The 55,837-nt window shown below is 65.8% G+C and carries 57 protein-coding genes, 1 pseudogene and 1 riboswitch (1 of these 59 cut by a window edge); of the genes and pseudogenes, 25 read left to right on the plus strand and 33 right to left on the minus strand.

Annotated elements, in window-relative coordinates:
- Nucleotides 1-24 precede the first annotated feature (24 nt).
- Both dnaN and SP6_RS12635 read right to left on the minus strand, forming a co-directional pair.
- Complete coding sequence (dnaN, locus tag SP6_RS12630) at nt 25-1,140, minus strand: DNA polymerase III subunit beta (protein ID WP_037568989.1); 1,116 nt, start codon at nt 1,138-1,140, stop codon at nt 25-27.
- Between the two features lie 150 nt (nt 1,141-1,290).
- Nucleotides 1,291-1,905 carry an outer membrane protein gene (locus SP6_RS12635; RefSeq protein ID WP_037568966.1) on the minus strand — a complete coding sequence of 205 codons (615 nt, stop codon included), beginning with the start codon at nt 1,903-1,905 and terminating at the stop codon, nt 1,291-1,293.
- A gap of 140 nt (nt 1,906-2,045) precedes the next feature.
- Here SP6_RS12635 and SP6_RS12640 point away from each other — a divergent pair, with 140 nt between their 5' ends.
- From SP6_RS12640 to SP6_RS12655, 4 genes are all read left to right on the plus strand, one after another.
- Nucleotides 2,046-2,705, plus strand: coding sequence for a histidine phosphatase family protein (locus tag SP6_RS12640; RefSeq protein ID WP_007405578.1), 660 nt, complete (start codon nt 2,046-2,048; stop codon nt 2,703-2,705).
- Complete coding sequence (locus tag SP6_RS12645; protein WP_037568967.1) at nt 2,702-3,184, plus strand: hypothetical protein; 483 nt, start codon at nt 2,702-2,704, stop codon at nt 3,182-3,184. Before SP6_RS12640 ends, SP6_RS12645 begins: the two co-directional genes overlap by 4 nt.
- Nucleotides 3,185-3,240: 56 nt before the next feature.
- On the plus strand, nt 3,241-4,449 hold the full coding sequence (rlmN, locus tag SP6_RS12650) for a dual-specificity RNA methyltransferase RlmN (RefSeq protein ID WP_037568990.1): 1,209 nt from the start codon (nt 3,241-3,243) through the stop codon (nt 4,447-4,449).
- A 203-nt stretch (nt 4,450-4,652) separates the two neighbouring features.
- The gene (locus tag SP6_RS12655; RefSeq protein ID WP_007405592.1) at nt 4,653-5,414 is read left to right on the plus strand and encodes a sulfite exporter TauE/SafE family protein; all 762 of its coding nucleotides are present in this window, start codon (nt 4,653-4,655) and stop codon (nt 5,412-5,414) included.
- A 6-nt stretch (nt 5,415-5,420) separates the two neighbouring features.
- Here the strand turns inward: SP6_RS12655 and SP6_RS12660 are convergent, their stop codons facing one another.
- From SP6_RS12660 to SP6_RS12670, 3 genes are all read right to left on the minus strand, one after another.
- On the minus strand, nt 5,421-6,254 hold the full coding sequence (locus SP6_RS12660) for a hypothetical protein (RefSeq protein ID WP_007405573.1): 834 nt from the start codon (nt 6,252-6,254) through the stop codon (nt 5,421-5,423).
- Between the two features lie 19 nt (nt 6,255-6,273).
- A complete protein-coding gene (locus tag SP6_RS12665; RefSeq protein WP_007405617.1) occupies nt 6,274-6,867 on the minus strand; it encodes a PH domain-containing protein in 594 nt (197 codons plus the stop codon).
- A gap of 84 nt (nt 6,868-6,951) precedes the next feature.
- Nucleotides 6,952-7,572, minus strand: a complete 621-nt coding sequence (locus SP6_RS12670; protein ID WP_007405613.1) for a flavin reductase family protein — start codon at nt 7,570-7,572, stop codon at nt 6,952-6,954.
- 24 nt (nt 7,573-7,596) lie between these two features.
- Here SP6_RS12670 and SP6_RS12675 point away from each other — a divergent pair, with 24 nt between their 5' ends.
- From SP6_RS12675 to SP6_RS12685, 3 genes are read left to right on the plus strand one after another with little or no spacing between them, the layout of a single operon-like run.
- Complete coding sequence (locus tag SP6_RS12675) at nt 7,597-8,325, plus strand: cytochrome b/b6 domain-containing protein (protein ID WP_042469151.1); 729 nt, start codon at nt 7,597-7,599, stop codon at nt 8,323-8,325.
- Nucleotides 8,322-9,065, plus strand: a complete 744-nt coding sequence (locus SP6_RS12680; protein WP_007405514.1) for a molybdopterin-dependent oxidoreductase — start codon at nt 8,322-8,324, stop codon at nt 9,063-9,065. Before SP6_RS12675 ends, SP6_RS12680 begins: the two co-directional genes overlap by 4 nt.
- Before the next feature lie 18 nt (nt 9,066-9,083).
- The gene (locus SP6_RS12685) at nt 9,084-10,313 is read left to right on the plus strand and encodes an SAM-dependent methyltransferase (RefSeq protein ID WP_007405499.1); all 1,230 of its coding nucleotides are present in this window, start codon (nt 9,084-9,086) and stop codon (nt 10,311-10,313) included.
- Nucleotides 10,314-10,350: 37 nt separating this feature from the next.
- Here SP6_RS12685 and SP6_RS12690 read toward each other — a convergent pair whose 3' ends face one another.
- A complete protein-coding gene (locus tag SP6_RS12690; RefSeq protein WP_113667857.1) occupies nt 10,351-10,752 on the minus strand; it encodes an LPXTG cell wall anchor domain-containing protein in 402 nt (133 codons plus the stop codon).
- On the minus strand, nt 10,749-11,180 hold the full coding sequence (locus SP6_RS12695) for a protein tyrosine phosphatase family protein (protein ID WP_007405549.1): 432 nt from the start codon (nt 11,178-11,180) through the stop codon (nt 10,749-10,751). Before SP6_RS12695 ends, SP6_RS12690 begins: the two co-directional genes overlap by 4 nt.
- 387 nt (nt 11,181-11,567) lie before the next feature.
- On the opposite strand from SP6_RS12695, the gene SP6_RS12700 reads away from it, so the two are divergent.
- Genes SP6_RS12700 through SP6_RS12710 form a run of 3 tightly spaced genes read left to right on the plus strand, consistent with a single transcriptional unit; the run spans nt 11,568 to nt 15,285 of the window.
- Nucleotides 11,568-12,590, plus strand: a complete 1,023-nt coding sequence (locus SP6_RS12700) for a YncE family protein (protein ID WP_007405500.1) — start codon at nt 11,568-11,570, stop codon at nt 12,588-12,590.
- 50 nt (nt 12,591-12,640) lie between these two features.
- A complete protein-coding gene (gene crtY / locus SP6_RS12705) occupies nt 12,641-13,813 on the plus strand; it encodes a lycopene beta-cyclase CrtY (protein WP_007405555.1) in 1,173 nt (390 codons plus the stop codon).
- Nucleotides 13,810-15,285 (plus strand): phytoene desaturase, encoded by a 1,476-nt coding sequence (locus SP6_RS12710; RefSeq protein ID WP_007405540.1) that lies wholly within the window; start codon nt 13,810-13,812, stop codon nt 15,283-15,285. Before crtY ends, SP6_RS12710 begins: the two co-directional genes overlap by 4 nt.
- A gap of 35 nt (nt 15,286-15,320) precedes the next feature.
- On the opposite strand, the gene SP6_RS12715 is transcribed toward SP6_RS12710, so the two are convergent.
- Together SP6_RS12715 and SP6_RS12720 are read right to left on the minus strand one after the other, a co-directional pair.
- Nucleotides 15,321-17,147 (minus strand): ABCB family ABC transporter ATP-binding protein/permease, encoded by a 1,827-nt coding sequence (locus SP6_RS12715; RefSeq protein WP_007405505.1) that lies wholly within the window; start codon nt 17,145-17,147, stop codon nt 15,321-15,323.
- Nucleotides 17,148-17,360: 213 nt separating this feature from the next.
- The gene (locus SP6_RS12720; protein ID WP_042469153.1) at nt 17,361-19,331 is read right to left on the minus strand and encodes a S9 family peptidase; all 1,971 of its coding nucleotides are present in this window, start codon (nt 19,329-19,331) and stop codon (nt 17,361-17,363) included.
- A 120-nt stretch (nt 19,332-19,451) separates the two neighbouring features.
- On the opposite strand from SP6_RS12720, the gene SP6_RS12725 reads away from it, so the two are divergent.
- Complete coding sequence (locus SP6_RS12725; protein ID WP_007405561.1) at nt 19,452-19,682, plus strand: hypothetical protein; 231 nt, start codon at nt 19,452-19,454, stop codon at nt 19,680-19,682.
- Nucleotides 19,683-19,794: 112 nt separating this feature from the next.
- Here SP6_RS12725 and SP6_RS12730 read toward each other — a convergent pair whose 3' ends face one another.
- From SP6_RS12730 to SP6_RS20980, 5 genes are all read right to left on the minus strand, one after another.
- Nucleotides 19,795-20,745, minus strand: coding sequence for a phytoene/squalene synthase family protein (locus SP6_RS12730; protein WP_007405554.1), 951 nt, complete (start codon nt 20,743-20,745; stop codon nt 19,795-19,797).
- On the minus strand, nt 20,742-21,323 hold the full coding sequence (locus SP6_RS12735) for an LOG family protein (RefSeq protein WP_007405526.1): 582 nt from the start codon (nt 21,321-21,323) through the stop codon (nt 20,742-20,744). The genes SP6_RS12730 and SP6_RS12735 overlap by 4 nt, the downstream gene beginning before the upstream one ends.
- Before the next feature lie 77 nt (nt 21,324-21,400).
- Nucleotides 21,401-21,634, minus strand: a complete 234-nt coding sequence (locus SP6_RS12740; RefSeq protein WP_007405609.1) for a hypothetical protein — start codon at nt 21,632-21,634, stop codon at nt 21,401-21,403.
- 23 nt (nt 21,635-21,657) lie between these two features.
- The gene (locus SP6_RS20975; protein ID WP_152680151.1) at nt 21,658-21,993 is read right to left on the minus strand and encodes a hypothetical protein; all 336 of its coding nucleotides are present in this window, start codon (nt 21,991-21,993) and stop codon (nt 21,658-21,660) included.
- The gene (locus SP6_RS20980) at nt 21,993-22,691 is read right to left on the minus strand and encodes a hypothetical protein (protein WP_126053205.1); all 699 of its coding nucleotides are present in this window, start codon (nt 22,689-22,691) and stop codon (nt 21,993-21,995) included. Before SP6_RS20980 ends, SP6_RS20975 begins: the two co-directional genes overlap by 1 nt.
- Nucleotides 22,692-22,800: 109 nt before the next feature.
- On the opposite strand from SP6_RS20980, the gene recQ reads away from it, so the two are divergent.
- The 5 genes from recQ (at nt 22,801) to SP6_RS12765 (ending at nt 27,576) form a co-directional block, all read left to right on the plus strand.
- The gene (gene recQ / locus SP6_RS12745; RefSeq protein ID WP_007405604.1) at nt 22,801-24,570 is read left to right on the plus strand and encodes a DNA helicase RecQ; all 1,770 of its coding nucleotides are present in this window, start codon (nt 22,801-22,803) and stop codon (nt 24,568-24,570) included.
- A gap of 13 nt (nt 24,571-24,583) precedes the next feature.
- Nucleotides 24,584-25,108, plus strand: a complete 525-nt coding sequence (locus tag SP6_RS12750; RefSeq protein ID WP_007405497.1) for a GNAT family N-acetyltransferase — start codon at nt 24,584-24,586, stop codon at nt 25,106-25,108.
- 385 nt (nt 25,109-25,493) lie between these two features.
- A complete protein-coding gene (locus SP6_RS12755; RefSeq protein WP_042469157.1) occupies nt 25,494-26,276 on the plus strand; it encodes a sterol desaturase family protein in 783 nt (260 codons plus the stop codon).
- A complete protein-coding gene (locus SP6_RS12760) occupies nt 26,206-26,619 on the plus strand; it encodes a DUF2141 domain-containing protein (protein WP_390901601.1) in 414 nt (137 codons plus the stop codon). Before SP6_RS12755 ends, SP6_RS12760 begins: the two co-directional genes overlap by 71 nt.
- 72 nt (nt 26,620-26,691) lie before the next feature.
- Nucleotides 26,692-27,576, plus strand: a complete 885-nt coding sequence (locus SP6_RS12765; RefSeq protein WP_007405509.1) for a MipA/OmpV family protein — start codon at nt 26,692-26,694, stop codon at nt 27,574-27,576.
- Between the two features lie 43 nt (nt 27,577-27,619).
- On the opposite strand, the gene SP6_RS12770 is transcribed toward SP6_RS12765, so the two are convergent.
- Entirely contained in the window at nt 27,620-28,132 is a 513-nt protein-coding gene (locus tag SP6_RS12770) for an Ivy family c-type lysozyme inhibitor (protein ID WP_113667860.1), read from the minus strand.
- 55 nt (nt 28,133-28,187) lie between these two features.
- On the opposite strand from SP6_RS12770, the gene SP6_RS12775 reads away from it, so the two are divergent.
- On the plus strand, nt 28,188-28,652 hold the full coding sequence (locus SP6_RS12775; RefSeq protein ID WP_007405614.1) for a DUF1810 domain-containing protein: 465 nt from the start codon (nt 28,188-28,190) through the stop codon (nt 28,650-28,652).
- A 50-nt stretch (nt 28,653-28,702) separates the two neighbouring features.
- Here the strand turns inward: SP6_RS12775 and SP6_RS12780 are convergent, their stop codons facing one another.
- Complete coding sequence (locus SP6_RS12780) at nt 28,703-29,083, minus strand: hypothetical protein (protein WP_037569000.1); 381 nt, start codon at nt 29,081-29,083, stop codon at nt 28,703-28,705.
- Between the two features lie 115 nt (nt 29,084-29,198).
- On the opposite strand from SP6_RS12780, the gene ung reads away from it, so the two are divergent.
- A complete protein-coding gene (ung, locus tag SP6_RS12785) occupies nt 29,199-29,894 on the plus strand; it encodes a uracil-DNA glycosylase (protein WP_007405537.1) in 696 nt (231 codons plus the stop codon).
- Nucleotides 29,895-29,970: 76 nt separating this feature from the next.
- Nucleotides 29,971-30,282, plus strand: a complete 312-nt coding sequence (locus SP6_RS12790) for an alkylphosphonate utilization protein (protein ID WP_007405572.1) — start codon at nt 29,971-29,973, stop codon at nt 30,280-30,282.
- A gap of 8 nt (nt 30,283-30,290) precedes the next feature.
- Here SP6_RS12790 and socB read toward each other — a convergent pair whose 3' ends face one another.
- The 10 genes from socB to gluQRS all read right to left on the minus strand — a co-directional run bounded on the left by socB (nt 30,291) and on the right by gluQRS (nt 39,988).
- The gene (socB, locus tag SP6_RS20985) at nt 30,291-30,998 is read right to left on the minus strand and encodes a type VI toxin-antitoxin system SocB family DNA replication inhibitor toxin (RefSeq protein WP_126053206.1); all 708 of its coding nucleotides are present in this window, start codon (nt 30,996-30,998) and stop codon (nt 30,291-30,293) included.
- Nucleotides 30,970-31,539 carry a type VI toxin-antitoxin system SocA family antitoxin gene (socA, locus tag SP6_RS20465; protein ID WP_165384335.1) on the minus strand — a complete coding sequence of 190 codons (570 nt, stop codon included), beginning with the start codon at nt 31,537-31,539 and terminating at the stop codon, nt 30,970-30,972. The genes socB and socA overlap by 29 nt, the downstream gene beginning before the upstream one ends.
- Before the next feature lie 83 nt (nt 31,540-31,622).
- On the minus strand, nt 31,623-33,470 hold the full coding sequence (gene thiC / locus SP6_RS12795; protein ID WP_037568972.1) for a phosphomethylpyrimidine synthase ThiC: 1,848 nt from the start codon (nt 33,468-33,470) through the stop codon (nt 31,623-31,625).
- A gap of 48 nt (nt 33,471-33,518) precedes the next feature.
- Nucleotides 33,519-33,609, minus strand: a riboswitch (TPP riboswitch).
- A gap of 166 nt (nt 33,610-33,775) precedes the next feature.
- Nucleotides 33,776-34,807, minus strand: coding sequence for a ferritin-like domain-containing protein (locus tag SP6_RS12800; protein WP_007405547.1), 1,032 nt, complete (start codon nt 34,805-34,807; stop codon nt 33,776-33,778).
- Between the two features lie 36 nt (nt 34,808-34,843).
- Nucleotides 34,844-35,815, minus strand: a complete 972-nt coding sequence (locus SP6_RS12805; protein ID WP_007405607.1) for a ferritin-like domain-containing protein — start codon at nt 35,813-35,815, stop codon at nt 34,844-34,846.
- Between the two features lie 200 nt (nt 35,816-36,015).
- The gene (gene egtD / locus SP6_RS12810) at nt 36,016-36,993 is read right to left on the minus strand and encodes an L-histidine N(alpha)-methyltransferase (protein WP_007405530.1); all 978 of its coding nucleotides are present in this window, start codon (nt 36,991-36,993) and stop codon (nt 36,016-36,018) included.
- Between the two features lie 2 nt (nt 36,994-36,995).
- Entirely contained in the window at nt 36,996-38,279 is a 1,284-nt protein-coding gene (egtB, locus tag SP6_RS12815) for an ergothioneine biosynthesis protein EgtB (protein WP_042469154.1), read from the minus strand.
- 39 nt (nt 38,280-38,318) lie between these two features.
- Entirely contained in the window at nt 38,319-38,882 is a 564-nt protein-coding gene (locus tag SP6_RS12820) for a cob(I)yrinic acid a,c-diamide adenosyltransferase (protein ID WP_007405524.1), read from the minus strand.
- A 4-nt stretch (nt 38,883-38,886) separates the two neighbouring features.
- Complete coding sequence (locus tag SP6_RS12825; RefSeq protein ID WP_007405546.1) at nt 38,887-39,114, minus strand: twin transmembrane helix small protein; 228 nt, start codon at nt 39,112-39,114, stop codon at nt 38,887-38,889.
- A gap of 10 nt (nt 39,115-39,124) precedes the next feature.
- The gene (gene gluQRS, locus SP6_RS12830; protein WP_007405562.1) at nt 39,125-39,988 is read right to left on the minus strand and encodes a tRNA glutamyl-Q(34) synthetase GluQRS; all 864 of its coding nucleotides are present in this window, start codon (nt 39,986-39,988) and stop codon (nt 39,125-39,127) included.
- Between the two features lie 110 nt (nt 39,989-40,098).
- On the opposite strand from gluQRS, the gene SP6_RS12835 reads away from it, so the two are divergent.
- The 4 genes from SP6_RS12835 (at nt 40,099) to SP6_RS12850 (ending at nt 44,339) form a co-directional block, all read left to right on the plus strand.
- Entirely contained in the window at nt 40,099-40,665 is a 567-nt protein-coding gene (locus SP6_RS12835; RefSeq protein ID WP_007405588.1) for an HNH endonuclease, read from the plus strand.
- Between the two features lie 18 nt (nt 40,666-40,683).
- The gene (locus tag SP6_RS12840; protein ID WP_007405622.1) at nt 40,684-41,130 is read left to right on the plus strand and encodes an EF-hand domain-containing protein; all 447 of its coding nucleotides are present in this window, start codon (nt 40,684-40,686) and stop codon (nt 41,128-41,130) included.
- Nucleotides 41,131-41,241: 111 nt separating this feature from the next.
- Nucleotides 41,242-43,917, plus strand: coding sequence for a phosphoenolpyruvate carboxylase (ppc, locus tag SP6_RS12845; RefSeq protein ID WP_007405596.1), 2,676 nt, complete (start codon nt 41,242-41,244; stop codon nt 43,915-43,917).
- 5 nt (nt 43,918-43,922) lie between these two features.
- Nucleotides 43,923-44,339 (plus strand): OsmC family protein, encoded by a 417-nt coding sequence (locus tag SP6_RS12850; protein ID WP_007405583.1) that lies wholly within the window; start codon nt 43,923-43,925, stop codon nt 44,337-44,339.
- Between the two features lie 39 nt (nt 44,340-44,378).
- On the opposite strand, the gene SP6_RS12855 is transcribed toward SP6_RS12850, so the two are convergent.
- The 6 genes and pseudogenes from SP6_RS12855 to SP6_RS12880 form a co-directional block, all read right to left on the minus strand.
- Nucleotides 44,379-44,744 carry a chorismate mutase gene (locus tag SP6_RS12855; protein WP_082052509.1) on the minus strand — a complete coding sequence of 122 codons (366 nt, stop codon included), beginning with the start codon at nt 44,742-44,744 and terminating at the stop codon, nt 44,379-44,381.
- A 77-nt stretch (nt 44,745-44,821) separates the two neighbouring features.
- A pseudogene (locus tag SP6_RS21625) lies at nt 44,822-45,469 on the minus strand (FMN-binding negative transcriptional regulator).
- Entirely contained in the window at nt 45,466-45,963 is a 498-nt protein-coding gene (locus SP6_RS12865; protein WP_037568974.1) for a methylated-DNA--[protein]-cysteine S-methyltransferase, read from the minus strand. The pseudogene SP6_RS21625 and the gene SP6_RS12865 overlap by 4 nt, the downstream one beginning before the upstream one ends.
- Before the next feature lie 50 nt (nt 45,964-46,013).
- Nucleotides 46,014-46,406: an acyl-CoA thioesterase gene (locus SP6_RS12870; protein WP_007405577.1), complete on the minus strand. Its 393-nt coding sequence runs from the start codon at nt 46,404-46,406 to the stop codon at nt 46,014-46,016.
- Nucleotides 46,403-47,008 carry a DedA family protein gene (locus tag SP6_RS12875; protein ID WP_007405624.1) on the minus strand — a complete coding sequence of 202 codons (606 nt, stop codon included), beginning with the start codon at nt 47,006-47,008 and terminating at the stop codon, nt 46,403-46,405. The genes SP6_RS12870 and SP6_RS12875 overlap by 4 nt, the downstream gene beginning before the upstream one ends.
- Nucleotides 46,984-49,053 carry a S9 family peptidase gene (locus SP6_RS12880; RefSeq protein WP_007405552.1) on the minus strand — a complete coding sequence of 690 codons (2,070 nt, stop codon included), beginning with the start codon at nt 49,051-49,053 and terminating at the stop codon, nt 46,984-46,986. Before SP6_RS12880 ends, SP6_RS12875 begins: the two co-directional genes overlap by 25 nt.
- Nucleotides 49,054-49,323: 270 nt before the next feature.
- Between SP6_RS12880 and SP6_RS12885 the strand changes: the two genes are divergently transcribed.
- Entirely contained in the window at nt 49,324-51,114 is a 1,791-nt protein-coding gene (locus tag SP6_RS12885; protein WP_007405625.1) for an aminopeptidase P family protein, read from the plus strand.
- A gap of 438 nt (nt 51,115-51,552) precedes the next feature.
- On the plus strand, nt 51,553-51,828 hold the full coding sequence (locus SP6_RS20990) for a hypothetical protein (RefSeq protein WP_126053207.1): 276 nt from the start codon (nt 51,553-51,555) through the stop codon (nt 51,826-51,828).
- Nucleotides 51,829-51,902: 74 nt separating this feature from the next.
- Here SP6_RS20990 and SP6_RS12890 read toward each other — a convergent pair whose 3' ends face one another.
- Nucleotides 51,903-55,837, minus strand: partial view of an NAD-glutamate dehydrogenase gene (locus tag SP6_RS12890; protein WP_007405542.1) — the 3' portion only. 670 nt of this gene lie beyond the right edge of the window; the window shows 3,935 of its 4,605 coding nt (coding positions 671-4,605); its start codon lies off the right edge, out of view; its stop codon occupies nt 51,903-51,905.

Raw genomic sequence — 55,837 nt, forward strand, 5'->3', positions numbered from 1 at the left:
CCCTTGCAGGGGAGGAAAGATTGGTCACACCCGCATCGGCATGAGCACGTAGAGCGCCGGCGCCTTGTCATTCTCGCGGATCAGCGTCGGTGCGGCGGCGTCGGCCAGATGCACTTCAACCAGGTCACTGTCGATCTGGCCGAGAATGTCGAGCAGATAGCGGCTGTTGAAGCCGATCTCGAAGGGCAGCGAGGTGTATTCGCCCGGCACCTCTTCCGACGCGGTGCCGTTTTCGGGGCTGGTGACCGACAGGGTGATCCGGTCACGGTCCAGCGCCATCTTCACCGCACGCGTCTTCTCCGTCGCGATGGTCGAGACGCGGTCGACGCCCTGCATGAACGCCTTGGGATCCAGCTTCAGGATCTTATCGTTCGCGGTCGGGATGACGCGGCTATAGTCCGGGAAGGTACCGTCGATCAGCTTGGAGGTCAGGATCGCCTGGCCCAGGTCAAAGCGGATCTTGGTCCCCGACAGCGACACGCCGACCGAGCCGTCCACCTCGTCGAGCAGCTTGCGCAGTTCGGCGACGCACTTCCGCGGCACGATCACGTCGGGCATCCCCTCGGCGCCGTTGGGACGCTCGATGGTGACGCGGGCCAGACGGTGGCCGTCGGTCGCGGCGGCCTTCAGCACCGGTGCGCCATTATCCTCGGCGACGTGCAGGAAGATGCCGTTCAGATAATAGCGCGTCTCTTCGGTCGAGATGGCGAAGCGCGTCTTGTCGATGATCTGCTTGAGCAGTTCCACCGGCAGCTCGAACTGGGTCGGCAGTTCGCCCTCGGCGATGACCGGGAAGTCGTCGCGCGGCAGCGTGCCGAGCGAGAAGCGCGCGCGGCCCGCCACGATGGTCATGCGCCCCTCGGCAGCGGTCAGCTGCACCTGCGCGCCCTCGGGCAGCTTGCGCGCGATGTCGAACAGCGTGTGCGCCGACACGGTGGTCGAACCCGGCTGGTCGACCGCCGCCGCCACGCTGTCGTTGATCTGGAGGTCCAGGTCGGTCGCCATCATGCGAAGCTGGCCCTCGGCCGTCGCCTCCAGCAGCACGTTGGAGAGGATCGGAATCGTGTTCCGCCGTTCCACCACCGACTGGACATGGCTCAAACCCTTGAGCAGCGTTGCGCGTTCGATCGTCGCCTTCATTTCCTGATCCCCCGCCGACGACCGCATGGTCCCCGAGTCCGAAAGTGATAAATGGCCTTGGTTCCTACCCGCGAAAAAGGGGCCGGAGCAAGGCTCCGACCCCTGCAACATTGGGGTAAAACCACCGTTAATGTGGAAAACCCGTACCGATCAGAAGCGCAGACCCAGTCCGGCCAGCAACTGGTGGCGATTCGGGTTGATGCCGACGCCGTCCAGCTCGTCATAATGCGAGTAGCGATATTCGCCCTTCACGAAGGTGTTGGGGCTGATCGCATATTCGAGGCCAGCGCCCAGGCGATAGCCACCGACTTCCTGCGAATTGACGTTGGTGACGCCCGCATTGGTATAGCGCGCATCGAACTTGGCGTTGGTGTAACCGGCCTTCACATAGCCCAGCGCGACCGGCGAGATCATATAGCCGACGCGCGCACCGGCATAGAGATCACGGCCCGCACCCAGACGGAACTGATCGCCGGGGACGGTAACGTTGTTGCTGCGCGTGTCCGAGCTGGAGCCGGTGATTTCACCTTCCGCACCGAGGATCACCGGGCCGGCGGGGATGTCATAACCGATGCCGGCGCCGTAAAGCACGCCGTCGCTCGAGCTGTTGTCCTTGCCCTGACGGTCGTTGAGGCTGTCATAGCCGATCAGGCCTTCGACGCGGAAACCCGTAAAGGGCTGGCCTGTGGTCGTCTGGGCGGCGGCGGGGGCCGCGGCGGCCAGAGCGGCCGAGGTCGCCAGGGCGGCGAGCATGAGCTTACGCATAAACTACTCCGTTACTGTACAGGCCGCCATTACAGTGGCGGTCCCGGCTTAAATGGCGCGGAACTCCGTGCGTTGCATGAACCTCAGCTAAACAGGAAAAAGCGTTGCATCTGCGCAACAGCCGCGACAGGGATGGACCCATGCCGCCAGCCGCCAAAGCTTTGCCTCCGCGAAAGGGGCGCGATTTTATCGCCCGGCATGGCGAGACGGTGTTCAACCGGATCGGACGAATCCAGGGCGATCAGGCCGATCTTCATACGCCGCTGACCCGGCGTGGCTTTGCCCAGGCGGAGGCGATCGGCACGGCGTTGCGCGATCGGCTGGGCGAGTCGCCCGTGCTGACACTCTGGTCCTCCCCCACCGGCCGCGCGCTTCAGACCCTGGCGGTGATCGCCGAGCATCTGAGCCTGGACTGGCATGGGACGCGGCAGGACCGGCGGCTGATCGAGCTGGGCTTTGGCAGTTGGGGCGGGGAGACGCTCGCCGATCTCGCCACACGCCATGGGCCGGTGGTGCACCCGCATGGCATGGCGGTGGGCGCGCCCGATGGTGAGACCTATCCGGCGATGGCGGCGCGCCTGAAGGCCTGGCTGGCGGAGACGCACGACCACGAAGGCGACCGGCTGATCCTGATGCATGGCCTGTCCAGCCGGGTGCTGCGCGGGCTGATGCTGGGCCTGTCGGACGATCCCCATTGCGGCGTGCCGGTGGCCGAGCGCCTGCCGCAAGGGTCGATCGTGATGATCGCGGACGGCATCGAGTCGCTCCTCCATCGCGGCATGGGCGCGGCGGCGGCGTGAGCGGGCGAGCGCTGGTGCTGGCGGTCGCGCTGCTGGCGGTGCCCGCCGCCGCGCGGCAGACGATCGGCGTCTACAAGAGCTGGGGCGCGTTTCGCGATCCCGACCGCTGCTATGCCATCGCCCAGCCCGTGCTCGCCAATGGCCGACCGGGCGGTTTCGCGACCGTGGGCACCTGGCCCGCCAAGCGGCTGCGCGCCTCCTTTCACCTGCATCTAAGCGCGCCGCGCGACCGCGCCGCGCCGGTGACGCTGGCGATCGGCGAGCGCCGCTTCCCGCTGATCGGGACCGACCGCGACATCTGGGCGCCCGATGGGGCTACCGACCATGCGCTGGTCATGGCGATGCGATCGGGGCGCAGCATGAGCGTGTCGGCGGTCGACACCCGCCACCGCCCCTTTGCCGACACCTATGCGCTGGCCGGTGCGGCTGCGGCGATCGACGCGGCGACGCTGGCCTGTGTGGCAGGGAATCCCGGCTGACCGCCATCCCCAGCGTGCCAGTGGAAATGGACACGATTTTGCGCTATGGCCGCGCGATGCAGACAGTTTCGGCCGCCCCCATGCCCATCCCCGGGCACATCGATCCCGTGCCCGTGCCGCGCGGCGTGCAACCGCGCCCGGATGGTCGCGTCGACCTGATCGGCCTGACCAAGGACCAGTTGCGCGAGGCGCTGCTGTCGGCGGGCATGGAATTGAAGCAGGCCAAGCTGCGCTCCAAGCAGATCTGGCACTGGCTCTACAATCGCGGCGCGGTGCGCTTTGCCGACATGACCGATATCGCCAAGGCGCAGCATCCCTGGCTGGAGGAACGCTTCGTCATCGGCCGTCCCGAGGTGGTCGAGGCGCAGGTGTCGAGCGACGGCACCCGCAAATGGCTGCTCCGCTCGCCCGACGGGCAGGATTACGAGATGGTGTTCATCCCCGACGCCGATCGGGGCACCCTGTGCGTGTCGAGCCAGGTCGGCTGCACGCTCAACTGCCGCTTCTGCCACACCGGCACGATGCGCCTGGTCCGTAACCTGACCGCGGGCGAGATCGTGGGACAGGTCATGCTGGCGCGCGACTCGCTCGGCGAATGGCCCAGCCAGCCCGAGGGCCGCATGCTGACCAACATCGTCATGATGGGCATGGGCGAGCCGCTCTATAATTTCGACGCGGTGCGCGATGCCTTGAAGCTGGTGATGGACGGCGACGGGCTGGCCCTGTCCAAGCGTCGCATCACGCTGTCGACCAGCGGCGTGGTGCCGATGATGGCGCGTGCGGGAGAGGAGATTGGCGTCAACTTGGCCGTCTCGCTCCACGCGGTGACCAAGGACGTGCGCGACGAGATCGTGCCGCTCAACAAGAAATACGGCATCGAGGAACTGCTTCAGGCCTGTGCCGATTATCCGGGGGCGAACAACGCGCGGCGTATCACCTTCGAATATGTGATGCTCAAGGACAAGAACGACTCGGACGCCGATGCGCACGAACTCGTCCGCCTGCTGCGCCACTATAAGCTGCCCGCCAAGGTGAACCTGATCCCGTTCAATCCCTGGCCGGGCGCGGCCTATGAATGTTCGGATCCAGAGCGCATCCGCCGGTTCTCCGACATCGTGTTCGAGGGCGGCATCTCCGCCCCCGTCCGCACTCCGCGCGGGCGCGACATCGACGCCGCCTGTGGCCAGCTCAAGACCGCCGCCGAGAAGAAGAGCCGCGCGCAGCTCGACCGCGAGGCGGAAGAAAAGTTCGCGGCGCTGGGGTGACCTGATCCTCCCCGGGACGGGGAGGTGGCAGGCCCAAGGCCTGACGGAGGGGGGCTTCCCCAAGAGACGTCCTTTAGCGGCGATCCCCCTCCACCATGCTGCGCATGGTCCCCCTCCCCGTGCCGGGGAGGAATGTGGCATCCCGCTTGAACCACGGCCGCCGGTGAGGCACTTGTGCCCCGCACCATGCGTTACCCCGCCCGATGATCGACTGGACCTTTCTCGCACTGGCGGCCGCCGGAGGTTTTGTCGGGGGTGCGATGAATGCGCTGGCGGGCGGGGGCAGTTTCTCGACCATGCCGACGCTGATCGCGCTGGGGCTGCCTTCCACCATCGCCAATGCGACCTCCAATGTCGCGCTTCAGCCCGCCGCGATGGCCAGCGTCTGGGCCTATCGCCATGGCCTGGAGCCGGTGATGGGCGTGTCGATGCGGCGCATGGCGGCGCTGACCTTCGTCTTCGCGCTGCTGGGCAGCATCCTGTTGTTCCTGACGCCGCCGCGCGCTTTCGACCTGATCGTGCCATGGCTGTTGCTGACCGCGACGCTGGCGATTGCGGGGGGACGCCATGCCTCGGACTGGCTGGCGCGGATTGCCCGACCGGGCCCGCGCGCATTGATGGGCGCGCAGGCGGTGCTGGGCATCTATGGCGGCTATTTCGGCGGCGGCATCGGCATGATGCTGACCGCCGCCTGGGGATTGCTGTCGGGACGCAATCCGGCGCAGCTCGCCGCCCCCCGTACGCTGATGCTGGCCACCGCCAATGCGGCGGCGACCTTGGTCTTCGTCGTCACCGGCATGGTCGCCTGGGCACAATGCGTGCCGATGCTGCTGGGCGGGATCGTCGGCGGATGGAGCGGGGCGATCATCGGCCGCAAGCTGCCCGCCGGCCTGATCCGGGTGTGGACCTTGTTGCTCACCAGCGTCACCACGCTGGTGTTCTTCTGGCGGGGCTATATCGTGTGAGGTGGTTCAGGATGGCGGAGGTATAGCCCGGACAAAGCGGATCGTGACGATCTGGTCGCCATCGAACACGATCCCGGCATGCCATTCGCCACCGGTTCCGACCATGACCGCATCAAACTCGCGCCCTGCCGCATCCTGAAGGTCGGCCTTGTCCAGAAGATCGTTGGGCCAGCTCGCGTTATAGGGAGCGACGTAGCGGATGGACGAGATCGGAAACCGCGCCAGCGCGACCCGGCCATCCGTGATCGGGGTCAGGCGATCTTTCGATATGCCGGGAAAGTCCTGCGGATATGCCTTGACCATGTCCGCCAGGTTGCGGGTAAGGCGATCGTCGATGGTGATCCGCAGCTTGCGAAGCCGGGCGGGCCGGAGCGTTGCAAAACGGCGGACGACGCTGAAGCTGCGGTCGCCCAAGACGTCATCACGCCGGAAAAAGCTCCACGCCGGCGCTTCACATCCTGTGCCATCCTTCGCCGGCCGCGCCCAGCGGTACAGTTTCGTCGTGGTGACGGCATCGGCGGGAGCGGCGGGGACCGCATCGCCCCGACGCATGCGCGGCGCCAGCGATACATCGATCCGCGTCTTTTCGCAAAAGCCCGGATGATCCGCAGGGGTCGCGGCCGTGTACAGCCGAATCGCGTTGACGACGGGAACGCCTGGCGGCGCGGGCGGCATCATGCCCTCCGGGCCGACATCGGCCTCGACGATCGGCGGATGGCCGGATGCCAGCAGTACGTCGGCCAATGCCGCCGGCGTCATCCGTTCGGCCTCGCTGAGGGCGATGGCGGGGCCATCGGACCGAACCGCAATCTGTGGCGGCAAGGCCATCGGCACCAACATCCTCATTCCCCCCCTTGGACTATTGCGGATCGCGCGGTGCGGGCGAACCGGTCACGCGTCCGGCGATCGCCTGCTCCAGCCGCAACAGGCTATCGCGAATGTCGACCAGCACCTGTCGGTCCGATGACGGTACGGTGCCCGAACCGTCGGCCATCGCCAGTCGGTCGCGCTGTTCGAGGATGCGGTCCCGCACCGCGCGGGCATCGACCAGGCCGACCAGGTCGGCATCGGACTTTCCCGACGCCGACTGGCTTTGCCCGGCGGTTTCCACGCGCAGCTGCAAAAGACCGAACCTCTTGAGCAGTGGCCCCTCGCGGATCGAGATGTCCTGGATCTTGTCCAGCGGGATCGTCAACTCGCGACGGAAGATCAGCCCCTTGCCGATCACCACGCTGCGCTCCGTCAGGTCGCAGCGCAACGCCGCGTGGTAACGGCGGATCCAGGGCGGGCCGATCACCAGCCAGACGGGCAGAAGCATGATCCCGATCACGGACAGCATGACCACCGCCGTCCAATAGGCCAGGAAATAGAGGCGCAGCTGGCTGCTGAACCGCCCCTGCAACAACGTCACGGGCGCATCGCCCTGGTGCTCGACCACATCCGCCATCGCCATCCCCCCGATCGATCGCCGCCGAACGTACCGGATTTTGGTGATATGTCACGGGGATACGGCGCGCGGCCGGCGGCGCGCCCGCCCTCAGTCCGGCCGCCGCATCTCGAACCGCGCGCCTTCGGTCACTTCGAAATAATCGACCGGCCCGCCGCCGCGCAGGATCGGACGCGCGCGTGCCGTCTGATAGATGCCGTTCTCGATCATTGCGGTGGCGATATGGATGCCCACCGCCTCGCCGATCACCAGCCACTGGTCGAGCTCCCGCCCTTCCTTGGTTTCCAGCCGGATGAGCTGGGTCAGGCGGCATTCGAACGAGACCGGGCTGGCCGCCACGCGCGGTGCCGCGACCACCCGCCCTTCCTCCACCGCCAGCCCGGCGAGCGCGAATTCGTCCACCTCGGCGCCGACCATCGCGGCGCTGGCGTTCATCGGCTCGGCCAGCGCCATGGTCGCCAGATTCCAGGTGAAGACCTGCGTCTCGGCGATGTTGGCAACCGAGTCCTTCCACCCTTGCGACGAAAAGCCGATCAGCGGCGGGCGGTAGTTGAACAGGTTGAAAAAGCTGTATGGTGCCAGATTGTTGACGCCCGCGCTCGACCGGCTGCCGATCCAGCCGATCGGGCGCGGGGCGACGATCGCGTTCAGCGGATCATGTGCCAGGCCATGGCCGTTGACGGGTTCGTAGAAATGCCAGTCCTGAGTCATGATTGCCCCGTCGGAGAGATAGTGATGGAAGCCCAAACGCCGCCCGATCCGCAAAGAGCCGATGGGCCGCGCGTCATCCGCCGTCATGGCTTGGTGACGCGGCTGTGGCACTGGGTCAATGCGGTGGCGGTGCTGATCCTGCTGGGATCGGGGCTGGGCATCTCCAACGCACATCCCCGGCTTTATTGGGGGCGCTATGGGGCGAATTTCGATCCCGCCTGGGCGACTCTGCCGCGTTTTCCCAGTTGGCTGACCATTCCCGCCCATTACAATCTGGCGATCTCGCGCCGCTGGCATCTCTTCTTCGCGCTGGTGCTGGGCTTCGGGCTGCTGGCCTATATGGTCGGCGGGCTGCTCACGCGGCATTTCCAGCGTGACCTGCGCATCCGGGGGCATGAGCTGCGCCCGCATGCGCTATGGGTCGATTTCAAGCGGCATCTGGCGTTCCGCTTTCACGACGAAAGGGACCCGCGCGCCTACAACCTCTTCCAGAAGTTCAGCTATGCGCTGGTGCTGTTCGTCGCCCTGCCGCTTGCCATCCTGACCGGGATCGCGCTGTCGCCGGGGATGAATGCGGCCTGGCCCTGGGTGCTGGAGATATTGGGCGGACGGCAATCGGCGCGCTCGATCCATTTCATCACCGCGAGCCTGTTGGCGCTGTTTACCATCGTCCATCTCGCGCTCGTCATCCTGGCGGGCGCGGGCAATGAGGTGCGGTCGATGATTACCGGCCGCTGGAGGGTTCCCGAATGATCCGGCGTCGTACCATTCTGACCGGCGGTGCGGGGCTGCTCCTCGCAGGCTGCGACAAGGTCATCCAGCAGCCCACCGCACGGAAGATCCTCTTCGCGGGTGAGGATATGCAGAAGGGCTTGCAGCGTGCGCTGATGGATCGCGGGGCGCTGGCCCCCGAATATCGCCGTGACCAGATGTCGCCCTATTTCCGCACCAACGGCACCCGCGATCCGGGGACGCCGGAATATCGGGCGCTGGTGGAAAACCGCTTTGCCGATTGGCGGCTGAAGGTCGGCGGGCTGGTCGGCACGCCATTGTCGCTCTCACTACGCCAGATCGGCGAATTTCCGGCGCGTCGCCAGATCACCCGGCATGACTGTGTCGAGGGGTGGAGCGCGATCGGCGAGTGGATGGGGCCGATGCTGGGCAATGTGCTGAAGGCCGCGAACATCAGCGACCGCGCGCGCTATGTTGTCTTCACCTGCGCCGACCTATACGGGGGCCAGCCCTATTATGAATCGCTCGACCTGATCGACGCCTTCCATCCGCAGACGATCCTCGCCTGGGGCATGAACGGCCGGATGCTGGATGTCGGGCATGGCGCACCGTTGCGGCTGCGGGTCGAGCGGCAACTGGGATACAAGCACGCCAAATATGTGATGCGGATCGATGCGGTCGACAGTTTGTCCAACATAGGTTTGGGCAAGGGCGGATACTGGGAAGACCATGTCGATTATGACTGGTACGCCGGGATTTAAGGCACTAGGCGGTGCCATATGGCGCTGATCGATCTCTTTCTGTCGCGCGCGGTCCGCAAGGGCCGCCTGTCCCTCACCCATCATGACGGCACCGTCCGCGAGTTCGGCTCACCCGAACCTGGTTACCCGGATGTCGCAATCCGCTTCACGGACGCCCGCGTCGCCGGGCAGATCGTCCGCAACCCCGCGCTGGCGGCGGGCGAGTGCTTTATGGACGGCCGCCTGGTCGTCGAGAAGGGCGATGTCCGCGACCTGGTCGAACTGCTGACCGCCAATGACAAATGGGAAGCGGGAGCAGACCGGCTCAATCCGTCCTGGCTGGTCCGCGCGGGCGGCGCGGTGAAGCATCGCATCGACCGGATCAACATGGAGCGCCGCTCGAAAAAGAATGTCGCCCACCATTACGACCTGTCGGGCACGCTGTACGAACTCTTCCTCGACACCGACAAGCAGTATAGCTGCGCCTATTATACCGATCCCCAGAACGATCTGGAGCGGGCGCAACGCGATAAAAAGGCGCATATCGCCGCCAAGCTGGCGATCCAGCCGGGGATGAAGGTGCTCGACATCGGTTGCGGCTGGGGCGGGATGGCGCTCTATCTGCATCAGATGTGCGGCGCCGAGGTGCTGGGCGTCACCTTGTCCGAGGAACAGCTGAAGGTGGCGCGCCAGCGTGCCGAGGCGCTGGGCGTCGCGGACAAGGTGAAGTTCGAGCTGATCGACTATCGCCGGGTCGAGGGGAAGTTCGACCGCATCGTCTCGGTCGGGATGTTCGAGCATGTCGGCCCGCCGCAATATCGCACCTTCTTTCGCAAGTGCCGCGACCTGCTGACCGAGGATGGCGTGATGCTGCTCCACACGATCGGGCGGCTGGGCGGTCCGGGCGTGACCGACGACTGGACGACCAAGTACATCTTCCCCGGCGGCTACAATCCGGCCCTGTCGGAGATCGTCCGCGCGCAGGAGGGGCTGCGTATGTTCCTGACCGATGTCGAGGTGCTGCGCTGCCATTATGGCTGGACGCTCGACGAATGGTATGCGCGGACGGTGGCGGCGAAGGAGCGGATCGTCGAGCTGTATGACGAGCGCTTCTATCGCATGTGGCTATTCTATCTGGCGGGTGCGGGCGCGGCGTTCCGCAATGGCGGGCTTTGCAACTACCAGGTGCAGTTGACGCGCGGGCGCATGTCGGTGCCGGTGACGCGGGATTATATGTTCGAGGGGGAACGCGAACTGCGCGCGCGGTAGGGCATCTATCCTCCCCTTAAAGGGGAGGAACATGGGGTCAGGCCTTGAGCCGCCGGATATCCAGCACATCCACTCCGGCCAGCGTGACCGAACCGAAGCGCCCCTCGACCTCGGCAATGATACCCTCGGCGGTCGAGCGCACCCGGGTCCAGGGGATTTCACGCACCGCGAGCATGCGCCCTTGCCGTTTGATCGCCGCGACCCGGCCATCGGTCGCCACCGCCAGCGCGCCCTGCCCGTCCGCGCCGACCACCGCGCCCGATACGATGAAACCGCTCAGCGCTGCTTCGGCCGCCGCCGCCACCTCTTCAGGCGAGCCGACCCGGCGATCGCGCCGCCGCCGGAGCAGCAGGCCGATCCCGGCGCCGCTCAGCAGCGTTCCCGCCGCTCCGCCCGCCAGCGCCCAGCCCGACATGGTCCCGGCCAGGGGCAGAGTCATCCCTGCGCGCCCGCGAGCGCGTCCAGCGTCGGGCGCAGGCCGGACAGGTCATAGCCCGCACCCTCGGCCTGCATCACGATCAGCGTCGGGTTGCGCCCGGCCTTGGCCGCCGCCAGTGCCCATAAATTGCAGCTGCGCGTGCCCGAGCGGCAATAGGCCAGGACCGGCCCCTTGGCCTCGGTCAGCGCCTGGGTCATCTGATCGACCATCTCGTGGCTGAACCCGCCCGGCGTCACCGGGATCGCGGTATAGGCCAGCCCATGATCCTCGGCTGCGGCGCGAATCGAATCGCCCGTCGGCTGGTTCGGCTCCTCGCCATCGGGACGGTTGTTGACGATGGCGGTATAGCCCGCTGCCTTGATCGCCGCGACGTCCTCGGGACGGATCTGGGGGGCGACGGCGACGCTTTCGTTCAGGGGACGGATCATGCGGCTCACCTATTCAATGGGCCGTTTCACCGCAACATGCGGCAGGCCTCATTCGCCTCGAAAAGACGCATCGAGAGGCGCTTGGCTCCGCCGAAAGGGGGGCTTTCCTCCCCTGCAAGGGGAGGTGGCAGCGCAGAGCGCTGACGGAAGGGGGGCGCCGGCAATTAGGACAGCCCGTAATCGCGATCGCCCCCCTCCACCAGCTTCGTGCTCGAGCGAGATTGTGTCCCCGGCACAATCCTGGTCTGCCGGGGACAGACCAAAGCTCGAATACCCCCTCCCCTTGCAGGTAACGAACGCGAATCGTCATCACGGCGGCGGCGGAACCGATCCTCCCGGCCCGCGTCTGACCCTACGATCCCCCCATCGTTCGGAAAGAAGCCCCCCATGTCGCTGATCGATCGTCGCCAGGGTCTATGGGGTCTGGCCGCCCTGGGAATCGCGGCCACGCTGCCCATGGCTTGGCGCCGGGCGCAAGCCGCGCCATCGACCCGGGGTACGCTCGCGCTGGTCGAGAAGGGCGAAGGGCGCGTCGCCTTTTACGATGTCGGCGATGGTCGTCGGTTGGGCACCGTGCCGCTGGGCGTCCAGCCGCATGAGATGGTCGCCGACCCCACGGGGCGCTACGCCTATGTCGGGGGGTATGGCGTGAAGGGCTGGCAGGCCGCCGGTGAGGGCGGCCATCAGCTCTGGGTGATCGACCTCGCCGAGCGGCGGCTGGCGCGCACCATCGATCTGGCGCCACATCGCCGCTGGCACGGGATGCGGATGGATGCGCAAGGCCGCCTCTATGCGCTGTCTGAGACGGACAGCCTGCTCGCCCGCTTCGACCAGCCGGCCGCCGCCGAGACGCCGGACCGGATGATTCCCGTCGGCGGCGCGCGCAGCCATTATTTCGTCGTCCGCCGCGACGGGGCTCGCGCCTATATCGCCGACACGATGAGCGGCATGGTCATCATGGTGAACCCCGACGATGCGAGCTTCGCCCCCGTCAAGCAACATATCGGCCAAGCGCCCGAGGGACTCGCGCTCAGCCCCGACGAGCGGACGCTCTATGTGGTGGATCGCCCGGCCGGCATCCTTCACGCCCTCGACGCCACGACGCTTCAGCCCCGTGCCCGCACCCGCTTGCGCGGCGAGGCGGTGCGGGTGATCGTGCAGCCCGATGGCCGGCTGATCGTGTCGAACCAAGGGGACAAGAGCCTGACCCGCCACGCCGCCGCCACACTCGCCGAGGAAGCACGGCTCGCGCTGCCCGCCGCTGCGCCGGGGCTGAACCTGCCGGCGGGGGGCACGACGCTCTATGCCGCGCTCGACAACAATCGGCTGGCGATCGTCGATCTGGCGGCCTGGAAGATCGTCGGCGGCTTTGCGACCGGAGAGGCGCCCGATACGGCGGTGCTCGCATGACGCACCGCCGGGCCTTTGCGTGACAGTCGCTTTGCGGTAGCGATAGGGCGATGGCAGCCACGATTTCCTGCGATGTCGCGATTGTTGGTGCGGGGCTGGCCGGTGGCCTGATCGCCCTGGCGCTCAAGGCACGACACCCCTCGCTCGACCTGCGTCTGATCGACGCGGGCGAGACGATCGGGGGCAATCACGTCTGGTCCTTTTTCGGCAGCGACGTGGCCAAGCGCGATCGCTGGATCGTCGAGCGGCTGGTCGCGCATGGCTGGCGGCAATATGACGTCGCCTTCCCCGCCCATTCGCGCACGCTCGACCAGACCTATTATTCGATCGAAAGCCACCGCCTCGATACCGAGGTGCGCCGCGCCCTGCCGCCGCAGGCGCTGATCCTGGGGCGCAAGGTGCTGGCGGTGTCGGCCACTGCCGCCGTCTTCGCCGATGGCGACCGGGTGGAGGCCAAGGGCGTGATCGACGCGCGCGGCGCGGGCGACCTGTCCGCTTTGTCGTGCGGGTGGCAGAAATTCGTCGGCCAGGAATTGCGCCTGTCGCGCCCGCATGGCTGCACCCGGCCGGTGGTGATGGACGCCACCGTCAAGCAGATCGACGGCTATCGCTTCGTCTATGTCCTGCCCTTCGCCGAGGATCGGATCTTCGTCGAGGACACTTATTACTCCACCTCGTCCGAGCTGAATCGCCGCGCCATCGTTCAGCGGATCGAGCGCTATGCCGAGGCGCGCGACTGGCTGACGGCGGAGGTGGTGCGCGAGGAAGCCGGCGTCCTGCCGGTGGCGATGGGCGGCGATTTCGACGCCTATTGGCGCAGCGGCGGGGCAAAGACGCCCAAGGCCGGAATGCGCGCCGGGCTATTCCATCCCACCACCGGCTATTCGCTGCCCGATGCGATCCGTCTGGCCGCGATGCTGGCCGAACGGACCGACTTCGCCGGCGCCGACCTGCACGACGCGACCTATCGCATGGCCCGCGCCGCCTGGGATGCGCGCGGCTTTTATCGTATGCTCGACACGATGTTGTTCAAGGCCGCCGAGCCCGATGAGCGATACCGCGTGCTCGAGCGTTTCTATCGACTTGCGCCCGACCTGATCGGGCGATTCTATGCGGGGCAATCGACCATGGCCGACAAGGCACGAATTTTGACCGGACGGCCGCCGGTGCCGATCCTGCGCGCCATCGCCGCGCTGAGAAGCCAGACGGGGGGTCGCGCGTGAAGAGCGCGGTCGTCATCGGGTCGGGCTTTGGCGGCCTGGCGCTCGCCATTCGCCTGCAATCGGCGGGCGTGCAGACCACCATCGTCGAGGCGCGGGACAAGCCCGGCGGCCGGGCTTATTATTGGGAGCGCGACGGCTTCACCTTCGATGCCGGCCCCACCGTCATCACCGACCCGGCCTGTCTGGAGGAACTCTGGGCGCTGACCGGGCGCAGCATGTCGGAGGACGTCAAACTCGATCCGGTCAGCCCCTTCTACCGGCTCAATTGGGTCGACGGCACCAATTTCGATTACAGCAACGACGACACCCAGCTCCGCTCCGAGATCGCCAAGCTGAACCCCGACGATATCGCGGGCTATGGCCGGTTCCTCGACTATGCCGCCGGGGTCTACCGCGAAGGCTATGAGAAGCTGGGCCATGTCGCCTTTCTCGACTTCGCCTCGATGGTGAAGGCCGCGCCTGCGCTGGCGAAGTACCAGGCATGGAATTCGGTCTATGCCATGGTCTCGAAATTCGTGAAGTCGGAGAAGCTGCGCGAGGCCCTGTCCTTCCACACGCTGCTGGTCGGCGGCAATCCGATGACGACCAGCGCCATCTATGCGCTGATCCACAAGCTGGAGCGCGATGGCGGCGTCTGGTTCGCGCGCGGCGGTACCAATAGGCTGGTCGCCGGCATGGTCGCGCAGTTCGAGCGGATCGGCGGCGTGCTGCGTCTGGGTGATCCCGTCGCGCGGATCGAGACTTTGGGCGACCGCGCGACCGGCGTGGTGACGAAGAGCGGCCTGACGATCCAGGTGGATGCGGTCGCGACCAATGCCGATATCATGCACAGCTACCGCGATCTGCTGGCCGACAATCGCTCGGCCCGGCGGACGGTCAACCGGCTGGAGCGCAAGCGCTATTCGCCGTCGCTGTTCGTCGTCCATTTCGGCATCAAGGGCGCGTGGCCGGGCATCCCGCACCACATGATCCTGTTCGGGCCGCGCTATAAGGGCCTGCTGACAGACATCTACGACACCGGGGTGCTGTCGGAGGACTTCTCGCTCTACCTCCACCACCCGACCGTCACCGACCCTAGCTTGGCGCCCGAAGGCCATTCGACCTTCTATGCGCTGGCCCCGGTGCCGCACATGGGCAAGTTCCCGATGAACTGGGACGAAGTCGGGCCGATCCTGGAAAAGCGCATCCTCGACGAGGTCGGCCGCCGCCTGATCCCCGACATCCATGATCGGATCGTGACCAAATTCCATTATGCGCCATCGGACTTCGCCACCGACCTCAACGCGCATATGGGCTCGGCCTTCTCACTCGAGCCGATCCTGACGCAGAGCGCCTATTTCCGGGTGCACAACCGCGACGATTCGATCCCGAACCTGTATTTCGTCGGCGCCGGTACGCATCCGGGCGCGGGAATTCCGGGCGTGGTCGGCAGCGCCAAGGCGACGGCGGCGCTGATGCTGGAGCGTAAATAATCTCTTTTCCTCCCCGTGCCGGGGAGGATCAACATTCACGCCAGCACCGCATCCTCTTCCGCCTGCTCGACCTCGGCGGCCTGGCGCGCCCACATTTCGGCATAGAGCCCGCCCTTGGCCAGCAATTCGCCATGCGTACCCCGCTCGACCACATGGCCGCCATCGAGCACCACGATCTGATCGGCATGGGCGATGGTCGACAGGCGGTGCGCGATGACCAGCGTGGTGCGCCCGCGCTCGATCGCCTGGAGCGTCGCGAGGATATCCGCCTCGGTCCGGCTGTCGAGCGCGCTGGTCGCCTCGTCGAGGATCAGGATGGGCGGATCCTTCAGCAAGGTGCGGGCGATCGCCACCCGCTGCTTCTCGCCACCCGACAGCTTCAGGCCACGCTCGCCGACGCGGGTGGCATAGCCCTGCGGCTGGCGCTCGATGAAGTCCGCGATCGCCGCGCCCTTGGCCGCGCGCTCGACGTCCGACTGGTCCGCGCCTTCACGACCATAAGCGATGTTGTAGCCGATCGTATCGTTGAACAGCACCGTGTCCTGCGGCACGATCCCGATCGCCGCACGCAAACTATCCTGCGTCACGTCTGACACCCGCTGCCCATCGATGGTGATCGCGCCCTCGGTGACATCGTAGAACCGGTAAAGCAGCCGCGCGAGCGTCGACTTGCCCGCGCCGGACGGCCCCACCACCGCACAGGTCGTGCCCGCCGGAATGTCGAGCGTCAGGCCCTTCAGGATTGCCCGATCCGGCTCGTAGCCGAAGACGACATGGTCGAAGCGGACATGCCCGCCCCGCACCGCCAGCGGCAAGGCATGGGGCGCGTCGACCACTTCGGCGGGCGTGTCGATCAGGTCGAACATCGCGCCCATGTCGATCACCCCCTGGCGGATGGTGCGATAGACCATGCCGAGCAGATCGAGCGGGCGGAAGAGCTGCGACAACAGGGTCGAGACGAACACCACATCGCCCGGCGAGGCCGCCCCCCGGCTCCATTCGCGCACGACCCAGGCCATGGCGAAACCGAGCATCAGGCTGGTGATCGCGGCCTGCCCGACATTCAGCCAGGCGAGCGAATTTTCCGACTTGGTCGCCGCGCGGGCATAGGCGGCGACGCCGTTTTCGTAGCGCTGCGCCTCGCGCTCCTCGGCATTGAAATATTTGACCGTCTCGAAATTCAGCAGCGAGTCGACCGCATGCGCCACCGCGCCGGTGTCGAGATCGTTCATCCGATTGCGCAGCGCATTGCGCCAGTCGGTCACCTTGCGGGTGAAGCCGATGTAGAGGACGACCATCGCCAGGGTGGTGACGACCAGCACCGGCCCGAAACTGCGCCCGAAGATCGCCAGCACCAGCCCCAGTTCCAGCACCGTAGGCGCGATGTTGAAGAGGAGAAAATAGAGCATTGTATCGATGCTCTTGGTCCCCCGTTCGACGACCTTGGTCACCGCGCCGGTGCGGCGCTCCAGATGGAAGCGCAGCGACAGGCGGTGGAGATGGCGAAAGACATCGGCCGACAGCCGCCGGGTCGCGTCCTGCCCGACGATCTCGAACACCGCATTGCGCAGATTGTCGAACAGCGTCGTGCCGAACCGCGCCGCCGCATAGCCGATGACCAGCAGCACGATCAGCATCACCGCGCCGCGATCCCCGCCCGCCATCCGGTCGATCGCATATTTCAGCGTATAGGCCGCGCCCAGCACCTGCAGGAGCTTGGACAGGATGACGAGCAGCATCGCCGCCACGATCCGCGCGCGCAGGGCGGGCGCTCCGGCGGGCCAGAGATAGGGGAGGAAGCGGCGAAGCGTCGGGATCAGCGGCCGGTCAGGCGCACCGGCGGTGGGGTCGAGTGGCGGCATGTCGCCCCCATGTCGGCGGAACGGAGGCGAAGTTCAATGGCGGTACCGGAAAGAGACCAGTCAGGAATACCGGAGCTTCGCCAACACTGCCCGCGTCCATACCATCCCGGCCTTCGGCGAAGTGGTAAGGTTTTCGCGAAGGCCGGACTTGCGGGCGGCTTGCCCTGGCCCAGGCTGCGGAGCACCCCGGCCTTTGGCCGGGGGCTCTTCTCCCTACTTCAACCCGGTCACGAACTCCGCGCCATGCTTCACCTGCGCGGTCGAGGCCTTGAGCGTGTCGCCGATCGGCTCGGCGCGACCGCCCAGGCAAGGGGCGAGGAAATTCTCGGCCACCGCGTTGAAGGCGATGTTGTTGGCCGGCCGCGCGAAGCCATGGCCCTCGTCGGGGAACAGGACATAGGTGACGGGGATGTTCTTCGTCGCCATCGCCGCCACGATCTGGTCACTCTCCGCGACGTTGACGCGCGGGTCGTTGGCGCCCTGCCCGATCAGCAGCGGCTTCTTGATCTGGTCGACAAAGGTCAGCGGTGAGCGTTCCTTGAGAAGGGCGCGCCCCTCTTCGGTCGTCGGGTCGCCCATCCGCTTGTAGAATTGTTGCTTGCCCGCTTCCCAATAGGGCGGGATCGTCTTCAGAAGCGTGAACAGGTTCGACGGCCCGACGATATCGACGCCGCACGCGAATTTCTCCGGCGTGAAGGTCAGGCCCGCCAGCGTCGCATAGCCGCCATAAGAGCCGCCCATGATCGCCACCTTGTCGGGGGTGGTGACGCCCTGTTTGACCGCCCAGTCGACCGCGTCGATCAGGTCGTCATGCATCTTGCGGCCCCATTGCAGGTCGCCCGCCGAGATGAAATTCTTCCCAAAGCCGGTCGAGCCGCGATAATTGACCGACAGCACCGCATAGCCGCGATTGGCGAGCCACTGATGATAGCCGTTAAAGCCATAGCCGTCGCGCGCCCAGGGTCCGCCATGGACGAACAACACCATCGGCACCGGCCCGGTCACGCCCTTGGGCTTGGTCAGGTACGACACCAGCGTCAGCCCGTCGCGCGCGGGGATTTCCACCGCCTCCATCGGCACCAGCGGCGCATCGGCCAGTTCGGGGCGGCTGACGTAAAGCTGGGTCAGCTTCTTCGCCTTGCGGTCGTATAGCCAGGTCGAGGCCGGCGCGGTCACCGGATCGAAAGTGACGAGCCATTTGTCATCGGCATCGGTGCGCGACCCGATCGCGAATTCGCCCTTGTTCTGTGCCTTCAGAAAGGCGAGATCGGCCTTCACCGCATCGCCGACCGGCACATAGTCGCGCTTCAGGTAATTGACCGAATAGGCCTCGACCCGGCCGGTCTTGGGGTTGAACAGACCGCCGCCGACATCGGCCTTGGGGCTTTCGCCGATCACGGCCATCTTGCCGCTGCCCATGTCCTGCGCCATCAGCGCGGCGGTGTTCCGGCCCCGGCTGTCCATCCAGTAGAGCGTCTTGCCATCAACCGTGAAGCCCAGCGGCGAGGTGGTCAACGAATCGTCCAGCCCGAACTGCACGACCGGCGTCGCCTCCACATTGGTGCCGTTGACGCGGTAATAGTCGGAGCCGCCATCGGGCCGCGCCTTGGCTGCCATGCGCAGCTTCAACTGATCGTCGGCGAGGAACCCGGCATAGCCGTCATTCTGCATCACCTTGGTCAGCGCGCCGGTGGTCAGGTTCAGTTCGTACACGTCATGCCAGCGCGGGTCGCGATTGTTGACGCCGACCAGGATACGGTCCTTGATCGTCTCGCTGGTGCCGACGATCTGAACCCGGGTCTTCTCGAACGGGGTCAGCGCCTTTTGCTCGCCGGTCGCGACGTTGACGCCGTAGAGCAGGAAATTCTCGTCGCCGCCCTTGTCGTTGACGAACAGAATCGACTTGGAATCCGGCGACCAGAAGCTTTGGCGGATCGGCCGGGTCTTCTCGGCGGTCAGCGGCTTGGCCTGATCGGGGGTGGCGATCGGCGCGACCCAGACGTTCAGCACCCCGTCGCGCGGCGCGATGAAACTGATCCACTTGCCATCGGGCGACAGCTGTCCACCGACCTTGGTCGGATTGCCGAACAGCTTGGCCCGTTCGATCAGCGGGACGTCCGCCGCCATCGCCGATTGCGCCACCATCAACGCGGCTCCCGCCGCCAACAAAGCCTTGAATACCATGCCATGCTCCCACCTATGACTGTATTGCCAAAGCATGACACCAGCTTCTCCATCCGACAAGCGCGATTTCGGAACCGCTGGCCGCTGCGTACGTTTTTACCAGCAAGTGGAGGCGGTTACATGCAACCGATTTTCTATGTGATGGCGATCCTGGGCTGCGGAGATGGCAGCGTCGATTGCACCGAGGCGCGGATGGTCCCCGCCCGCTACGAAACCATGGCCCAGTGCCGCGCCGATCTCGCCAACCGGATCGCCGCCAATACCGATGTGCCCTATCCCGTGATCGGTGCCGACTGTCGCCGCATCGGCGCGCAGGTTGCGAAGGCCGAGCGCAAGCCTTCGCAGGGCTGATCCCGCCCGCCCGCTCGACCTGAGCAAGGTCGAAAGTTATGGGGATTCCGTCGCCACCTTTCGAGCAGCCGTTGACACAGAGCCTTCGACTTCGCTCAGGCGGGGAGGCGAGCTACCGGGGCCGCGTCCAAAGGGTTGGATCACGTGGGAGGATTTTCATTTTGTCCCTCCGCGCCGCCTGAACGCCGGCGACCGTCATGAAGCGCAGCTTCTCCGCCTTGCCGGTTCCGACCCTGCTGTCCCAGGCGCGCCGCCCCCGCTTGGCAACCTTGCGGCCGATCGCGCCATAGATCGCCGCCGCCGATAGCACCGCCCAGGCCGAGCGATAGGAAAGCGCCGGCGTCCCCATCCGTGCGCTCGCCTCGAACCGGGCAGCCTGATCGGTCAGCCGCCGGGCCAGCGCGGTCAGCCCCGGCCGGTGCGAGGGGGCCATGATCGCATCGGGCGCGATGCTCTTATAGGCGAGCCACTCGCGCGGCAGATAATGCCGCCCGGCGCCGGCATCTTCGGCAATGTCGCGCGCGATATTGGCCAGTTGAAACGCCATTCCCAAATCACAAGCTCGGTCGAGCGTCGCCTCGTCATCCGGCCGCACCCCCATCGTCACCGCCATCATGCAGCCGACGACGCCCGCGACGTGATAGCAATAGCGATAGAGGTCCGCCTCGCTCTGCGGCCGCCAATCCTCGGCATCCAGCGCGAAGCCGGCGATCAGGTCACGGGGCCAGCGATGCGGCATCCCCGTCTCCGCCACCACCACGCGCAGCGCGTCGAAGGCAGGATCACCCACCACCTGCCCCGCCAGCGCCGCCTCGGTCTTGTCGGTCAGCTCGGCCAGCCGCGCGGGCGCATCGGCCACGCGGGTCATGCCATGGCCATGATCCTGCCCATCGGCGATATCGTCGCACCGCCGGCACCAGGCATAGAGCAGCCAGGCGCGCTCGCGCGTTTCGGGATCGAACAACAGGCTGGCCGCCGCGAAACTCTTCGAGCCGCGTGCGATCGAGTCCTTGGCCGCCGCCACCAGCGCCGCCCGTTCGGTCGGGGCGGCGGGCCGGGTCACAGGTCGCCCGCGTTCATGCGAACGATCGGCTGGGTGGGAACATGCACCGCCATCCGCTCCAGCAGCCCGTCCAGCGTTTCATCGACGATCAGCAATTCGCGGTGCTGCGGCCGCAGGAAGCCGACCTCGCCCATCTTGTCCCAGAAGGCGACGAGATGGTCGTAATAGCCGCCCGTGTTGAGCAGCCCGACCGGATCGGCATGATAGCCGAGCTGCGCCCAGCTCAATGCTTCCCACAATTCGTCCATCGTGCCGGTGCCGCCGGCGATGGTGACGAAACCGTCGGACAGATCAGTGAACGCCTTCTTCCGCTCGTGCATGCCGGGCACGACGTGCAGTTCGGTCAGGCCGCGATGCGCGACCTCGGCATCGACCAGCGCCTGCGGGATGATGCCGATCACCTCGCCGCCGGCCGCCAGCGCCGCATCGGCGACCGCGCCCATCAGGCCCAGCCGACCGCCGCCATAGACGACGCCGATCCCCCGCTCCGCCAGTCCGCGCCCGACAGCACGCGCCGTCTCGATATATTGAGGGTCCGAGGGGGTCGCCGACCCGCAGTAAATGGCCAATCGCTTCATGATGGGAGCGCTAGGCCATGGCGCGGGGTGGGGCAAGCGGGGTTGCGGCCAGCCGACCGGCTCCGTCTTTCGCCACGTCAGGCGAAGACGGCCACTGTGCCCACGATCAGCGTCACCCAGAACAGCAGAAAGACGAAATTGCCGCGCCAGCCCGACGATACCGCTGGACCGTCGAGATACTCGGTAGCATGCGCGCCATCCAGAAACCGTACCATGCGCCGGGCGAGCGCCACCACGATCCAGTCCACAGCGCCGATCGGATCGAGATCGAGCAACTGGCGCAGCGGTGCGCGTTCATAGAGGCTCACCATACGGCCGAAGCCCCGTCGAATAGTCATGAAATGGGCGAGGTTTCCGTACAACGAACATTGGCGATGTTTAGCTGTTGGGCGGCCCTTCTTGCTTCCGCCACGAACGGCGCCTGCGCTTCGCAACCACCCGAAAAATCGATGAACATGGTCTTTGCGCCATCATCTGCCAGACCCGACGTTCGGATAAGCGCCTTATCGGCGGATCGGGTTGTCAATTGGTCAACCAATTCCCACCCCTGCTGCTGTGATGGCGGATCGAATAGGAGATAGCCATGCCCCCCCCCATCGGGAGCGGGACTGCGCGTCTCGCCACAGGCCGCCAGGAGAGCCAGTGCGCCCATCGCCATTGCGATTCTCATTAACTCCCCCCTCGCACCAAATTGACCGCTCGTTCCCACAAACTTGGATCGCGAAACGTCACGTCTCTCCGATCGAAGGGCGCAACGATTTCGCTCTTGTCATCGGCTAGAACGTACACGCGGAGGATGCCCGCACCGTTGGCCAAGGGTCCGATTGCCGTCGCCCGTCCTCTCTGGGGTGCCTTGGACATAGCTCCGATTGCAGCACTACCCATTGCTGAGGCTTGCGCCTTGGCGGAAGCGGCAGGCTTAGGAGCGTTTCGTATCCCCTTCCCACTCGCTTGGCCGGAGTACCTCGTACGACGAAACCAGATTCGCCATGCGACCGGCCTAGTACTGACGGAACTTCGAAATATCTGAGGTCGCAACTCGCCATAGCTTAGCGCGACCCTTCGATCTTTTACCATGGCGGCGGCGTTGCCCAGACTGACCGGCAAACCAAAAAGATTGGATTTTACCCGACTTTCCATAAATTCGCGGTCTAAGCTTTGCTGTCGGGCCGCAATGGCCTCGGGACGCCCGCCACGTACCGGCCGTGAATTGACTTGAAAGTCGAACTCACTCTTGCCGATCCGCATGTCGTATTTTTCTACGGCTATGGCTTTGCCGGCCGTAAAATACAGAGTCTGCCCTTCATCGACTGTTGCGATCAGTCGAAAATTTTCATTGCCGATCCGGATCACGGTATGGTTTGCCATTCCATTCTCGCTCCTTCCAACGCTGATAGCATAGCAAACGCATCAGGAGGGAAACAGCTTGCGGGATGTGCCCTTCCCCCGCCCCCATGCCGTCGCTACATGGACGCCGATGGTCGCCGACCCCCTTGCCAAGCTCCATGAAGTCTTCGGGTACAGCCAGTTCCGGGGTGTCCAGGAACAGGTGGTCGACCGCGTGCTCGGCAAACAGCGGACTTTGGCGGTCATGCCGACCGGCGCGGGCAAGTCGCTGTGTTACCAGCTGCCCGCGGTGATGATGAACGGATGTTGCGTCGTGGTCAGCCCGCTGATCGCGCTGATGCACGACCAGTTGCGCGCCGCCGAAGCAGTCGGCATCCGCGCCGCCACGCTGACCAGCGTCGACCAGAACCGCGCCGAGACGGTCGCGCGCTTCCGCGACGGCCAGCTCGACCTTCTGTATGTCGCGCCCGAGCGCGCTTCGTCGGGGCATTTCCGCGAGCTGCTGGCCTCCGCGCCGCTCAGCCTGTTCGCGATCGACGAGGCGCACTGCGTCAGCGAATGGGGGCATGACTTCCGCCCCGATTACCGGCTGCTCGAACCGTTGATGGATGCCTTTCCGGAGGTGCCCCGGCTGGCGCTGACCGCGACCGCCGATGCGCATACCCGCGCCGACATCGCCAAGCAGCTGGGCATTCCGGTCGAGGGGATGATCGTCTCGGGCTTCGATCGGCCCAATATCCGCTATGCGATCAGCCCCAAGGCCAATGTGAACCTGCAGATCGCGCGGGTGGTCGCCGACACGCCGGGCCCCGGCATCGTCTATGCCCAGACGCGCGCCGCGACCGAGAAACTGGCGGAAGCGCTGGCGCGGACGGGGCGGCCGGTGCGCGCCTATCATGCGGGACTCGACCCAGCGATCCGCGCCAAGAACCAGGCCGATTTCGTCGCGAGCGAGGACATGGTGATCTGCGCGACCGTCGCCTTCGGCATGGGGATCGACAAGCCCGATGTGCGCTTCGTCGCCCATGCCGGGCTGCCCAAGTCGATCGAGGCCTATTATCAGGAGACGGGGCGCGCCGGGCGCGACGGCGACCCTTCCGTCGCGCATCTCTTCTGGGGCGCCGACGATTTTGCGCGGGCCCGCCAACGCATCGCCGAGGTCGAACCCGAACGCCAGCCCGGCGAGCGTGCACGCCTGTCCGCTCTCGGTGCGCTGGTCGAGACGGGCGGGTGCCGCCGCCGCATCCTGCTACGCCATTTTGGCGAGGAGCTGGCGGAGGATTGCGGCAATTGCGACAATTGCCTGGGGTCGCCCGATGCGGTCGATGCGACGACCACCGCGCAGAAATTCCTCTCTGCCGTGTTCCGCACCGGCCAGATGTTCGGCGCGGGCTATATCGAGCAGGTGCTGACTGGCCAGTCGAGCGAGCGCAGCCTGATGAACGGGCATGAGGCGCTGTCGGTGTGGAACATCGTCGACGGCGACGAGGTGGCGTTGCTCAAGCCGGTGCACCGCGCGCTGTTGCTGCGCGATGCGTTGCGCACCAATCCCCATGGCGGGCTGGAGTTCGGCCCCGCCGCGCGTGCGCTGATCAAGGGCGAGGCGCGGCTGTCGCTGGTCGTGCCGCCCAAGCGGGAGCGTAAAGGCCGCCGCGCCGCGCCCGTGGCCGCCAATCCGGCCGACAATCCGCTGTTCGAGGCGCTGCGCGCCAAGCGTCGCGAGCTGGCGCAGGAGGCGGGCGTGCCGCCTTACGTCATCTTCCACGACTCGGTGCTGCGCGACATGGCGGCGCAGCGGCCGAACAGCCGCGCGGCGCTGTCGCTCCTGTCCGGGATCGGCGCGCGCAAGCTGGATGCTTATGGCGAGGCCTTTCTGGCGGTGATCCGCGACGCCGGCTAATATCGCCTGCGTCATGACCTTTGCGAGCCCCACCCCGACCCTGACGACCGAGCGGCTGAGCTTGCGCGGCCACCATCCCGACGATCTCGACGCGCTGGCGGCGATGTGGGCCGATCCCGCCGTATACGGGATGATCGGCGGCAAGCCCCGTTCGCGCGAAGAGGTGTGGATTCGGCTGCTCCGCTCGATCGGTTGCTGGACGGTGTTCGGCTATGGCGCCTGGGTGGTGTGCGACCGGGCGACGGGTGCGGTGCTGGGCGATATCGGGCTGCTCGAGTCGCGGCGGGCGATTATACCGGAGTTGACGGTGCCGGAGGTGGGCTGGACCTTGGTTCCAGCGGCGCATGGCCAGGGCTATGCGGGTGAGGCGATGCGCGCGGTGCTGGACTGGGCGGATGCGAACGGCATCGACCGGACCTGCTGCATCATCGATCCGGGCAATGCCGCGTCGATCCGGCTGGCCGAGAAGCTGGGCTACCGCGCGCCGGTGGAGGGGGTTTATTACGAGCGGCCGATCCTGATCTTCCACCGGGTATAAGTCAGCCCTGCCCCCTGCCTCCGTTCGCACTGAGCGACGTCGAAGTGGACGGGATTCCATCTGGGCAGAGGGCGCGACATGGGCTTCGACGTCGCTCAGCCTGAACGGAGGTTTGAGTTAGAGTTCGTGCGGGGGCGCGGAGTGATAGCGCCCGGCCGGCAGGCCGCTTCTCATGACCGACGGTGCGGCAGCGGCGGAGGATGAACGCGTTCCCGACGCTGACGCGCATCCCGCCCTCTCTGCGCCTCCGCGCCTCCGCGCCTCCGCGCCTCCGCGCGAATAAAAGGCCACGGGCCTCTCGCCTGACGAGAAATGGTACAACCCCTCGCCCCAATGGTTTACACTGTTCTTTGTGACGCTTGCCCTGATCCTGTCCGCCATCGCCATGACGCTGATCGTCGGTGTCCGCTATCTACTCGCCTCGGGCGCGTTCGCGCTGGCGACCCGGGCGCGGCATCCCGATCTCTATGCCGGTCTCGATCCGCAGATCCGGCGCGAGATCGGCTGGAGCCTGGCCTCGGCCGCGATCTATGGCGTGCCGGCCGGCATCGTCGCTTGGGGGTGGCAGAATCGCGGCTGGACGCAGATTTACGCCGACGTCCATGCCTATCCGCTCTGGTATCTGCCCGTCTCGGTCCTGCTCTATCTGATCGCGCACGATAGTTGGTTCTACTGGACGCATCGCTGGATGCACCGGCCCGCCATCTTCAAGCGCGCGCATGCCGTCCATCACGCCAGCCGACCGCCGACCGCCTGGGCGGCGATGGCGTTCCACCCGATCGAAGCGGTAACCGGCGCTGTGGCCATTCCGCTACTGGTCTTCGTGATTCCGATCCATGTCGGCGCACTCGGCTTGGTGCTGACGATCATGACGGTTATGGGCGTGACCAACCACATGGGCTGGGAAATCTTTCCCCGTTTCCTGTGGCAGGGGCACCTGGGGGGGTGGCTCATCACTGCGAGCCACCATCAACGGCATCACGAGCAATATGGGTGCAATTATGGACTCTACTTCCGTTTCTGGGATCGACTGTGCGGGACGGACCGGGGACTGGGAGATTTCGCGCGCGCCCATGCGCAGGCGGCGCGGCGCGTCGGTGCTGCTGGCGCTGGCCAGCCTGCCGCTGATCGGCGCGGCGCCGGTCAGCCGGCTGGACATCGGGATTGACCAGCTCCGCTCCGCCAAAGGCATGATCCGGCTGTGCTTGACCGCCGATCCGGACAATTTTCCCGCCTGCGTCGATGACGCGCGCGCGCTGACCCGCTCGGTGCCGGCGGGGCAGCGCGCCATCCATCTCGACGGCCTGCCCCATGGCCAGTACGCCGCCGCCGTCATCCATGACGAGAACAACAACGCCAAGCTGGACACGCTGGCCGGCATTCCCCGCGAGGGCTTTGGCTTCTCCCGCAATCCGGCGATCCATTTCGGCCCGCCCCGTTTTACGGCCGCACGCTTCGCGCTCGATTCTGTTGCCGAAACACAACAGATTCGGATGCGATACATATTCTGACACAATCGACCGGAGCGAAATCGCTACCGTCGCGTTGCATTTCGGATAACCTATTTCAGGGAGTTTTCCGTTTTGCGCCTTTTTCCGCGCGTTGCCGCCCCGCTCATCGCTTCGGCGGCTCTATCCCTGTCCCTGCCCGCCCATGCGCAGGACCTCCCCGCGGCCGATGCTTCCGATGCCGCCGCTGTTGGCGCTCAGATGGGCAAGAATACCATCACGCTCGGCTTGGGCGCGGCCTATCTGCCCGATTATCAGGGGTCGAACGATTATCAGTTCACGCCCGCACCCGCCGGCTTGGCCTATATTGATGGGCATACGATCACCTGGATCGGCAATCGCCTGTCGGTCGACCTGATCGGCGACCGGAGCAATCCGGGTTGGGATTTTCAGGCCGGGCCGGTCGGCGTCGTCAATCTGGACCGTACCGCGCCGTCGCGCATTGATGATCCCCGCGTCCGCGCGCTGGGCAAGATCGGCGCGGCGGTCGAACTGGGCGGCTATGTCGGCATCGGCAAGGTGGGCGTGGTCACCAGCCCCTATGACCGCCTGTCCGTCGCGCTCAGCTATCGCCACGACGTCACCGGCGTGCATGACAGCGGCATCTGGCAGCCCAGCATCAACTATTTCACGCCGCTGTCGACCAAGGCGGCCGCCGGCCTGTTCGCGACCGCCGAACATGCCGGCGCGGGCTATGCCCGTCGCTATTATTCGATCACGCCGGGCCAGAGCGTGGCGAGCGGCCTGCCCATCTATGACGCGCGGTCGGGGTGGAAGAACTGGACCGCCGGTGCGCTGGGCACCTATTCGCTGACCGGCAATCTCCTTCAGGGTTGGAAGCTGGTCGGCAGCGTCGCCTATAGCCGCATGCTCAACGATTTCGGCGACAGCCCGATCGTGTCGCAGGCGGGTTCGCGCAGCCAGTGGCTGGGTGCGCTGGGCGTCGCCTATACCTTCTGACGATCTCGTCCGGGCCAGCCCATGGGGCGGGCCCGGACAACCCTTATTCCTGCGGGCATTCCCCGGGGCGGGTGACGGGCGCGCCGCCCATATACCATTGGCTTCGGTCGCCCATCGTATCGCGATCATGATAGCAGACCTGCGCCTTGCCGGTCTTCATATCCATCTGCATCGTCCAATTGTTGTCGGCGCAGTCATGCGGGGTGCAGCCATGCGCGGCCAGCCCCGTGGCCCCCATGGCGAAGATCGGCACTGTCACCGCGCCACGTGATATGATCCGCTGCACCAGTTTCTGATCGCCCACCGCATCGTGCAGCGCACCCGCCACCTCGGTCCGGTCGAAGAAGGTGACTCCATCGACCGCATCATTGGGATATTGGCCGATATAGGCCTTGAGCGGCGTCACCTGCGCCACCCCCGCCAGCGGCGTCGGGCGCGCGGTTCCCGGCGGGGTGAAATTGCCCGGCGCGACATCCGAATCGGTATCCCCGTCCTTGGAGCCGCAGGCGGCCAGTGCCAGCAGGGCCAAGGGGGCAAGACAAGCGAAACGGCGCATCACACTCTCCTGAGGATCATATCGTTCTGACGCAATTCTGGGGCGAAGGGAACGCATGGCTTTGCCGGGCGGTTGCCGGGATATGCCCCATCCCTCTCCCGATCCGCTGACGCGCTTCGTCGAAGCCCAGGCGCAAGACCTTGCCACCGCTCTGGCCGAGTTGCGCGACGGGCGAAAGCGCAGCCATTGGATGTGGTATGTCTTTCCCCAGATCGCCGGGCTGGGGCGCAGCGAGACCGCGCGCTACTATGCGATCGCCGATGTCGTGGAAGCCCGCGCCTATCTGGCGCATCCGCTGCTCGGGCCCCGTCTGCACGAGGCGGTGCGCACCGCCTGCGCCGCGTCGGGATCGGCCGAGGCGGTGTTCGGTCCGGTCGATGCGATGAAGCTGCGTTCCTCGCTGACGCTGTTCGCGGCGGTGGCCGAGGACCCTGCGCCGTTCCAGGCGGGGCTCGACCGATTCTTCGACGGGCAGGGCGATCCGGCGACGCTTCGCCTGATCGGCCATGCGACCTCCTGAGGCCGGCACATCGCCGGGTGGACCGGCAAGGCCGATCCACCCTGTGCGCGTCATCCCTTGGTCTTCACCGGCCCGGGGCCCGTCACGCTGGCCGAGCCATCGGCGGTCAGTACGATCGTCCACTGCGCGACATTGTCGCACACCGCCGTCCAGGTCGGGTTGCCGTTGACCGGGGCGATCTCGGTCATGCTGGTCACCGACTGACAGGTCGCGCCGCTCGTGCCGGCATCGCGGATCGCGCGGAACAGCACACCGCGCCGCTGCCCCTCGGGCAGGTTGCGGACCTTGGCGCCCAGGTCCTGCGCGCTCATCCCGCTGGTGTTGGACGGAGCCGCCGCCGTCGCGGTGTTGCCGGTGGCTTCGGTCGAGGAGCCACAGGCCGCCAGCGGCAGGGCGGCGGCCAGAATGGCGGTGATGATCGTACGCTTCATGAACATGCTCCATGACAGGTTACGCGGTCGGCGGGATGACGACCGTATCGGCTGCATAACGATTATCCTCGGTTGCGGTTGCGCGGTGATGACGCGAACGGCATGGAGATAGGCCATGAGCGATATTCGTCTTCACGAAAGCTGGCTGGCCCCGTTACGGCCCGAGTTTGACGAGCCCTATATGAAGGCGCTCAAGACTTTTCTGGCGCAGGAGCGCGCCGCCGGGCAGCGCATCTTCCCCCGCCCGACCGAATGGTTCCGCGCACTCGACCTGACCCCGCTCGACCAGGTGCGCGTCGTCATCCTGGGGCAGGACCCCTATCATGGCGAGGGGCAGGCGCATGGCCTGGCCTTCTCCGTCCAGCCCGGCGTCCGGCCGCCGCCCAGCCTGGTCAATATCTACAAGGAGATGGCCGACGATCTGGGCATCGCCCCGCCCGGCCACGGCCTGCTCGACCATTGGGCGCGGCAGGGGGTGCTGCTGCTCAACTCGGTGCTGACCGTGCGCATGGGGCAGGCCGCTTCGCATCAGGGGCGCGGGTGGGAACGCTTCACCGACGCCGTCATCCGCGCCGTCGCCGCCAAGCCCGAGCCGGTCGTCTTTATCCTCTGGGGCGCCTATGCCCAGAAAAAGGCGGGCTTCGTGCGCGAGATGGGCGGCGGGCGGCACGGCGTGATCACGTCGGTCCATCCCTCCCCCTTGTCGGCGAGGGGCGGCTTTTTCGGCTCCAAGCCCTTTTCGCGCGCCAACGCCTTTCTGGTCGAGCATGGCCAAAAACCGATCGACTGGGCGCTGCCGCCGCTGCTCTGATCTGTAATCATACTGGCATCACTTCGGCGAAGCGCGCATAGGGCCGCTTTTCCACCAGCGAACAGGGGCAAGCGCGATGGCCGACGAAGACTATGTCTATGACGAAGCGACCGGAGAATGGATCAGCGCGGCGGACGCCGCCGCCAAGGCCGGCACGGTCGGCGAGGATGATGCGGTGGTGGTGCGGGACTCGGTCGGCAATGTGCTGAGCGATGGGGATCAGGTGACGCTGATCAAGGACCTGACCGTCAAGGGCGCGGGCCAGACGCTGAAGCGCGGCACGCTCATCAAGTCGATCCGCCTGACCGGCGACGCGCAGGAAATCGACTGCAAGTTCGACGGGATCAAGGGACTCGTGCTGCGCGCGGAGTTTGTGCGTAAGCGGTAAGTTCGCCTTTAACCGAACATTCCCCCAGCCGCTCGCTTCGGTTCAACAATGTGCCTTTCAGCGAGTACTTCGCGCCATATCGAATAGGTTTCATCGATCAACTGCGACAACTCTGCCAATGAATATAGATCATCATCATTAACGCATGACTCACTGATAACTCGTTCTTCTTTTCCCTGCGGAAAACGAAGAACGAGAAGGTTTGAGTCAAAAAAATCCGGGTCAGCCAATCGAATTTGCTGATGCATCATAGAAAAAACGAACTTGCGGGCATGCGCCGTTAAACCATTAGTCCGGCGATAATCTATAAACAGAAAGGTATTTCTTCCATTCAATTGAAAGAAAAAATTTTCCCAATACCGCACAAGCCCCAGTGAACCAATGGCCATCGAAGGCACTACACGCTCAACTGCGCCACTTGATTTTTGCCGATACCAATGATCAAAAAGATCGACAACCTCCAGACAGCTCTCTTCCTGCTCGTCGCATCTGCAACGCCTGCTAACGATCTCTTTGATCTTATCAATAGAGGGACGCGGCGAGATTAATCCTAGCGGGTTGGAGGGATTAGCGATATTGAAATTTTGGGATCGTGCTGGCTCGTATGACCAGCTGCCGCCACCAGAGTTGAAAGATTGAAGTGCTCGACGCTTCATTGCCGCAGGAAGCGGTGCGATTCGAGCTAAATCAGTCTCCGGCAAACGGCGAAGCTTCATCCAATCCCTCGTTCTCCTGCGAAGGCTGCAAAGCAACCTTCAACCTTCCGAACGTCTTGATCGTCAGATCATCGTCGATTCGGTTACCTACAGTAGCACCTGTTTTTGCTTTGTTCCAGACAATAGACCATGCCCCCCCTGGAACGTGCGACAAACTTATCAACTGACTTGGTGAGGCATGCCCCATAACGTGCATGAGATGCTCAATATGTCTTATGGCAAGCGGGTCAGCCAATTCCGGCAATGCGGATGAGATCCCCGTAAAAGGATCGGTGCGCTGAATCGGAGAGGTAATTTCATTCCTGCCATAATGCTTCAAAGCATCATAGATCGAACGACATACCGGGCCAAACTCCCACGCTTCAAAGACGCCCCTCACCAAAGGGCGCCGATGATGAACCAGAAAAGCCGCGTGAGCGAAGTAAAGCAGTTTTTGTACGGAAATATTGCGGATGGGCACCTCCATACGTTGCGCACACGCAATTATTGCGTTCGCTACGACGCGAGGATCATGCCCTGTCGCATCAGTCTTGTTTGGCATGGCACCCATCGGCGGGCGCATGGGTTATGCGCGCCCGCCATGTCAACAGGCTAGAAGCTGGCTATCCCCCTTATGCGGCCGTGTCACTCCGCCGGCAGGTAAACCTCCCCGCCCTTCTCGCGGAATTTCTCGCTCATCTGCTGCATCCCAGCCTCGGCGTCCTCGGCCGCGACGAAGGTTTCGACCGGCGCGTTCTGCTTGGCCGCAAATTCCCGAACCTCCTGCGTGATCTTCATCGAGCAGAATTTCGGGCCGCACATCGAACAGAAATGCGCGGTCTTGGCGCCCTCGGCCGGCAAGGTTTGGTCGTGGTAGGATTCCGCCGTGTCGGGGTCGAGCGACAGGTTGAACTGGTCGCGCCAACGGAACTCGAAGCGCGCGCGGCTCAGCGCGTCGTCGCGCATCTTGGCGGCGGGATGCCCCTTGGCGAGATCGGCGGCGTGGGCGGCGAGCTTGTAGGTCACCACGCCGACCTTCACGTCGTCGCGGTCGGGCAGGCCCAGATGCTCCTTGGGCGTGACGTAGCAGAGCATCGCCGTGCCGTACCAACCGATCATCGCCGCGCCGATGCCGCTGGTGATATGGTCGTAGCCCGGCGCGATGTCGGTAGTCAGCGGCCCGAGCGTGTAGAAGGGCGCCTCGCCGCACGCCTCCAGCTGCTTGTCCATATTCTGCTTGATCTTGTGCATCGGCACATGGCCGGGTCCCTCGATCATGACCTGCACGTCCTGTTCCCAGGCGCGCTTGGTCAGCTCGCCCAGCGTGTAGAGCTCGGCGAACTGCGCCTCGTCATTGGCGTCGGCGATCGCGCCGGGGCGCAGGCCGTCGCCCAGCGAATAGGCGATGTCATAGGCCTTCATGATCTCGGTGATCTCGTCGAAGCGTTCGTAGAGGAACGACTCCTTGTGATGCGCCAGGCACCATTTGGCCATGATCGAGCCGCCACGCGACACGATGCCGGTCACGCGCTTGGCGGTCAGCGGAATGTACGGCAGGCGCACGCCCGCATGGATGGTGAAATAGTCGACGCCCTGCTCGGCCTGTTCGATCAGCGTGTCGCGGAAGATCTCCCAGGTCAGCTCCTCGGCGATGCCGCCGACCTTTTCCAGCGCCTGATAGATGGGCACCGTGCCGATCGGCACGGGCGAGTTGCGGATGATCCATTCGCGCGTGTCGTGGATGTTGCGCCCCGTCGACAGGTCCATGACCGTGTCCGCGCCCCAGCGGATCGACCAGACCAGCTTGTCGACTTCGGACGCGACATTGGAGGCGACCGCCGAATTACCGATATTGGCGTTGATCTTGACCAGGAAGTTGCGGCCGATCGCCATCGGCTCGGATTCGGGGTGGTTGATGTTGTTGGGGATGATCGCCCGGCCGCGCGCCACTTCGTCGCGGACGAATTCGGGCGTGACGTAATCGGGGATGCTCGCGCCGAAGCTCTCGCCGTCGCGGACATATTCTTTCAGCATCTCGCGGCCGAGATTCTCGCGGGTCGCGACATATTCCATTTCGGGCGTGATGATGCCGCGCCGTGCATAATGCATCTGGCTGACGTTCATGCCGGGCTTGGCCCGCAGCGGGCGGTTCAGTCCGGTGCGCGGGAATTGCGGCACGCCGCCCGAACGGTCGGGGCCGAGCTGGCCATTGTCCTCGGGGCGGATCTCGCGACCGTCATAGGCCTCGACATCGCCGCGCCCCTCGATCCAGGCGCGGCGGCGCTGGGGCAGGCCGGCCATGATGTCGATGCGGGCGCTGGGATCGGTGTAGGGGCCGCTCGTGTCGTACACACGCAGCGGCGGTTCTCCCGAGGAGGGGTCGAGATGGATTTCGCGCATCGCGACATCCAACGGGCCGACATGAATCTTCTTCGAGCCACGAATGGGGCCGGTCGTCACGCCGATCTCGGCCTTTGCGGGAATATCTGCCATAGTCGTCCACTCCATGCGGAGGAAACGGACCATGAGAGACGGGGCCGCTCCCTCCCTACGCCGGTGTCAGCCGGATCAGGTTCAGCGGGTCGGGGGCTCCTGCCCCCCTCTCAAGCGCGGGTCGGCGCTCCCCCGGGGATGGGCCACTCATAGGCGAAATGGACGGACCAAAGAAGGGGTTTCGTCACGATCCCCATCACATGCCCCCAAACCGGGACAGAGCGAGGGCAAAAAAAGGCCCCGATCGGCAAAAAGGGGAAGAGACCGATCGGGGCAAGGCCCGTAGTGAAGGCTATGCTGTTCTTTTAGCCGCTGGCGGCGCTCGACCGGACCGCCCCGTTCAGGCCGCCGGGGAAGAAGCCGCCGCCGGTGACCGACGCCCTGTTGAGATAGACGATGTTGAGCACCTGACCCGGCGTGCGCGCAAAGGCGATCGCGTTGGAGTCGGCCGGCACGATATTGGCCACCTGCTGTCCATTGACGGTCGCGACGATGCCCTGATCGAGATCGGTCGAGCCGTCCAGGCTGTCACGCGCGTCCGAGATTTGCCCGGCGGCGGTGATCAGCGACGCGGTGGTCACCCCCTTGCGGTAGAGCGTCGTGCGGACGAGGCCGGCATGATAGGCCTCCGCCGCGTGGATGCCGGCTGCCGCTTCGATGAACGTCTTGTTCGACAGCAGGGCGACGCCGCCCATATAGGCGGTGACGCCAACATCCTCGAACAGATAGGCGCCGAGCAGGAAGAACTCGTCCGACGAATAGGGATCGAAGGTCGCGTTCGCACCGATCACACCCGCCGCACGCGCCGCCGCCGTGAAGGCGCCATTGGCATCGCCCGACAGGTTGATCGCCGGCTGCGCCACCGCCGCACTGCCCAGCGCATTGCGCAGGAAGGTGACGTGCGCGATCTCGTCATAGGCGATTTCGCGCGCATATTGCGCGACGATCGGGTCCTGGAACTGGACCTGGCGCGGCTGACCGGCGCCATTGGTCGCGCTGGTGTTGATCGCGACCGATCCTTGCGTGCCCGTGCCGCCGAGCAGCGACGAGGACAGGCCGGTACCGAAGGCGGCATAGCTGTAGAATTGCGCTTCCAGATATTCGAGCTGGAGCGCGAAGTTCAGCACATCGGCGTCGGTCACCGATCCGGTCGGCGAGGGGGTGGGCGTCGGCGTGGGGATGACGATCACTTCGTCGTCATTGTTGCACGCACCCAGCATCGCCAGACCGCCCACGGCGCCAGCCCCGGCGGCCATGCGCATGAAACGGCGACGGTCGGCCCGGCGCTTGGCCGATGCCTCTTCGATCACATCGAGAATGAAGCGTTCTTCGCTCATGGTGAAAAATCCTCTCGCAACGAGGAAAAAGGGGGATCAGTTCGCCGCGCTGGCGCGCAAGGTGCCGTTCACGCCGGCGGGGAAGAACCCACCCAGCGTGGCCGTCGCGCGGTTCAGATAGACGATGTTCAGCACCTGTTGCGGCGATCGGCTGAACGCGATCCCGTTCTGGTCGAGCGGCACGATGTTGGACACCAACTGGCCGTTGATCGTGGTGCGGGCGATCCCCTGGTCAAGATCGGTCGAGCCGTCCAGACTGTCGCGCGCGTCCGAAATCTGGCCGGCGGCGGTGATCAACGACGCCATGGGGGTCGTCGCATCATAGCCCCGCGCATAGAGCGTCGTGCGCACGATCGCGGCATGATAGGCCTCGACCGCCAGAATGCCGGCCGCCGCCTGCAGGAAGGTCTTGTTGCTGATCAGCGGCGAGGCGCCCTTATAGGCGGTCACGCCGACATCCTCGAAGATATAGGCGCCCAGCAGAAAGGCCGTGGGCGAGCTGTAGGGATTGAAGGTCTCGTTGGCGCCGACGACACCCGCCGCGCGGGCCGCCGCCGTGAACGGGCCATTGGCATCGCCCGAAATGTTGATCGCAGGCTGGGCCACCGCCGCGCTACCCAGAGCGGTGCGGAGGAAGGCGACGTGCGCCGCTTCGTCCGCCGCAATCTCGCGCGCATATTGGCCGACGATCGCATCGTTGCTGAAATTGACCTGCGCACCGCCGGTTACAGCACCCTGCGTCCCCGTGCCGGTAAGCTGATTGGCGGGCAGACCCGTGCCGTTGGCGGCATAGGCGTAGAACTGCGCTTCGAGATATTCGAGGTTCAGCGCGAAGTTCAGAATGTCCGTATCGGTGATCGTCGACTGGGCCCCGGCCTTGCTGGTCAGGGTAAAGGCCGTCGCGCCCGCAGCGGCGGCCCCGATCGCCATCTTGAAAAAGTCGCGCCGCTGATCCCGGCGCTGGGCTCGTGCATCAAACGCGTCGAGCAATTGTGCGCTTTCCGTCATCATGCTCCTCCCACTAGGAAACCAACACAAACTCTATTCGTTGGTGCACCACCATCAAAAGAACTTGCGATGGGACCTGGTGGACAGAATTGATCTTGCTGATCGGCCCACCAGACCGGGGTAACAACGACGACTGACGGAAAAAGACGCAACTTTTTCGGAAAAACTGCTTTGCGGCGATTTTCCCTGCGGCCGGAGGTTTATGGCGCCAGCCGAGCTGATTGCGCTTCCGCCAGATAAACGCTGAACAAATCGCTCGGATCGCTCCATTGCGCGACCGGGGTCCAGCCACCGGCACGCAGCAGAATCTTGGCGTCGCGCGGGCCGTATTTGTGGCTGTTTTCAGTATGGATGGTTTCTCCCGCCGCCATGGCGAAGGAGCGCCCCTCGACGGTGAAATCGACATCGCGCGTCGCGGCCAGATGCATCTCGATCCGCGAGCGATCATCGTTCCACACCGCGCGGTGGCGGAACGCCTCGACCGGGATGGTGCCATCGAGTTCGCGGTTGATCCGGTCGAGCAGATTGCGGTTGAACGCCGCCGTCACCCCTTGCGCATCGTCATAGGCGGGGACCAGGATATCGGCGGGCTTGGCGCGGTCCATGCCGATCAGCAGCATCGCGCCCTCGCCCAACGACCCGCGCATGGCGCGCAGCAGGTCGGTCGCCATGGCGGGCGTCATGTTGCCGATGGTCGAGCCGGGGAAAAAGCCCAGCTTGGGCGCATCCGCCACCATCGCGGGCAGCGTCAGCGGGTGCATGAAATCGCCCTCCAGCGGATGGATGGGCAAATCCGGAAACGCCTGTTGCAGGTTGCGGGCGGATTCGCGCAGAAAATCGCCCGAAATGTCGATCGGCACATAGGCCGAAGGCTCGACACAGCGCAGCAGCACCGGCGTCTTGGTCGAGGAGCCCGATCCGAACTCGACGACCGCGCGCCCCTTGCCGACATGCGCGACCAGTTCGGGGCACATCGCCTCAAGGATCGCGGTTTCGGCGCGGGTGGGATAATATTCGGGCAGGTCGGTGATCGCCTCGAACAGCTCGGACCCGCGCCGGTCATAGAACCAGCGGGCGGGAATGGCGCGCGGGCGGCGCTCCAGCCCGGCCAGCACATCGGCACGGAAGGCGGGATCGGCCAGCGACATCTGACCGTCCTCGATCTCAGGCTTCAGCATGATTACAGGTCCTTTGCCAGGCGGACGCCGGTGAACTGCCAGCGCTGATGGGGGTAGAAGAAGTTTCGGTAGGAGGCGCGGGCATGGCCGCGTGGCGTGGCGCAGCTGCCGCCGCGCAGCACGAACTGCCCATTCATGAACTTGCCATTATATTCGCCGACCGCGCCCTCGACGGCGCGAAAGCCGGGATAGGGGCGATAGGCGCTGCCGGTCCATTCCCAGACATCGCCGAAAAAGGCCGGACCATGCGTAGCGGGACGCGGCTCGATCGCGCCCGCGCGGTCCATCTGATTGCCACCCGCCGGATCGTGGCGTGCGGCGGCCGCTTCCCATTCGAATTCGGTCGGCAGTCGGGCACCTGCCCAGGTGGCGAAGGCGTCCGCCTCGTAGAAGCTGACATGGGTGACGGGCGCCGCCGGATCGATCGCGCGCCGCCCGTCCAGTCCGAAACGGGTCCAGCCGCCATCGCGCTCTTCCCAATAAAGCGGCGCGGCGATGCCCTCGCCCTTCACCCAGGCCCAGCCATCCGACAGCCACAGCCGGGGGTCGCGATAGCCACCATCGGCGATGAACTGCATCCACTCGGCATTGGTGACCGTCCGGTCGGCGAGGGCATGGGGATGGAGCAACGCGTCGTGGCGCGGCCCTTCGCAATCGAAGGCGAAACCCTGTCCGTCATGGCCGACCGGCACGATACCGGCCGGCCCTTCGACCCAGGTGATCGGGCCAGGCATGGCGACCGGTGCCTTGGGCTCGAGCGCATATAGTGCCGGCTCCAACGGGTTTTCGGAAAAGAGATGAAGGATATCGGTGACGAACAGCTCCTGATGCTGTTCCTCATGATGGCACCCCAGCGCGACCAGTTCGCGCGCCGCCTCGGGCAGATGGGCGAGCGCGGCCAGCAGCGCCGCATCGACATGCGCGCGATAGGCCCGCACTTCGTCCAGCGTCGGCCGGGTGATCATTCCCCGACGGTGACGCGCATGGCGCTTTCCCTCCGCCTCATAATAACTGTTGAACAGGAAGGGGAAACGCGGATCGTGCAGCGCATAGCCAGGCACATGATCGCGCAGCACAAAGGTTTCGAAGAACCAGGTCGTATGCGCCATATGCCATTTGGCGGGCGAGGCATCCGGCATCGACTGAACGGTTGCATCCGCATCCGACAGCGGCTCGGCCAGCGCCAGGGTCAGCGCGCGCACCGATCGGTAGCGGGACGCCAGATCATGACCCGGATCAGGGGCAGGCCTTGAGGCCGTCGCGTGGGACGGGACAAGAGTCGACATTGGGTGCTCCCCGGGACATTGGGGAAGCCGGCCGGCCCTTTACCGTCCCGTGCGTACCCCTCCTGGAACCCAAAGAACGTCCGATGCGCCGCTTTGGTTCACCATCCGCGCGGCGACAAAAAGCCAGTCCGACAAGCGGTTGAGATAGGCGAGCGCGGGCGGGTTGATCGCCTCCTGCTCGGCCAGCGCGACGGCGGCGCGCTCGGCCCGCCGGGTGATGGCGCGGGCGAGATGGAGATGCGCCGACCCCGTGCTGCCGCCGGGCAGGATGAAGCTGGTCAGCGGAGAAAGCGCGGCGTTCATCGCGTCGATCTCCGCCTCCAGCCGCGCGACCTGCTCGGAAATGATCCGCAGCGCCCCTTCCACCTCACCCGGCGTGGCGAGATCCGCGCCCAGATCGAACAGGTCGTTCTGAATCCGGGTCAATTGCGCCGCCAGCGCACCCTCAATGGCGAGCAGCGCGACGCCGATCGCGCTATTCGCCTCGTCCACCTCGCCGATCGCGACCATGCGGGGCTCGGCCTTGGACCGGCGCGATCCGTCGACCAGCCCGGTCGTGCCCGAATCGCCGGTGCGGGTGTAGATTTTCGTCAGCTTGACCAAGGGATCAGGTCCGCCCCGCCATGAACAACAGCAGCACGACGACGGTGATCGCCAGCGCCTGGAAGAAGATGCGCTGCTGCATCATCCGGTTGGATTTCAGTTGTGACGCGGTCGGCCCCTCGCCCCGTGCCTCGGCCGAGGCCTCCTGCAGGAAGGAGATGATGCCGCGCACCAGCGCGACGACGGTGGCGATCATCGCCGCGATCAGCAGGATCACGAGAAAAGTGGTCATGGCCGGAAGCTTACGCCTCCCCCAGCCGAAATCCAGCAGGAAGCATATTGCGGCGCAACGCATCGGCGAGCGCCCGCCCATCCTCGCCCGCCTCGCGCATCGCCGCCAGCGCCGGCGCGCCGTTGCGCTTGGCCAGCCGCTGGCCATCCGCGCCGACGATCAGCGGATGATGGTGATAAAGCGGCGTCGGCAAGCCGAGCAGGGCTTGCAGCAACCGGTGGACATGCGTCGCGTCGAACAGGTCGACCCCGCGCACCACGTCGGTCACGCCCTGCGCGGCGTCGTCGACCGTCACCGCGAGATGATAGCTGGCCGGCGCATCCTTGCGCGCGAGGATCACGTCGCCATGGCTCAGCGGGTCGGCGGCGACCTCCCCCGCCCCCGAGTCCTGCCAAGCCAGCGGCCCGGCCCGTTCTACGGCCCGCGCCATGTCGATCCGCCAGCCATGCGGCTCGCCCATCCGCGCCGCCCGCTCCGCCACCGACAGATGCCGGCACGTTCCCGGATAGACGGCGGTCGCCCCATGCGGCGCCGACAGGCTGGCGGCGATCTCGGCGCGGGTGCAGAAACAGGGATAGAGCAGATCGGCCAGCCGCGCTTGCGCCGCCGCATACAGATCCAGCCGCTCCGACTGGAAGGACAGGTCGTCCCATTCCAGCCCCAGCCATTCCAGATCGCGCAAGATCGTCTCGACATGCTCGGGCCGACTGCGCGTGCCGTCGATATCCTCGATCCGCAGCAGGAAACGCCCGCCCCCTGCCCGCGCCAGATCATGCGCGCGCACCGCCGACAGCGCATGGCCCAGATGCAGCCGCCCGGTGGGGCTGGGCGCGAAACGGGTAACGGGGCGCGGCACGGCCGCCTCTCCACTCATCGCGCGCACCCTTGACCGCGATTCCAATCCCATGCTGTCATAGCATGCAGTGTCATAGCCATGTCACGCGCCTGCGCGAAGAGCGTCGGCGTACCACGAAGGGAGGAGCTGTGTTTCATCCCGACCTGATCCGACACCCGGACAGTTGTCCGGCGCTTGTGCTGAATGCGGACTATACGCCGCTGTCCTATTATCCGCTGTCGGTCTGGCCCTGGCAGACCGCAGTGAAGGCCGTGTTCCTCGACCGGGTGGATATCGTCGCCCATTATGAGCGGGAGGTGCGCAGCCCGACCGCCAAGGTCAAGCTGCCCTCGGTCATCGCGCTCAAGCAATTCGTGAAGCCGTCGCAATTCCCGGCCTTCACCCGTTTCAACCTGTTCCTGCGCGACCGGTTTTCCTGCCAATATTGCGGATCGCACCGCGACCTGACCTTCGACCATGTCATCCCGCGTGCGCAGGGCGGGCGGACGACCTGGGAGAATGTCGTCACCGCCTGTGCGCCGTGCAATCTGAAGAAGGGCGGGCGCACCCCGCGCCAGGCCAATATGCCGCTGCATATCGAGCCGATCCGCCCGACAAACTGGCATTTGCAAGAACATGGCCGCAGCTTCCCGCCCAATTATCTGCATGAAACATGGCACGACTGGCTTTATTGGGACGTTGAACTGGAAGCGTAACGAGCCAAGGAGTCGGGAATGCGTGGTTGGGCGATAGGCCTGGGGCTGACGGCATTGATGGCCGCCACCACCGCTTGCGGCAAAAAGGAAGAAAGCCGTGCGGAAGCCGATCGCGCTGCGGCCAAGGCGGGCTTCGTGCCCCCGTCCGTTACCAGCCGCGTCGATTTCGGCAGCATGATGGCCCGCCGCTTTCGCGAACTCGACCGCGACGGCAACGACATCATCACCGCCGACGAAATGCCGACGACCAATTCGCGGCTCTGGGCGCTCGACCGCAACAAGGACGGCGAGATCACCGAAAGCGAATTCTTCGAAGGCATGCTCGCCCGGTTCGATCGCATGGACCTGAACCGCGACGGCACCGTCACGTCGGAGGAACGCGAAGCCTCGCGCACCGAACGTCCTACGACGCCGACCAATCCGGTGGCCACGGGCGCCGGGGCAACGCCGGGCAATGCGAGTTGAGGAACAAGCCCTTTAACGCAATTATTGGCCATGCCAGACGATAATATTATACCAAAATTGCCGTCTACAATCGGTTGACGCCCGCGCTATTGCGTTGCAGCAATAGCGCCCATGACGACCCTGCCCCCCATCGCCAACAATGCCGACATCCGCTTCCTGGGCGCCCAGCTTGGGGATGTAATCCGCCGCTATGGTGGCGATGCGCTGTTCGAAGCGACCGAGGCGATCCGGCGGGCGTCCGTCGATCGGCACCGGGGCCTGGGCGACGATGCCGCGGTCGATCTGCAGCTCGAACGGCTCGCGCTCGACGAGACGCTGGATTTCGTGCGCGGCTTCATGCTGTTCTCGATGCTCGCCAATCTGGCCGAAGACCGGCAGGGCATCGCCCGCGAGCCCGCCGCCGACATCGCCGATGTGCTGGAAACGCTGGCCGAACAGGGTATCGATCGTGATACGGCGATGGCGCTGCTGGGGCAGGCCCTGGTCGTGCCCGTGCTGACCGCGCACCCGACCGAGGTGCGGCGCAAGAGCATGATCGACCATCGCAACCGCATCGCCGAGTTGCTGGCGATGCGCGACGCCGGCCGCGACGTCACGCCCGATGGCGACGATGTCGAAGCCGCGATCGGGCGGCAGATCGCGCTTCTCTGGCAGACCCGCGTGCTGCGCCGCGAACGGCTCTACGTCACCGACGAGGTCGAGACGGCGCTGTCCTATCTGCGCGACGTATTCCTGCCGGTGGTGCCGGCGCTGTACCAGCGTTGGGACAAGGCGTTCGGCGCGCGCGTGCCCGCCTTCCTGCGCCCCGGTTCGTGGATCGGCGGCGACCGCGACGGCAATCCCTTCGTCACCGCCGATTCGCTGACCACCGCGCTGGCACAGGCGGCCGAGGCCGTGCTGGGCCATTATTGCGAGGCCGTGCACGCGCTGGGCGCCGAACTCTCCATCTCGACCGGCCATGCCGAGGTCGATGAGGCCGTGCTGGCGCTGGCCGAGGCGAGCGGGGACGACGCGGTCAGCCGGTCGGACGAACCCTATCGCCGGGCGCTCTCGGGCATTTATGCGCGGCTGGCGGCGACGCATGAGGCGCTGACCGGCAAGCCCGCCCCGCGCCCCGGTCGGCTGACCGGCGAACCCTATCCCGATCCCAAGGCGCTGCGCACCGATCTGGTCGCCATCGCGCGCGGGCTGGCGGCACGCGGAGACGGGGCGCTGGCCAGTGGCGGGGCGCTCGGGCGGCTGATCCGCGCGGTCGAGACCTTCGGCTTCCACCTCGCCACGCTCGACCTGCGGCAGAATTCGGCGGTGCATGAACGCGTCGTCGCCGAACTGCTGAAGGTCGCCGGGGTCGAGGAGGATTATCTGACGCTGGACGAGGAGGCGCGCGTCGCCTTGCTGCGTCGCGAGCTTGCCAATGCCCGGCCGCTGGTCAGCCGCTATGCCGATTATTCGGACGAGACACGCTCCGAACTGGCCATCGTCCAGGCCGCCGCCGAGGCGCATGCGCGCTACGGCCCCAAATGCATCACCAACTATATCGTCTCGATGGGCAAGTCGGTGTCCGACCTGCTCGAGATCAATCTGATGCTCAAGGAATTCGGCCTCTACCGCCCGGGCGAGCCCGCGACCGCCGCGATCATGGCGGTGCCCTTGTTCGAGACGATCGAGGATCTGGAAGCCGGGCCGGAGATCATGCGCGCCTATTTCGGCTTGCCCGAAATCGCCGCGATCGTGCGGGCACGCGGGCATCAGGAGGTGATGATCGGCTATTCGGACTCGAACAAGGATGGCGGTTACCTGACCTCCACCTGGTCGCTGTCCAAGGCGTCGAGCGCCTTCCGTCCGGTCTTCGACGAAGCGGGCGTGCGGATGCAGCTCTTCCACGGGCGCGGCGGCGCCGTGGGACGTGGCGGCGGCAGCGCGTTCGCCGCGATCCGGGCCCAGCCGCACGGCACGGTGCAGGGCCGCATCCGCATCACCGAACAGGGCGAGGTGATCGCAGGCAAATATGGCACACGCGACTCGGCGATGACCAATCTCGAGGCCATGGCCTCCGCCACCTTGCTGGCCAGCCTGGAGCCCGAACGGCTCTCGGCCGACCAGAATGCGCGTTTCACCGGCGCGATGGAACAATTGTCGGCGACCGCGTTCCGCACCTATCGCGACCTAGTCTATGGCACCGAGGGCTTCCGCACCTTCTTCCGCCAGATGACGCCGATCGCCGAGATTGCCGGCCTGAAGATCGGCAGCCGCCCGGCCAGCCGCAAGAAGTCGGACGCGATCGAAGATCTGCGCGCCATCCCCTGGGTGTTCAGCTGGGCGCAGGCGCGCGTCATGCTGCCCGGCTGGTTCGGCGTCGGCACCGCCATCGCGAACTTCGAGGACAAGGCGCTGCTCGCCGACATGGCGAAGAACTGGCCCTTCTTCGCCGCGACGCTGGCAAATATGGAGATGGTGCTGGCCAAGTCCGATATCGGCATCGCTAAGCGCTATGCTGGGCTGGTCGAGGATGAAGGCCTGCGCGATACGATCTTCGGGCGCATCCATGACGGCTGGCACCGTGCGCGCGACGGGTTGCTGACGGTCACGGGGCAGCCGCGCCTCCTCTCCGACAATCCGGCACTGGAGGCATCGATCCGCCTGCGCCTGCCCTATATCGAGCCGCTCAACCTGCTCCAGATCGAACTCATGAAGCGCCACCGCGCGGGCGAAAGCGATCCGCGCATCGGCGAGGGCATTCTGCTGTCGATCAACGGTATCGCCACCGCGCTGCGCAACAGCGGGTAACGGCGATGACCGATTTCATCGTCCATTATGAGGGCGACCTGCGCTGCCGGACGGAGCATCCCGAATCCGGTGCGGTCCTGGTCACCAACGCGCCGCAGGATCTGGGCGGCAGTGGCGAAGGCTTTTCGCCGAGCGATCTTCTGTCGGTGTCGCTGGGTGGCTGCGTGCTCAGCATCATGGCGATGGCGGGGCGTGTCGCCGGGCTGGAACTGGCGTGCACGACCGCGACCGTGACGAAGGAGATGGGCAACGCGCCGCGTCGGATCGACAGACTGGCGGTGACGGTCTCGGTTCCGGGGCATTACGACGCGGCTCAGCGCAAGCGGCTGGAAGCGGCGGCGAATGCCTGCCCGGTCCATGCGGTGCTCGGCATCGATGCGCCGATCACGATCGTCTGGGACGAGACGCCCCCGGCGACTTAGGCCCTGCCGAGCGCGGAGGGTAAGAGGTAGGGGGTCGGTTCAACGTCGGATTTGCCGCGCCTCCTCGGCCGTAAAGCCCTCCACCATCGCGCGGAACGTGGCTTCCGCTATGTCCGGGTTTACGCCCTGTCGGGCTGCTTTCTCGCGAATGCGCGTCAGGATCTGGCGGATGCGCGTCTCGTCACGCACCGTGGCGGCGGAGGTCTTGAAGCGCTCCGCCTGGGCAACATAGCGCGAGCGTTCGGCCATCAGGCGCAGGATCTGGTCGTCGATCCGGTCGATATTGGTGCGCACCTCGCCCAAAGTCCGGCAGCACGGAGTGGGCGGTGGCTCCGTCGTCTGTGCGACGACTGGCACGGGCGAAAGAATGATGAGGGACATGCCCCAGGGCGAAAGCCGGCGCATCCATGATCTCCGCTATGATGCCAAGGCCGATACGGTCCCATCTCGTGGGCGGCCAGTGACATCGCCGTCACGTCCTCTCAGCCCGTTCGATCACGTTCCGCTTCCGCCATCACCGCCGCCATTGCCCGGTCGCCTGGCTGTGGCGAGGCGGTCAGCCCGGCGATCACGCCGCGTCGGTTCGGCTCGGGATGATGCTGAGCGATCTTCCACACGCCCTCCAGCCGCGCGACATGCAGAGACAGGCCAACGATGCCGCGCTGCAAGCCTTGGATAAAGCCCTCGGGCGCGTCGGCAATCGACCAGGGTTCGGCGCGCCCCGCCTCATGCCGATCGGTCAGCCGCGCCAGATGCGCCGAGAGCTAGGCGGGATCGCGTGTCGTGGAGAGCGTGCCATGCGCCTGGATCACGACATAATTCCAGGTCGGCACCACCTTTCCATGTTCGCGCTTGGCGGGATACCAGCCGGGATGGACATAGGCGTGCGGCCCCTGGAACATCGCCAGCGCCGGAATACCGCCATCGGCCCATCGCCAGAGCGGGTTGGCGAGGGCGACATGCCCCTCCAGCACCAGCGTCTCGCCATCACGCATCGCCAGCATGGGCAGCGAGACCGCTTCGGGTGCGCCGTCGCGCACCACGACCAGCGCAGCCAGCCCGATGGCGTCGACCGCCTCCAGCAGCACATCCTCGCGCATTTCCCGGAAGGCGCGCGGTGGGTAGCTCATGCGAGCGCCAATTGCCGCTCGCCGCGTTCATGGGCGAGCAGCCACTGCTTGACCGCCAGCCCGCCCGCAAAGCCGGTCAGCGTGCCATTCGCGCCGATCACGCGGTGACAGGGGGTGACGATGGACAGCGGATTGCGGCCATTGGCGGCCCCGACCGCACGCGAGGCGCCCGGCCGGCCGATCGCGGCGGCGAGCGCGGCGTAGCTGCGCGTTTCGCCATAGGGAATGGCGTTGAGGCCCGTCCACACCGCCTTTTGAAACGCGGTGCCCTCGGGATCGAGCGGCAGGTCGAACACGCGCCGATCCCCGGCAAAATATTCGGACAATTGGCGCATCGCCGCGACCAACAGGATATGGGCCGGATCGCCCTGCCGCTCGGGCAGCCTCACCCGCCCTTCCCGCTCCTCCGCCCAAAGAATGGCGCGCAGGCCTTGGGTGCTCGCCACTAAAGTCAGCTCGCCCACCGGCGAGGCCATGGTGCATTCGCTCAACATGGGGCCAAGCCTAGCCCATCCACGAGCGCGATGCGTCCCGCTTCTTGCGGTCAAACCATGAAAGGCGCGGCGATCTCGGGCGTGACGCGCAGCAGGCGGCCGGTCTCGCGATCGATCAGCGCCCAGGTGGTCACCGCCTCCACCTTCACCTGCCCATCCTGGCCGAGGAAACGGACATGGCGGTCGAACCGCGCGCCCTTGGGAGGGTTGGGCACCCAGGTTTCCGCCGTCACCGTCTCTCCCGCCACGACATTGCCGCGATAGTCGATCTCATGCCGCGTCACGACCCAGATATGCGCCGCGACATGCTCGGGCGGCGCGACGGCTTCCCAGTGCGCGGTGGCGATCGCCTGAATCCACTGGACCCAGACGGCGTTGTTCACATGGCCGAGCTCGTCGATATGCTCGGGGCCTGCGGTAATGCTCAGGGTGAAGCGGCTCATGCCCGGTCGCTCGACTCCTTATGCCGTTGCCACATCATGCGCAGGCCCCAGCCGATCGCGGCGGCGACCATGACCAGCGCCGCGGCCATCAGGATATGCGGCAGGCTGGGCCGCCAGCGCGCCGCCAGTTCCTGAAACGCCTCCCCGAAAAGATAGCCGATGCCGATGAAGATGGATGCCCAGCATGCGGCGGATACGGCATTGACCGCGACGAACAGCCGGGTCGGCACCTCGCTGGTGCCGATCGCGACCGGGCTGATCGTGCGCAGGCCATAAAGAAAGCGAAAGGCGAAGATGAAGCCGACCGGATAGCGCTCCATCATGCCCATGACGCGGGCATAGACGCGACGCTTGCGCAGCTTGCCCACCCATCGGCCGTCACGCGCGCGCCGGCCGATGGTGAAGAAGATCTGGTCGGCGATGAACGATCCGATCGCGGCGGCGAGTACCGCGGCGGGCCAGGCGACCAGCCCCTGATGCGCCAGGATGCCGCCGGTGACGACCGCCGTTTCCCCCTCCAGCCCCGCACCCAGCGCGATCGCCACCACCCCGAAGCGCGCGACGATCGCCTCGATACTCAGGACTCGACTCCCATCTGCCACAGGACGAAGGCATGCTCCTCCGCCCCCTCGCGCAGGGACTCAAACCGGCCCGACTTGCCGCCATGGCCGGCGCCCATATTGGTCTTGAGCAGCAGCAGGTTGGTATCGGTCTTGGTCGCGCGCAATTTGGCGGCCCATTTGGCGGGCTCCCAATAGGTCACGCGCGGATCGTTCAGGCCGCCCGAAATGAACATCGGGGGATAGGCCTGTGCCCGGACATTGTCATAGGGGCTGTAGCTGCGGATCAGCTCGAACGCCGCTTGGTCCTCGATCGGGTTGCCCCATTCGGGCCACTCGCCCGGCGTCAGCGGCAGTTCGGCGTCCATCATCGTGTTGAGCACATCGACGAACGGCACATCGGCGATCACCGCGCCCCAGAGCTCGGGGTCCGAATTGACCACCGCGCCCATCAGCTCGCCGCCCGCCGAGCGGCCCGCGATCGCGATCTGGCCCTCGGCGGTCCAGCCACCGTCGATCAGCCCCTTCGCCACGTCGACGAAGTCGTGGAAGGTGTTGGTCCGCTTCTCCAGCTTGCCGTCGAGATACCATTGCTGGCCCAGATCGTCACCGCCACGGATATGCGCGATGGCATAGGCGAAGCCGCGATCGAGCAGGCTCATGCGCCCCGTCGAGAAGCCCGGCGGAATGGCATAACCGTAGGCGCCATAGGCATAGAGGAACAGCTTGCCCGATCCGTCGCGCGGGAAGTCCTTCGGGTAGACGATCGACACCGGCACCATCGTCCCGTCGCGAGCAGCGATCTTCAGCCGCTCGGTCCGATACTTGTCCGCGTCATAGCCCGAGGGGATTTCCTGCACCTTCAGCTGGGTCAGGCCGCCGGTCGCGACGTCATAGTCATAAACCGTACCCGGCGTGACCATCGACTCGTAACCCAGCCGCAGGACCGACACGTCATATTCGGGATTGTCGCCCAGGCCCGCCGTATAGCTTTCCTCGGGAAATTCGATCCGCTCCGGCACGGTCGGCGTATCGTAGCGGTGGATGGCTATGCGGTCCAAGCCGTCCTCGCGCCCCTCGACCACGAAGAAGTCCTTATAACACTCGACCCCGGTCATGTAGAAATGCGGGTCTGGGCCGATCAGCTCGTGCCAGTCACCGGGATTCTCGATCGAGGCGGTACACAGGCGGAATTGCGGGTCCGTGTCGTTGGTATGGATGAACAGCGTGCCTTCATGCTCGTCCACGTCATATTCGCGCCCCTCCTTGCGAGGGGCGACCAGGATGGGTTCGGCGAAGACATTGTCGGCGGGCAGCAGCCGCACCTCGCTGGTGACGTGATCGCCGGTCGCGATCACGATCCAGTTGCGCGCCGACGTTTCGGCGACGGCGACGCGGTAGCCTTCGTCATCCTCGTGGAACAACTCGACATCCTGCTCGACCGGGGTGCCCAGCTTGTGGAAGCGGGCATTGTCGGTCCGCCACTGCGCATTCGCCACGCCGTAGAGGAAGCCGCTATCGTCCGCGACCCAGACGATTTCCGACAACATGCCCGGAATCACCTCGGGCAAATGTTCGCCGCTGGTCAGGTCCTTGATCCGCACCTCGAACCGCTCCGAGCCATTGTCGTCGATCGCATAGGCCAGATACCGGCCGTTATTGCTGATCGAGAAGGCGCCTAGCCGGAAATATTCCTTGCCCTCGGCCAGCGCCGGTTCGTCGAGCAGCAGCTCGTCGGGACCGCCCGCGACGGGCTTCCTCCACCATTTGCGGTACTGGCCACCCGTCTCGAACGCGGTCCAGTAGAGCCAGTCGCCATCCTTTTGCGGGACCGAGGATTCATCCTCCTTGATCCGCCCCTTCATCTCTTCGTACAGCCGGTCGATCAGCGGCTGGCGCGGGGCCATGACGCTCTCGAAATAGGCGTTCTCCGCCTCGACATAGGCGAGCACGTCCTTGTCGGTGACCTCGGGATAAGCGGGGTCCTTTAACCAGGCATAGGGATCGTCAATGGTGATGCCATGGGCGGTGAAACTGTGCGGGCGGGTTTCGGCAACGGGCGGGGTGAGCGCGGTCGGTTCGGTCATCGTGCGGATGTAGCTAGGCTTTCACGCCGCCGGAAGGGGTGGGGTTCGGTTTCTCCCGCCCCTCCGTTCACGGCCACCGCTTCCGCCCATGCGCGCCATACCTCCGTTCACGCTGAGCGAAGTCGAAGCGCACGCTCCCCGCCCTGCCACAAGGGCGATCCCATGGCCTTCGACTTCGCTCGGGCTGAACGGAGGATCGGCCTTGTGGCTCGACGCTGTGGGCGTGCGGAGCTAGACCGGTCGCGTTTCCCATCCTTGTCAGGTTCCGTCATGTCCCATTCCGCCCGCCTCGCCGCCCTTCGTGCCGAACTGGCCAAGCAGGGACTGGACGGCTTCGTCGTGCCGCTGACCGATGAGCATATGAGCGAATATGTCGGCGACTATGCGCAGCGGCTGGCTTGGCTGACCGGGTTCGGCGGGTCGGCGGGAACGGCGGTGGTGCTGGCCGACAAGGCGGCGATCTTCACCGATGGCCGCTATACACTCCAGGTGCGCGAGCAGGTGTCGGCCGAGGACTATGCCTATATCCCGGTGCCGCAGGACAGCGTTGCCGGCTGGCTGGGCCGCGAAACGGCGGCGGGGCAGCGGATCGGCTATGACCCGTGGCTGCACACCCGCCAGCAGGTCGCCGACATGACCGCCGCGCTGGCCGACCGGGAGGCGGAACCGGTCGCGGTCGCGGCCAATCCGATCGATACGGTCTGGACCGATCGCCCTGTCCCTTCGCCCGCCATGCTGACGGTGCAAAGCGATGATATCGCGGGTGAAGGCTCCGCCACCAAGCGCGCACGGATCGGCGAATGGCTGGCCGAGCAGCGGGCGGATGCGGTGGTGCTGTCGGCGCTCGACTCGATCGCCTGGACGCTCAACGTGCGCGGTACCGATGTCGCGCATACGCCGGTCGCGCTCTCCTATGCCATCGTCCATGCGGACGGCGAGACCGACCTGTTCATCGCGCCCGAGAAGATCACGCCCGAGGTGCGCGCGCATCTGGGCAATGCGGTGCGGCTGCACGACCGGGCGGCGTTCGAGGGCTATCTGGGCGGCTTTGCCGGCAAGCGGATCGTCGCCGATCCCGAGCGCGCGGTGGCGGGCATTGCCCAGGCCCTGGAAGCCGGTGGCGCCAAGGTGCTCGCGCTTCGCGATCCCGTCGTGCTGACCAAGGCGATCAAGAACCCCGCCGAAGTCGCCGGCCACCGTGCCGCCTCGATCCGCGACGGCGCGGCGATGGTGAAGTTCCTGCGCTGGGTCGAAAGCGAATGCCCCAAGGGCGAGCAGACCGAATTGTCCGCCGCGGCGCAATTGCTGGCGTATCGCGAGGCGACCGGGCTGCTCAAGGACACCAGCTTCTCCACCATCTCGGCGACGGGCGCGCATGGCGCGAGCCCGCATTATCATGTCACCGAGGAGTCGAATACGGCGATCGAACTGGGCCAGCTCTTCCTGATCGACTCCGGCGGCCAGTATCAGGACGGCACCACCGACATCACCCGCGTCATGCCGATCGGTGAGCCGACGCACGAGATGCGCGACCGCTTCACCCGCGTGCTGAAGGGGCATATCGGGCTGGCGACGGCGGTGTTCCCGGACGGAACGCTGGGCGGGCATCTGGATTCGCTGGCGCGGCGGCCGCTCTGGGAAGTCGGGCTGGATTATGCCCATGGTACGGGCCACGGCGTCGGCGCATACCTGTCGGTGCATGAAGGGCCGCAGCGTATCGCCGCCCCCAACTATCCCGGCGGGGCCGCCATGGAGCCGCTGCGCGCGGGCATGATGCTGTCCAACGAGCCGGGTTATTACAAGGCGGGCGAATATGGCATTCGCATCGAGAATCTGGTGCTGGTCGAGCCGCGCGATATTCCCGGCGCGGACCGGGACATGCTGGGGTTCGCAACGCTGACGCTATGCCCGATCGAGCGGACGCTGATCGTGCCGGAGTTGTTGACAGCGCAGGAGCGGGACTGGCTCAACGCCTATCATGCGCGGGTGGCGGAGGTTCTCGCGCTCGAGTTGGAGGGTGCGGATCGCGACTGGTTACTGGAGAAGTGCGCGGCGATCTGATTTTTGCGTGCGAAGACGCGGATATCATGTTCACGCAGAGGGGCAGACGACACCGCGAGGTAGTGCGCGCGGCCGCGCTCGCTGATCATCACCGCTTGAGGTAATGGCACGCCGGCGCAGCGAGTGAGAATCTCCACGTCCTCCGCGCGAACCACATTTGCCTTCATTTTCGCGTCTTCGCGTGAATAAGCAAACGCCGCGTAAGAGAAGCCTCTCTCGCAGCATGTGGCGGGCCTTAATAATATAGGAACTTGCAAATTGACCTATGCGCCAGACCAGAATCGCATGACGCCGACAGGAAAAGCGCTGACGAACACCTATAAAGCATTTGCTTTTGTTGCCGAGGGCTTATCACAAATATATGGTCAATGAGGTGCTATGATTCGGGTGTCCATGGCACACCCGTCGGATGGCGCTCATTGCTTTGGGAGTAAACCAATGAAAATCGTCTTACATGGAGTTGCGGGTACCATTTTGATGCTCGGTTCGCCAGCCCTCGCGCAAGAGGCTGTGCCAATCGAACTTGGAGACAATGGTAGCGGGAATGCATGCGAGAATGGAAATTGGATGATTGTCGGCTTCGAAAGCCGTGAACAATGCATCGCCACCTTCGGCGAGCCCGATGTCAAACCTGACCGTCCAGGTTCGGGTTCCATCGACCTAAAGGGCAAAGGGCAGCAATGCTTCCCAGCATCCCGCGTCAATCAATGCTGATTTGAAAAATTCTCTCCCGCAGATAGGCTGCGGGAGAGTTTCGTTAAGGTAACACCGCAACCTAATCCTGATCCTTACCGACCCAGCAGTACCCGTGCTTGGCCCGCTATCTGGGCCAGCATCGCGGCGTTCGGTTGCGCGGCCAGACGCGCCCGGTCGATCACCGCCTTGAACTGGCCGACGCGCGCGGCATTGCGTTCCAGCCAGGCTTCGACCGCCGCTTCCGGGTCTGTCGTGCCCGCACGGCCCAGGAAGTCGAGCCGTTGCTGCTGGAAATCGCGCGCGAGGCCCGCGATCAGCAGGCGCTCCCACGGATCGCTGGGGCTGATCCGCGCCGCCTGTCCCTGTGCCCAGTCTAGGCCGAGCGCCTGACCCAAACGGGTGAAGGCATGGGTCAACCGCGTCTCGTCGAGCGACAGCCGCTGGCCCAGATCGGCCAGACCCACCGCGCCGTCGAGCTCGGACACGCGCACCACCTGTGCCGCGAGATCGGCAGGCGCGCCCGCCTCTTCCAGCGCGGCGACGACCCGTGCGCTCTGCGCCTTGGCCTCGTCGCGCAGCAGCGCGGGCGTTTCCGCCGCCAGCCGCTCGATCCCCGGCTGCAACCGCTCCAGCGCCGCGCCGGGCGAGGTGCCCGCAGGCATGGAGCGCAACAGGTCGGCGATCTGCGAACGGGTGGCGCGCGCCACCTCGTCGAACAGCGCGATACGTGCCGCCTCGGGCATCACTGCCGTCTCGATCGCGGTCCATAGGGCGGGAAGGTCGAACAGCCGCTCGACCACGACGAACATCGCCGCGATGTCGGCCATCGCCGCGCCTTCCTCCTCCGCCAGTTCGAACGGGTGGAGGATGCCCATGCGGTTGACGATCCGGTTGGCGAGCTTGGTCGCGACGATCTCGCCGCGCAGGCGGTGCTGGTCGATCGCCTCGCCGAACTGTTCCTGCATCGCGGGCGGGAAGGCCGCGCGCAGATCAGGGAGCAGTTCGGCGTCGAGCGCCAGCGGGCTGGTCTCGATCGCGTCCTGCAGGGTCAGCTTGGCCGTCGCCAGCAGCACCGCCAGTTCGGGCCGGGTCAGCGGAATGCCGTCCTGCCCGCGCCGCAGCAGCACGTCGTTGCTGCCCAGCCCCTCGACCGCGCGGTCAAGCCGTCCGGCGCTCTCGAAAATCTCGATCACGCGGACATAGCTCGGCATCGCGCCCGCGCCGTCCGCCTCTGCGATCGACAGGCCCAAAGTCTGGAGCCGGTTATCCTCCAGTACGATATGCGCCACGTCGTCGGTCATCGCGGCGAGCAGCGTGTTGCGATCGCCCTCCGCCAGACGGCCCTCGATCATCTCGCGGTTGAGCGCGATCTTGATGTTGACCTCGTTATCCGAACAATCGACGCCCGCCGAATTGTCGATGAAGTCGGTGTTGATCCGCCCACCCCGCTCGGCGAAGGCGATGCGCGCGGCCTGGGTGACGCCCAGATTGGCGCCCTCGCCGATGGCGGTGACGCGCAGATCCTCGGCATCGACGCGCAGCCGGTCGTTGGCCGGATCGCCGACCTGAACGTTATTCTCCGCCGCCGCCTTGATGTAGGTCCCGATGCCACCGAACCAGAGCAGATCGGCCGGGGCCTTCAGGATCGCCGAGATCAGCGCGGTAGGTTCCAGCGAGGTGGCGGTGATGCCCAAAGCCTCGCGGATTTCATCCGACAGCGGGATGGTCTTGGCCGAACGCGGGAAGACGCCGCCGCCGGGCGAGATCAGGCCGGTGTCGTAATCCGCCCAGCTCGACCGAGGGAGCGCGAACATGCGCGCGCGCTCGTCCCAACTCGTGGCGGGATCGGGATTGGGATCGAGGAAGATGTGGCGATGGTCGAACGCCGCGACGAGCTTGATCGCCTTGGACAAGAGCATCCCGTTGCCGAACACGTCGCCCGACATGTCGCCGCAGCCGACGACGCGGATGGACTGCGTCTGCACGTCCACGCCGCGCTCGGCGAAGTGGCGCTGCACCGAGACCCAGGCGCCCTTGGCGGTGATGCCCATCGCCTTGTGGTCATAACCCTGGCTACCCCCGGAGGCGAAGGCGTCGCCCAGCCAGAAGCCGCGCTCCAGCGCCAGCGCATTGGCGACGTCGGAGAAGGTCGCGGTGCCCTTGTCGGCGGCGACGACGAAATAGGGGTCTTCGCCATCCAGCACGCGCACGCCGTCCGGGTGCACCACCGCGCCCTCGACGATATTGTCGGTGATCGACAGCAGCGCGCGGATGAACACGCGGTAGCTTTCCTTGCCCTCGGCCGCCCAGCCGTCACGGTCGGTGACGGGTGACGGAAGCTGCTTGGGGTAGAAACCGCCCTTGGCCCCAGTCGGCACGATGACCGCGTTCTTCACCCGCTGCGCCTTCATCAGGCCCAGAATCTCGGTGCGGAAGTCGTCGCGGCGATCCGACCAGCGCAGGCCGCCGCGCGCCACGGGTCCGGCGCGCAGGTGGATACCCTCGACACGCGGCGAATAGACCCACACCTCGCGCCACGGCAGCGGCGCCGGGAGCCCCGGAATCTTGTGGCTGTCCAGCTTGAACGCCAGCGCTTCCTTGCCCGCCTCGGCAAAGGCATTGGTGCGCAGCGTGGCCGCGATCATGTCGCGGAAGCTGCGCAGGATACGGTCGTCGTCGATCGCCGACACCGCATCGAGGCCCGCCGCAATCGCGGCATCGGCGGCGGCGAGGTCGCCGGTCGTCTTGGGATCATGCGCGGCGGTGAACCGCTCGATCAGCGCGGTCGCCAGCTTGGGCGCCCGGCGCAGCGCATCGACCACCGTGGTCAGGCCATAAGGCAGCCCGGCCTGGCGCAGATAGCGGAACCAGGCGCGGAACAGCACCACCGCCTGCGGGCTGAGCCCGACATCGACGATCAGGCGGTTGAACGCGTCATTCTCCGCCGCGCCCTCCAGCACGGCCGCGATCGCCCCCTCCAGCACCGCCGCGCCCTTGGGCTCGGTCGTCGCCTCGGTCTCGACGATGAAGTCGTGGACGAAGGGATCGGCATCGTCGCGCAACCGCGTCGGCAGCTCGCCGATCACGCGGAAGCCGAAATTCTCCAGCACCGGCACCGCGTCCGACAAAGGCAGCGCGCCGTTCAGCTTGTAGATTTTCAGCTGGCGGTCCTGCCCCGGCTGCACCGGGAACAGGCGCACCGAGCGGCTATTCTCGTCCTCCAGCGCCGACAGACGCAGAATATCGGCGGCGGCCTCTGCCGCATCGCTGACATTGCGGTAATTGGTCGGGAAGCCATTGGCCCAGCGCAGCGCGAGACGCGCGGCACGAGGTGCGGGCACCTGCTCGGCCAGCGCCGCCTCTACATCGGGCATCCAGCCGCGCACCATCTTGCGCAGCCGCTCCGACAGCGCCGCCGTGTCGGGCAGGCGCCCGTCCTGGCGCAGGTCGATGGTGTAGCGGATCAGCGCGACGACGCCGTCCTCCAGCGCGATTGACCAGTTGAGCAGCGAGCCATTGGCCGCCTCGCCCAGCATCTCGCCGATCGCGACGCGGCGCGCGGTGGTCAGCTCGTCGCGCGGCAGCCAGACGAATGCGAACAAATGCCGCTGCAACACCGACCGGATCAGCACCAGCTCGGGCCGCGGCCGATCGGCCAGCGACATGGCGGTCAGCGCCAGTTGCTCCAGCGCCTCGGCCGGGAAGGCCGTCACCAGATCATGCGGCAGCGCGGTCAGCGCATGGGTCAGCGCCTTGCCGGTATGGCCGCGCGGGTCGAAGCCGAACTTGGCCTGCAGTGCCGCCAGACGCGTACGGAGGACGGGCACCTCATGCGGCGGGCTGGCGAGCGCAGCGCTGGTCCACAGCCCCGCATGGATCGACAGGCCGACGACCCGCCCGCCCTCGATCACCGGCACCAGCACCAGGTCGAGCGGTACCGAGCGATGGACGGTCGAGATCGCATTGGACTTGAGCAGCAACGGCGCCGCGCCGCCCTCGACGAAATAGTCCAGCGCGCGCTGGCGCG

Origin of the sequence: Sphingomonas paucimobilis NBRC 13935 (assembly GCF_000739895.2) — a bacterium.
In the GTDB taxonomy this organism is placed as follows: Bacteria; Pseudomonadota; Alphaproteobacteria; order Sphingomonadales; family Sphingomonadaceae; genus Sphingomonas; species Sphingomonas paucimobilis.

Coding starts and splice junctions, on each gene's coding strand:
- egtB (WP_042469154.1), bottom strand. CDS start 38,279: ATGTCGACTCTTGTCCCGTCCCACGCGACGGCCTCAAGGCCTGCCCCT.
- recQ (WP_007405604.1), top strand. CDS start 22,801: ATGGTCGCCGACCCCCTTGCCAAGCTCCATGAAGTCTTCGGGTACAGC.
- SP6_RS12685 (WP_007405499.1), top strand. CDS start 9,084: ATGGCGCTGATCGATCTCTTTCTGTCGCGCGCGGTCCGCAAGGGCCGC.
- gluQRS (WP_007405562.1), bottom strand. CDS start 39,988: ATGAGTGGAGAGGCGGCCGTGCCGCGCCCCGTTACCCGTTTCGCGCCC.
- SP6_RS12840 (WP_007405622.1), top strand. CDS start 40,684: ATGCGTGGTTGGGCGATAGGCCTGGGGCTGACGGCATTGATGGCCGCC.
- SP6_RS12690 (WP_113667857.1), bottom strand. CDS start 10,752: ATGACTCTGCCCCTGGCCGGGACCATGTCGGGCTGGGCGCTGGCGGGC.
- SP6_RS12640 (WP_007405578.1), top strand. CDS start 2,046: ATGCCGCCAGCCGCCAAAGCTTTGCCTCCGCGAAAGGGGCGCGATTTT.
- SP6_RS12790 (WP_007405572.1), top strand. CDS start 29,971: ATGGCCGACGAAGACTATGTCTATGACGAAGCGACCGGAGAATGGATC.
- SP6_RS20975 (WP_152680151.1), bottom strand. CDS start 21,993: ATGAGAATCGCAATGGCGATGGGCGCACTGGCTCTCCTGGCGGCCTGT.
- ppc (WP_007405596.1), top strand. CDS start 41,242: ATGACGACCCTGCCCCCCATCGCCAACAATGCCGACATCCGCTTCCTG.
- dnaN (WP_037568989.1), bottom strand. CDS start 1,140: ATGAAGGCGACGATCGAACGCGCAACGCTGCTCAAGGGTTTGAGCCAT.
- socA (WP_165384335.1), bottom strand. CDS start 31,539: ATGCCAAACAAGACTGATGCGACAGGGCATGATCCTCGCGTCGTAGCG.
- SP6_RS12800 (WP_007405547.1), bottom strand. CDS start 34,807: ATGAGCGAAGAACGCTTCATTCTCGATGTGATCGAAGAGGCATCGGCC.
- SP6_RS12775 (WP_007405614.1), top strand. CDS start 28,188: ATGGCTTTGCCGGGCGGTTGCCGGGATATGCCCCATCCCTCTCCCGAT.
- SP6_RS12855 (WP_082052509.1), bottom strand. CDS start 44,744: ATGCGCCGGCTTTCGCCCTGGGGCATGTCCCTCATCATTCTTTCGCCC.
- SP6_RS12755 (WP_042469157.1), top strand. CDS start 25,494: ATGACGCTGATCGTCGGTGTCCGCTATCTACTCGCCTCGGGCGCGTTC.
- SP6_RS12740 (WP_007405609.1), bottom strand. CDS start 21,634: ATGGTGAGCCTCTATGAACGCGCACCGCTGCGCCAGTTGCTCGATCTC.
- SP6_RS12700 (WP_007405500.1), top strand. CDS start 11,568: ATGTCGCTGATCGATCGTCGCCAGGGTCTATGGGGTCTGGCCGCCCTG.
- SP6_RS12635 (WP_037568966.1), bottom strand. CDS start 1,905: ATGCGTAAGCTCATGCTCGCCGCCCTGGCGACCTCGGCCGCTCTGGCC.
- SP6_RS12715 (WP_007405505.1), bottom strand. CDS start 17,147: ATGCCGCCACTCGACCCCACCGCCGGTGCGCCTGACCGGCCGCTGATC.
- SP6_RS20990 (WP_126053207.1), top strand. CDS start 51,553: ATGAAAATCGTCTTACATGGAGTTGCGGGTACCATTTTGATGCTCGGT.
- ung (WP_007405537.1), top strand. CDS start 29,199: ATGAGCGATATTCGTCTTCACGAAAGCTGGCTGGCCCCGTTACGGCCC.
- SP6_RS12780 (WP_037569000.1), bottom strand. CDS start 29,083: ATGAAGCGTACGATCATCACCGCCATTCTGGCCGCCGCCCTGCCGCTG.
- crtY (WP_007405555.1), top strand. CDS start 12,641: ATGGCAGCCACGATTTCCTGCGATGTCGCGATTGTTGGTGCGGGGCTG.
- SP6_RS20980 (WP_126053205.1), bottom strand. CDS start 22,691: ATGGCAAACCATACCGTGATCCGGATCGGCAATGAAAATTTTCGACTG.
- SP6_RS12655 (WP_007405592.1), top strand. CDS start 4,653: ATGATCGACTGGACCTTTCTCGCACTGGCGGCCGCCGGAGGTTTTGTC.
- SP6_RS12670 (WP_007405613.1), bottom strand. CDS start 7,572: ATGACTCAGGACTGGCATTTCTACGAACCCGTCAACGGCCATGGCCTG.
- SP6_RS12885 (WP_007405625.1), top strand. CDS start 49,324: ATGTCCCATTCCGCCCGCCTCGCCGCCCTTCGTGCCGAACTGGCCAAG.
- socB (WP_126053206.1), bottom strand. CDS start 30,998: ATGAAGCTTCGCCGTTTGCCGGAGACTGATTTAGCTCGAATCGCACCG.
- SP6_RS12675 (WP_042469151.1), top strand. CDS start 7,597: ATGGAAGCCCAAACGCCGCCCGATCCGCAAAGAGCCGATGGGCCGCGC.
- SP6_RS12665 (WP_007405617.1), bottom strand. CDS start 6,867: ATGGCGATGGCGGATGTGGTCGAGCACCAGGGCGATGCGCCCGTGACG.
- SP6_RS12850 (WP_007405583.1), top strand. CDS start 43,923: ATGACCGATTTCATCGTCCATTATGAGGGCGACCTGCGCTGCCGGACG.
- SP6_RS12750 (WP_007405497.1), top strand. CDS start 24,584: ATGACCTTTGCGAGCCCCACCCCGACCCTGACGACCGAGCGGCTGAGC.
- SP6_RS12825 (WP_007405546.1), bottom strand. CDS start 39,114: ATGACCACTTTTCTCGTGATCCTGCTGATCGCGGCGATGATCGCCACC.
- SP6_RS12695 (WP_007405549.1), bottom strand. CDS start 11,180: ATGATCCGTCCCCTGAACGAAAGCGTCGCCGTCGCCCCCCAGATCCGT.
- SP6_RS12770 (WP_113667860.1), bottom strand. CDS start 28,132: ATGCGCCGTTTCGCTTGTCTTGCCCCCTTGGCCCTGCTGGCACTGGCC.
- SP6_RS12880 (WP_007405552.1), bottom strand. CDS start 49,053: ATGACCGAACCGACCGCGCTCACCCCGCCCGTTGCCGAAACCCGCCCG.
- egtD (WP_007405530.1), bottom strand. CDS start 36,993: ATGCTGAAGCCTGAGATCGAGGACGGTCAGATGTCGCTGGCCGATCCC.
- SP6_RS12735 (WP_007405526.1), bottom strand. CDS start 21,323: ATGAAGCGATTGGCCATTTACTGCGGGTCGGCGACCCCCTCGGACCCT.
- SP6_RS12660 (WP_007405573.1), bottom strand. CDS start 6,254: ATGTTGGTGCCGATGGCCTTGCCGCCACAGATTGCGGTTCGGTCCGAT.
- thiC (WP_037568972.1), bottom strand. CDS start 33,470: ATGGCAGATATTCCCGCAAAGGCCGAGATCGGCGTGACGACCGGCCCC.
- rlmN (WP_037568990.1), top strand. CDS start 3,241: ATGCAGACAGTTTCGGCCGCCCCCATGCCCATCCCCGGGCACATCGAT.
- SP6_RS12680 (WP_007405514.1), top strand. CDS start 8,322: ATGATCCGGCGTCGTACCATTCTGACCGGCGGTGCGGGGCTGCTCCTC.
- SP6_RS12870 (WP_007405577.1), bottom strand. CDS start 46,406: ATGAGCCGCTTCACCCTGAGCATTACCGCAGGCCCCGAGCATATCGAC.
- SP6_RS12725 (WP_007405561.1), top strand. CDS start 19,452: ATGCAACCGATTTTCTATGTGATGGCGATCCTGGGCTGCGGAGATGGC.
- SP6_RS12720 (WP_042469153.1), bottom strand. CDS start 19,331: ATGGTATTCAAGGCTTTGTTGGCGGCGGGAGCCGCGTTGATGGTGGCG.
- SP6_RS12865 (WP_037568974.1), bottom strand. CDS start 45,963: ATGTTGAGCGAATGCACCATGGCCTCGCCGGTGGGCGAGCTGACTTTA.
- SP6_RS12805 (WP_007405607.1), bottom strand. CDS start 35,815: ATGACGGAAAGCGCACAATTGCTCGACGCGTTTGATGCACGAGCCCAG.